This is a genomic window from Methanococcoides orientis, assembly GCF_021184045.1.
GTDB lineage: Archaea > Halobacteriota > Methanosarcinia > Methanosarcinales > Methanosarcinaceae > Methanococcoides > Methanococcoides orientis.
Window position 1 is genome coordinate 343,401 of record NZ_CP073710.1, and the last position, 57,671, is coordinate 401,071.

At 43.4% G+C, this 57,671-nt stretch carries 55 protein-coding genes and 1 tRNA gene (2 of these 56 cut by a window edge); 42 read left to right on the top strand and 14 right to left on the bottom strand.

Annotated elements, in window-relative coordinates; all coding sequences use genetic code 11:
• A protein-coding gene (locus tag J7W08_RS01890) for a DUF5814 domain-containing protein (protein WP_233084975.1) crosses the window boundary here: on the bottom strand, positions 1 to 2,021 show its 5' portion. 457 nt of this gene lie to the left of the window's left edge; 2,021 of the gene's 2,478 nt are visible here — the first part of the coding sequence; the start codon lies at positions 2,019 to 2,021; its stop codon lies beyond the left edge, outside the window.
• 172 nt (positions 2,022 to 2,193) lie between these two features.
• On the opposite strand from J7W08_RS01890, the gene J7W08_RS01895 reads away from it, so the two are divergent.
• Positions 2,194 to 3,129 carry an RAD55 family ATPase gene (locus J7W08_RS01895; RefSeq protein WP_233084976.1) on the top strand — a complete coding sequence of 312 codons (936 nt, stop codon included), beginning with the start codon at positions 2,194 to 2,196 and terminating at the stop codon, positions 3,127 to 3,129.
• 72 nt (positions 3,130 to 3,201) lie between these two features.
• Here the strand turns inward: J7W08_RS01895 and J7W08_RS01900 are convergent, their stop codons facing one another.
• The 9 genes from J7W08_RS01900 to J7W08_RS01940 form a co-directional block, all read right to left on the bottom strand.
• Positions 3,202 to 3,966 (bottom strand): MTAP family purine nucleoside phosphorylase, encoded by a 765-nt coding sequence (locus J7W08_RS01900; RefSeq protein WP_233084977.1) that lies wholly within the window; start codon positions 3,964 to 3,966, stop codon positions 3,202 to 3,204.
• Positions 3,967 to 3,984: 18 nt separating this feature from the next.
• On the bottom strand, positions 3,985 to 5,112 hold the full coding sequence (locus J7W08_RS01905) for a DUF373 family protein (RefSeq protein WP_233084978.1): 1,128 nt from the start codon (positions 5,110 to 5,112) through the stop codon (positions 3,985 to 3,987).
• A gap of 546 nt (positions 5,113 to 5,658) precedes the next feature.
• Positions 5,659 to 7,836, bottom strand: a complete 2,178-nt coding sequence (katG, locus tag J7W08_RS01910) for a catalase/peroxidase HPI (protein ID WP_310742506.1) — start codon at positions 7,834 to 7,836, stop codon at positions 5,659 to 5,661.
• 461 nt (positions 7,837 to 8,297) lie between these two features.
• On the bottom strand, positions 8,298 to 10,784 hold the full coding sequence (gene rdrB / locus J7W08_RS01915; RefSeq protein WP_233084979.1) for an antiviral RADAR system adenosine deaminase RdrB: 2,487 nt from the start codon (positions 10,782 to 10,784) through the stop codon (positions 8,298 to 8,300).
• Between the two features lie 136 nt (positions 10,785 to 10,920).
• Positions 10,921 to 13,242, bottom strand: a complete 2,322-nt coding sequence (locus tag J7W08_RS01920) for a hypothetical protein (RefSeq protein ID WP_233084980.1) — start codon at positions 13,240 to 13,242, stop codon at positions 10,921 to 10,923.
• 93 nt (positions 13,243 to 13,335) lie between these two features.
• Complete coding sequence (locus J7W08_RS01925; protein ID WP_233084981.1) at positions 13,336 to 13,623, bottom strand: hypothetical protein; 288 nt, start codon at positions 13,621 to 13,623, stop codon at positions 13,336 to 13,338.
• 192 nt (positions 13,624 to 13,815) lie between these two features.
• Positions 13,816 to 14,439, bottom strand: coding sequence for a 6-hydroxymethylpterin diphosphokinase MptE-like protein (locus J7W08_RS01930; RefSeq protein ID WP_233084982.1), 624 nt, complete (start codon positions 14,437 to 14,439; stop codon positions 13,816 to 13,818).
• Between the two features lie 15 nt (positions 14,440 to 14,454).
• Positions 14,455 to 17,631 carry an isoleucine--tRNA ligase gene (gene ileS, locus J7W08_RS01935; RefSeq protein WP_233084983.1) on the bottom strand — a complete coding sequence of 1,059 codons (3,177 nt, stop codon included), beginning with the start codon at positions 17,629 to 17,631 and terminating at the stop codon, positions 14,455 to 14,457.
• Between the two features lie 174 nt (positions 17,632 to 17,805).
• Positions 17,806 to 18,957 carry a KamA family radical SAM protein gene (locus tag J7W08_RS01940; RefSeq protein WP_233084984.1) on the bottom strand — a complete coding sequence of 384 codons (1,152 nt, stop codon included), beginning with the start codon at positions 18,955 to 18,957 and terminating at the stop codon, positions 17,806 to 17,808.
• 531 nt (positions 18,958 to 19,488) lie between these two features.
• On the opposite strand from J7W08_RS01940, the gene J7W08_RS01945 reads away from it, so the two are divergent.
• The 25 genes from J7W08_RS01945 (at position 19,489) to J7W08_RS02065 (ending at position 36,742) form a co-directional block, all read left to right on the top strand.
• Entirely contained in the window at positions 19,489 to 19,974 is a 486-nt protein-coding gene (locus tag J7W08_RS01945) for an RNA-binding protein (RefSeq protein ID WP_233084985.1), read from the top strand.
• A 184-nt stretch (positions 19,975 to 20,158) separates the two neighbouring features.
• On the top strand, positions 20,159 to 20,539 hold the full coding sequence (locus tag J7W08_RS01950; RefSeq protein WP_048193952.1) for a cell division protein SepF: 381 nt from the start codon (positions 20,159 to 20,161) through the stop codon (positions 20,537 to 20,539).
• Complete coding sequence (locus tag J7W08_RS01955; protein WP_233084986.1) at positions 20,536 to 21,201, top strand: ZPR1 zinc finger domain-containing protein; 666 nt, start codon at positions 20,536 to 20,538, stop codon at positions 21,199 to 21,201. The genes J7W08_RS01950 and J7W08_RS01955 overlap by 4 nt, the downstream gene beginning before the upstream one ends.
• Positions 21,202 to 21,271: 70 nt before the next feature.
• Positions 21,272 to 22,708 (top strand): proline--tRNA ligase, encoded by a 1,437-nt coding sequence (gene proS, locus J7W08_RS01960; protein WP_233084987.1) that lies wholly within the window; start codon positions 21,272 to 21,274, stop codon positions 22,706 to 22,708.
• A gap of 30 nt (positions 22,709 to 22,738) precedes the next feature.
• Positions 22,739 to 23,785: a nicotinate mononucleotide-dependent phosphoribosyltransferase CobT gene (cobT, locus tag J7W08_RS01965; RefSeq protein WP_233084988.1), complete on the top strand. Its 1,047-nt coding sequence runs from the start codon at positions 22,739 to 22,741 to the stop codon at positions 23,783 to 23,785.
• 119 nt (positions 23,786 to 23,904) lie between these two features.
• Positions 23,905 to 24,103, top strand: a tRNA-Trp gene (locus J7W08_RS01970).
• A gap of 194 nt (positions 24,104 to 24,297) precedes the next feature.
• Positions 24,298 to 24,891, top strand: coding sequence for a 50S ribosomal protein L15e (locus J7W08_RS01975; protein ID WP_233084989.1), 594 nt, complete (start codon positions 24,298 to 24,300; stop codon positions 24,889 to 24,891).
• Positions 24,888 to 25,343 carry an RNA-binding protein gene (locus J7W08_RS01980; RefSeq protein WP_233084990.1) on the top strand — a complete coding sequence of 152 codons (456 nt, stop codon included), beginning with the start codon at positions 24,888 to 24,890 and terminating at the stop codon, positions 25,341 to 25,343. Before J7W08_RS01975 ends, J7W08_RS01980 begins: the two co-directional genes overlap by 4 nt.
• The gene (gene rnp3 / locus J7W08_RS01985) at positions 25,336 to 26,067 is read left to right on the top strand and encodes a ribonuclease P protein component 3 (RefSeq protein WP_233084991.1); all 732 of its coding nucleotides are present in this window, start codon (positions 25,336 to 25,338) and stop codon (positions 26,065 to 26,067) included. The genes J7W08_RS01980 and rnp3 overlap by 8 nt, the downstream gene beginning before the upstream one ends.
• The gene (locus J7W08_RS01990) at positions 26,064 to 26,426 is read left to right on the top strand and encodes an Rpp14/Pop5 family protein (protein ID WP_233084992.1); all 363 of its coding nucleotides are present in this window, start codon (positions 26,064 to 26,066) and stop codon (positions 26,424 to 26,426) included. The genes rnp3 and J7W08_RS01990 overlap by 4 nt, the downstream gene beginning before the upstream one ends.
• A gap of 114 nt (positions 26,427 to 26,540) precedes the next feature.
• Complete coding sequence (gene psmA, locus J7W08_RS01995; RefSeq protein WP_233084993.1) at positions 26,541 to 27,314, top strand: archaeal proteasome endopeptidase complex subunit alpha; 774 nt, start codon at positions 26,541 to 26,543, stop codon at positions 27,312 to 27,314.
• Between the two features lie 41 nt (positions 27,315 to 27,355).
• Complete coding sequence (locus tag J7W08_RS02000) at positions 27,356 to 28,048, top strand: ribosome assembly factor SBDS (protein ID WP_233084994.1); 693 nt, start codon at positions 27,356 to 27,358, stop codon at positions 28,046 to 28,048.
• 11 nt (positions 28,049 to 28,059) lie between these two features.
• Positions 28,060 to 28,848 carry an exosome complex RNA-binding protein Rrp4 gene (gene rrp4, locus J7W08_RS02005; protein WP_233084995.1) on the top strand — a complete coding sequence of 263 codons (789 nt, stop codon included), beginning with the start codon at positions 28,060 to 28,062 and terminating at the stop codon, positions 28,846 to 28,848.
• Positions 28,849 to 28,898: 50 nt separating this feature from the next.
• Positions 28,899 to 29,927, top strand: a complete 1,029-nt coding sequence (gene rrp41, locus J7W08_RS02010) for an exosome complex exonuclease Rrp41 (RefSeq protein ID WP_233084996.1) — start codon at positions 28,899 to 28,901, stop codon at positions 29,925 to 29,927.
• Entirely contained in the window at positions 29,917 to 30,699 is a 783-nt protein-coding gene (rrp42, locus tag J7W08_RS02015) for an exosome complex protein Rrp42 (protein WP_233084997.1), read from the top strand. The genes rrp41 and rrp42 overlap by 11 nt, the downstream gene beginning before the upstream one ends.
• Before the next feature lie 93 nt (positions 30,700 to 30,792).
• The gene (locus tag J7W08_RS02020) at positions 30,793 to 31,080 is read left to right on the top strand and encodes a 50S ribosomal protein L37ae (protein ID WP_048204984.1); all 288 of its coding nucleotides are present in this window, start codon (positions 30,793 to 30,795) and stop codon (positions 31,078 to 31,080) included.
• A gap of 4 nt (positions 31,081 to 31,084) precedes the next feature.
• Entirely contained in the window at positions 31,085 to 31,225 is a 141-nt protein-coding gene (locus tag J7W08_RS02025) for a DNA-directed RNA polymerase subunit P (RefSeq protein WP_081955744.1), read from the top strand.
• A gap of 6 nt (positions 31,226 to 31,231) precedes the next feature.
• Entirely contained in the window at positions 31,232 to 31,699 is a 468-nt protein-coding gene (locus J7W08_RS02030) for an rRNA maturation protein (protein WP_233084998.1), read from the top strand.
• Positions 31,696 to 31,950 (top strand): KEOPS complex subunit Pcc1, encoded by a 255-nt coding sequence (locus J7W08_RS02035; RefSeq protein ID WP_233084999.1) that lies wholly within the window; start codon positions 31,696 to 31,698, stop codon positions 31,948 to 31,950. The genes J7W08_RS02030 and J7W08_RS02035 overlap by 4 nt, the downstream gene beginning before the upstream one ends.
• A gap of 84 nt (positions 31,951 to 32,034) precedes the next feature.
• Entirely contained in the window at positions 32,035 to 32,388 is a 354-nt protein-coding gene (locus tag J7W08_RS02040; protein WP_048193980.1) for a prefoldin subunit beta, read from the top strand.
• Positions 32,389 to 32,453: 65 nt separating this feature from the next.
• Positions 32,454 to 33,419, top strand: coding sequence for a DHH family phosphoesterase (locus tag J7W08_RS02045; RefSeq protein ID WP_233085000.1), 966 nt, complete (start codon positions 32,454 to 32,456; stop codon positions 33,417 to 33,419).
• A 50-nt stretch (positions 33,420 to 33,469) separates the two neighbouring features.
• Positions 33,470 to 34,774, top strand: coding sequence for a phenylacetate--CoA ligase family protein (locus J7W08_RS02050; protein ID WP_233085001.1), 1,305 nt, complete (start codon positions 33,470 to 33,472; stop codon positions 34,772 to 34,774).
• Positions 34,775 to 34,819: 45 nt separating this feature from the next.
• Positions 34,820 to 35,257 carry an ACT domain-containing protein gene (locus tag J7W08_RS02055; RefSeq protein ID WP_233085002.1) on the top strand — a complete coding sequence of 146 codons (438 nt, stop codon included), beginning with the start codon at positions 34,820 to 34,822 and terminating at the stop codon, positions 35,255 to 35,257.
• 141 nt (positions 35,258 to 35,398) lie between these two features.
• Positions 35,399 to 35,746, top strand: a complete 348-nt coding sequence (locus J7W08_RS02060) for a DUF2103 domain-containing protein (protein ID WP_233085003.1) — start codon at positions 35,399 to 35,401, stop codon at positions 35,744 to 35,746.
• An 18-nt stretch (positions 35,747 to 35,764) separates the two neighbouring features.
• Positions 35,765 to 36,742 (top strand): methanogenesis marker 12 protein, encoded by a 978-nt coding sequence (locus tag J7W08_RS02065; protein ID WP_233085004.1) that lies wholly within the window; start codon positions 35,765 to 35,767, stop codon positions 36,740 to 36,742.
• Between the two features lie 9 nt (positions 36,743 to 36,751).
• Here J7W08_RS02065 and J7W08_RS02070 read toward each other — a convergent pair whose 3' ends face one another.
• On the bottom strand, positions 36,752 to 37,630 hold the full coding sequence (locus J7W08_RS02070) for a nitrilase-related carbon-nitrogen hydrolase (protein WP_259370109.1): 879 nt from the start codon (positions 37,628 to 37,630) through the stop codon (positions 36,752 to 36,754).
• A 138-nt stretch (positions 37,631 to 37,768) separates the two neighbouring features.
• Here J7W08_RS02070 and J7W08_RS02075 point away from each other — a divergent pair, with 138 nt between their 5' ends.
• From J7W08_RS02075 to J7W08_RS02090, 4 genes are read left to right on the top strand one after another with little or no spacing between them, the layout of a single operon-like run.
• The gene (locus J7W08_RS02075; protein ID WP_233085005.1) at positions 37,769 to 38,908 is read left to right on the top strand and encodes a methanogenesis marker 9 domain-containing protein; all 1,140 of its coding nucleotides are present in this window, start codon (positions 37,769 to 37,771) and stop codon (positions 38,906 to 38,908) included.
• A complete protein-coding gene (locus J7W08_RS02080) occupies positions 38,898 to 39,869 on the top strand; it encodes a triphosphoribosyl-dephospho-CoA synthase (protein ID WP_233085006.1) in 972 nt (323 codons plus the stop codon). The genes J7W08_RS02075 and J7W08_RS02080 overlap by 11 nt, the downstream gene beginning before the upstream one ends.
• Complete coding sequence (locus tag J7W08_RS02085) at positions 39,869 to 40,465, top strand: DUF447 domain-containing protein (protein ID WP_233085007.1); 597 nt, start codon at positions 39,869 to 39,871, stop codon at positions 40,463 to 40,465. Before J7W08_RS02080 ends, J7W08_RS02085 begins: the two co-directional genes overlap by 1 nt.
• A 3-nt stretch (positions 40,466 to 40,468) precedes the next feature.
• A complete protein-coding gene (locus tag J7W08_RS02090) occupies positions 40,469 to 40,936 on the top strand; it encodes a nucleoside deaminase (RefSeq protein ID WP_233085008.1) in 468 nt (155 codons plus the stop codon).
• Here the strand turns inward: J7W08_RS02090 and J7W08_RS02095 are convergent, their stop codons facing one another.
• Positions 40,937 to 41,842, bottom strand: a complete 906-nt coding sequence (locus J7W08_RS02095; RefSeq protein WP_233085009.1) for a tetratricopeptide repeat protein — start codon at positions 41,840 to 41,842, stop codon at positions 40,937 to 40,939. It abuts the gene before it with no gap.
• A gap of 355 nt (positions 41,843 to 42,197) precedes the next feature.
• On the opposite strand from J7W08_RS02095, the gene J7W08_RS02100 reads away from it, so the two are divergent.
• The 10 genes from J7W08_RS02100 to J7W08_RS02140 all read left to right on the top strand — a co-directional run bounded on the left by J7W08_RS02100 (position 42,198) and on the right by J7W08_RS02140 (position 51,897).
• Entirely contained in the window at positions 42,198 to 44,741 is a 2,544-nt protein-coding gene (locus J7W08_RS02100; RefSeq protein ID WP_233085010.1) for a PAS domain-containing protein, read from the top strand.
• A gap of 155 nt (positions 44,742 to 44,896) precedes the next feature.
• On the top strand, positions 44,897 to 45,742 hold the full coding sequence (locus tag J7W08_RS02105; RefSeq protein ID WP_233085011.1) for a hypothetical protein: 846 nt from the start codon (positions 44,897 to 44,899) through the stop codon (positions 45,740 to 45,742).
• A 217-nt stretch (positions 45,743 to 45,959) separates the two neighbouring features.
• Positions 45,960 to 46,313, top strand: coding sequence for a 50S ribosomal protein L7Ae (gene rpl7ae, locus J7W08_RS02110; RefSeq protein ID WP_048194001.1), 354 nt, complete (start codon positions 45,960 to 45,962; stop codon positions 46,311 to 46,313).
• Between the two features lie 22 nt (positions 46,314 to 46,335).
• Positions 46,336 to 46,551 (top strand): 30S ribosomal protein S28e, encoded by a 216-nt coding sequence (locus tag J7W08_RS02115; protein ID WP_048205001.1) that lies wholly within the window; start codon positions 46,336 to 46,338, stop codon positions 46,549 to 46,551.
• A gap of 5 nt (positions 46,552 to 46,556) precedes the next feature.
• Positions 46,557 to 46,745: a 50S ribosomal protein L24e gene (locus J7W08_RS02120; protein ID WP_233085012.1), complete on the top strand. Its 189-nt coding sequence runs from the start codon at positions 46,557 to 46,559 to the stop codon at positions 46,743 to 46,745.
• Positions 46,746 to 46,758: 13 nt separating this feature from the next.
• Positions 46,759 to 47,208, top strand: coding sequence for a nucleoside-diphosphate kinase (gene ndk / locus J7W08_RS02125; protein WP_048194007.1), 450 nt, complete (start codon positions 46,759 to 46,761; stop codon positions 47,206 to 47,208).
• A 163-nt stretch (positions 47,209 to 47,371) separates the two neighbouring features.
• On the top strand, positions 47,372 to 49,147 hold the full coding sequence (gene infB, locus J7W08_RS02130; protein ID WP_233085013.1) for a translation initiation factor IF-2: 1,776 nt from the start codon (positions 47,372 to 47,374) through the stop codon (positions 49,145 to 49,147).
• Between the two features lie 84 nt (positions 49,148 to 49,231).
• Positions 49,232 to 49,639, top strand: a complete 408-nt coding sequence (locus J7W08_RS02135; protein ID WP_233085014.1) for a 30S ribosomal protein S6e — start codon at positions 49,232 to 49,234, stop codon at positions 49,637 to 49,639.
• Between the two features lie 236 nt (positions 49,640 to 49,875).
• Positions 49,876 to 49,998 (top strand): hypothetical protein, encoded by a 123-nt coding sequence (locus J7W08_RS12185; RefSeq protein ID WP_259370110.1) that lies wholly within the window; start codon positions 49,876 to 49,878, stop codon positions 49,996 to 49,998.
• Positions 49,999 to 50,505: 507 nt separating this feature from the next.
• Positions 50,506 to 51,897, top strand: coding sequence for a tetratricopeptide repeat protein (locus J7W08_RS02140; protein ID WP_233085015.1), 1,392 nt, complete (start codon positions 50,506 to 50,508; stop codon positions 51,895 to 51,897).
• Between the two features lie 117 nt (positions 51,898 to 52,014).
• Here J7W08_RS02140 and J7W08_RS02145 read toward each other — a convergent pair whose 3' ends face one another.
• Positions 52,015 to 53,361 carry an MATE family efflux transporter gene (locus tag J7W08_RS02145; RefSeq protein WP_233085016.1) on the bottom strand — a complete coding sequence of 449 codons (1,347 nt, stop codon included), beginning with the start codon at positions 53,359 to 53,361 and terminating at the stop codon, positions 52,015 to 52,017.
• Positions 53,362 to 53,701: 340 nt separating this feature from the next.
• Between J7W08_RS02145 and J7W08_RS02150 the strand changes: the two genes are divergently transcribed.
• The gene (locus tag J7W08_RS02150) at positions 53,702 to 55,711 is read left to right on the top strand and encodes a formylglycine-generating enzyme family protein (RefSeq protein WP_233085017.1); all 2,010 of its coding nucleotides are present in this window, start codon (positions 53,702 to 53,704) and stop codon (positions 55,709 to 55,711) included.
• A gap of 98 nt (positions 55,712 to 55,809) precedes the next feature.
• Positions 55,810 to 56,202 carry a thioredoxin family protein gene (locus tag J7W08_RS02155; protein WP_233085018.1) on the top strand — a complete coding sequence of 131 codons (393 nt, stop codon included), beginning with the start codon at positions 55,810 to 55,812 and terminating at the stop codon, positions 56,200 to 56,202.
• Positions 56,203 to 56,343: 141 nt separating this feature from the next.
• On the opposite strand, the gene J7W08_RS02160 is transcribed toward J7W08_RS02155, so the two are convergent.
• Positions 56,344 to 57,671, bottom strand: partial view of an AMP-binding protein gene (locus tag J7W08_RS02160; RefSeq protein ID WP_233085019.1) — the 3' portion only. Its footprint extends 316 nt past the window's final position; the window shows 1,328 of its 1,644 coding nt (coding positions 317-1,644); its start codon lies beyond the right edge, outside the window — the gene reads right to left on this strand; the stop codon is at positions 56,344 to 56,346.

Genomic DNA, 57,671 nt, shown 5'->3' on the forward strand with positions numbered 1-57,671 from the left:
TTGGTTATTATTTCCACTGGCTGGTGCTCGGAAAGTACTGCATCTCTTATCAGGAATGCCTTTGAAACAGAAAGGAAATGCCCGGCCGCAATGCTTCCTAACTTTGTAAGTGCTATATTGTCTCCTTTGATGGTCAGGAACTTCTTTTTCTGGAGCCTTGAAAGGAGTGCTTTCAAAGAATAATTTGCAAGCATACCCTTATGTATCGCCTCAAGGTCACGCTTTGATGATGTCACTGCAGCAGTGGCCAGGATCTCCTCCATCTGTTCCTCTTCTCCATATTCCACATCGGTGTGTTCCATCTCTCCGTTAAGAAGCTTAATGGCAACCTCTTCCTCTGTGCCTGTCTGCTCGCTTGTATAGCTCTTTTGTGGAGTAGCAAGTACCACTACCACGCCCCTATCATGGAAATCCGGCCTTCCTGCACGTCCCAGCATCTGCAGGAACTCCTGCATGGTAAGCCACTCGATACCCATTGAAAGGGATTCGAATATGACCTGTGATGCAGGGAAATCAACACCTGCTGCAAGTGCAGCGGTTGTGACCACGACGGGTAGATCTCCTTTCTCAAAACGTCTCTCTACCTTCTTCCTCTCCTGCATGGAAAGGCCTGCATGGTAAGGGGCAGTAGATATTGGAAGTGCCTGAGCTATTCGATGGCAGTTCCTTCGGGAATTTGTAAAAATGATCGTCTGTCCCTTGTGACCTTTGGATGATGTTTTTGCATACTCATCCTGCACAAGCTTTGACATAAGTCTGATCTTGTTGCTCTCCGGGCAGAATAACAGATGCCGCTCAATAGGCACAGGCCTGTATTCATACTCCACAAGCTCGGCATTAAGCCTTTTTGCAAGCAGTTTCGGTTTAGCCACGGTTGCTGAAAGATATATGAACTGTGCACCAGATGCAACGTACTTCAGCCTTCCGATAAGTCCGTCTACTCTGTGGCCACGCTCTGCATCTTCTATCATGTGGACCTCATCGATAACAACAGAGCCTATCTGTCCCAGGAGGTCGGAATCCTTAGACCTTAGTATGTAGTCAAGACCCTCATATGTGGCCACAATTATGTCCGAATCAAGTGTCCTTCGCATGGATTTTGTCTTGGATGTCCGTATCCTGGAACTTCCCACTCGTATGGATGCCTTAAGGCCGAGTTCGGAATACCTCTTGTTGAACTGGTCATACTTCTGGTTCGCAAGTGCCACAAGCGGTACAAGATATAGCATCTTCCCCTGGCCACGTATGATGTTCTCAATACCGGCGATCTCTCCAATGAGCGTCTTTCCAGTAGCAGTTACCGATGTCACAAGTTGGTTCTTACGCTTTAACAGTCCCTTTTCCACCGACAGGGATTGTACGGGTAACAGAGTATCGGACTTCTTCAGTAATATCTTTTTGAATTTCTTTGACAGCGGGATATCCTTTATCCTGATCTGCGTGAGCTGTGTCTGGGCCTCTATGGTATCAAAACGTGTGTACTCAAGGTCAAGATCTTCCGGGCTCAACATGCCTATTGTGCGGTCAAGGTCCCGTGTGGTGAGCATGATCTGCTGGATCCGTTCTGCTGCTTCATCTCCGAAATAGCTATGTGCATTTCGAAGTGCACGGTCCAGTTCTTCTTTTGCACATTCCTCACAAATAAGCTCATGATGGTATTTGATGGATTTCTTATTGATAAAGTTGAATCTCTTTTTCAAAAGGCAGAACCTGCACACATGTGCATGCTCCCAATCAAGATGGAACCCTGCAAGTAGCTCCTTAACATCTCCTGCTCCCTTCTTCTCGCTTTCAATATCGATCAGAATACGTTCTGACATCCTTAACAGGTCGATGAACTCTTGAGGTGGCCTGAGTTCATCCTTTTCATCCCTGAATATACGGAACTTATGTGGACGTGGGCCTGCATCTGTTTTTCTAAGGATAAGCTCTCCGGTGAACTGGGGGAGTCGTTTCCTGTCCTTAATGGCCATTATAATGACCTTGGCCTTTTCGGCCTTGAGAAATGTCCACAGAGTCATTTTCGGGTTTCAAAGAGATGTACTTGTATATAAATCATGTTTATTTAGGAATCTAAAAATTGGTTGTATTTTGTGTGTTCACATGTGTTCATACCTTTTATATGCATGTACATGCTAACATTTAATTAAGTATGCCTAATCTGGTCGTGTAATTCGATATGGGGTGTAAAAAATGCCAAGTCAACTTTCTGTGGGTACGGAGGTAATAATAACTCCAAGAACGTCGCAACATAAAGTAGCGGCGGAACCGGAGTTATCTCTTACAGAAGATGCCCAGATCCAGAGGAAGGTTGAGCTACGTACCGTCACGAAGGAAACTGATCCTGTACCTGAAACAAAGGCTGCCTGTGAGATCTCCGTAAAGAATGGGGAGAAGGACGTCCAAAAGAATGTCTGCAATGGTCCTGTTGTCGTTCCGACTGGCATTTATGTATTGGACAGAACTCTTGGAGGAGGCCTCCCTCTTAATTCCATGGTCTATTTCTCTGCAGATCCAAGGTCCATGTCAGAAGTATTCTTTTACGAGTTTACACAATCTCGTAAAACCTATTACTTTACCACTGGACGCAGGCCGAAATATGTACGCCAGGATATTATGAACCAGAATCTTGATCCTTCAAATATCATATTTGTGGACATCTACAGTGAGTATTATTTTACTTCCATGGGGGACATGGTGGATAATCTGGGTAATAGGCACATTGATTCCAAGATCATTGAGTATGCCGAATATAATTTGCACACTATCCTGAATGATTCACAAGGTGAAGAGATCAATATCATTTTTGATAATTTCTCGTTCTTCATGAACCTCAATGTGAATCCCGGACTTCTCAAGCGTCTGCTCAATCTTCTCTATGAGACCACAAAGGAAGCTAATGGCATTACATTCCTTTATTCCTTGAAAGGAAGTCATGATGAACGGGCTGAAAATGAGATCCTGAATGCATCAGATGTTATCTTTGATGTAGATGTTGAAAAACATCCTGATAAGATCATGAGCAAGCTTTCGATCCCAAAGATACGTGGAATGTCGCCTAAGGCAGATGTTATCAAGTTCAATGTCTCAGAAGGCATCAACATTGATACATCAAAGGATATTGCATAATTCCCTTTTTATATTCTTCTTTTTTAAATTCTGTTTAATTAGCCTTAAGCCTGGAATTCGATCAGAATAAGTTCAAAGCCGTGCTCCTTGAGTAGCGTTCATGCATTCGCAGTTACGTGTTGCAGGAATGCAGTCAATAACGTCGGTCAACACTTCAAGCAGCATCTTCTGTGTGGTGCCAAGCTCGACCACGACCTCATCGGCAGTTATCTTGTTCTCGGTAAGTCCGCATGCCTGGTTCGTTATGGTGCAAATGGATGCATAGCATAGTTCCAGTTCTCGTGCGAGGACAACTTCCGGCAACCCTGTCATACCCACAATGTCTCCGATCATGCTCATCATTTTTATCTCTGCACGGGTCTCAAAGCGTGGTCCTTCGGTACAAACATATGTCCCTCTGGTATAGTCAACTCCTTTCTTCTCAAGTGTATCAATAATGCACTTGCTGATCTCGGGACAATATGGCTCTGTCATATCAACATGAACTGTGTTCTTGTCATAGAATGTGGATATACGGCTCTTGGTAAGGTCGATAAAATCATCAGGGATAACAAAACTGCCAATGGCATGACCTTTCATGGTTCCCACGGAATTGGTAGCTACTATTTTCTCCACTCCAAGTTCCTTTATCGCCCAAATGTTGGCACGATAGTTGATCATATGTGGGGGAACATGTTCAGCAGCTCCTGAATGCCGGGGTACTATGGCTATGGTCTTATCATTCAGTTTGCCAATGTATACGCCAACATCTCCGTAAGGTGTATTGACGATCTTTGCAGATCCTTCTATAAAAGATGAGAATCCTACACCACCAAGTATTGCTGCATCGATTTTCATGCGTGGTAATAGGGCTGTTTAGTTTTTAGCTTTATGCTTCCCTTTTTTCGGAAGTTTTTCGGGGGATGAATTGGTCATGGATATCTTGATGCCAAGGAGTGCGATCATTATGGCACCTACTACCGAGTAAACGAAGTACTGCAGGCTCAGTTCACCATTTGCACCCTCGCCTGCAAGGGCACTAACTGAGAGTATATAGGTGCTTGCACCCCAGAATAGCAGACCGACTGCTATTATGAAAAGAGCCGGTGATATCTCTTTTATTGTGAAAGTTTCGCTTATTTTCTGGTCGACCATCTTCCCGATGTCTGCAAAAAGGATGGCTATAACGTACCACCAGATGGTAGCATTAATGAAAACGGTAATGAGGGTAACTATTCCATAGTACCAGCTACCGCCGGTAATGTGGTACTGCCAGAGTGTCACAGCCCCTATCATGGTAGCGATCACTCCAAGGATGGCAGCTATTGTGTAAGTGACAAAGGTCATCTGGCCTTCATAAAAAGAATCCTTCATTCTTTCTCTTAAAAGGGCGAAAGGCTGGTCGAGGTTAAATCCTCTGTAAAGCATGTACATTCCGATCGCAGCTGAAATACCTATAATTGCGCCTTCCGGATATCTTGCCAGCAGGAAAATTGCATAGATAAGTGCTGCAAGTCCCAGCGGGACAAAGAATGTCTGTGATATTTTCGGATCGTTCAGTGCATTTTTCAGGATATAGTAAGTACTTTCGAGGTTTGCACTTTGCTTAACCACGATACGCTTGACCGAATCGATCTTGATACGGGATTGAACTATGGGCAGGAGTGTCTCGTCCTCTGCTCCATCGGATATGAATATTGCATTTGTGATCTCATTCTCGCTCAGGAAAGCATCCAGCTGGGCAGATATTTTCTGGTCTGATATGACACCCACATTCTTGTCACCTGCAAATGTGATTATCTGGGCATCAAGACCCTTTGTAAGCAGTTCATCAAGAACATTCACGCCGCCAAATATTGTATTGCTGTCGGAATCCTCCGGATCTGCAGTTGCAAGTTTCACTGCTGCATCGATGTTATCTTCACGTCCTATGATTGGAGTGGTAACATCTGCTTTTTCACCAAGATCATTGTCCCTGTCAATGCATATGACTAAAGTTTGCATGAAACCTCTTTATATTGTAAATTAGTACGAATACATCCTTTTTCCTATCGCGATGTCAAAATGCAGTACGTAAACACAGAAGTATTACAATTAAAAGAATATAAAGGATGCTATCTAGGCTTTGAGATTATTGCATCTGATGTTGTATTCTTATCTAATTGCATTATTGTCTAATACTGCAATTTCTTGATCTCTTTGTTAGTCCTTTATCCAGTAAATAAGCCTTGGAAATCCAATTATTGAAGTTTACTATGGCAGTTAATCATGCCCGGGTTATGATATTTAGCAGTTGGATCAATTGCCTTGAATACAATAATGAGGGTATCTCGAAGCATTGTCTACTTACCGATAATTTTTAAAAGGGTCTTAATATTGAAATAAATTGTAGTTCCTTTCAGTGTAGTAGTAACCACCGTGAAACCAGAATTGATTGGAAATCAGGATATTTCAGTTTCACGGTGGGTATTAAACATTTCATCGCAATGCAGTTTCACTCTTCAGTGGCTTTTGCACGTTCAGAATCTCTCAAAGACGTTGATGCTACGATCAGGCGAGATCGAAGCGGTCAAGGTTCATGATCTTGTTCCACGCCGCCACAAAGTCGTTCAGAAACTTCTCCTGGGAGTCCTCACATCCGTAGACTTCCGCCAGAGCCCGGAGCTGGGAGTTCGAACCGAAGATGAGGTCGACACGGGTGCCGGTCCACTTGAGTTCGCCTGTTGTGCGATCACGGCCTTCGAACACATCTTCCGAGGTTGCTTTCCACTCCGTGCTCATATCGAGCAGATTCACGAAAAAGTCATTGGTGAGCATCTCCGGGCGTTTGGTGAAAACGCCGTGCTGTGACTGTCCGAAGTTGGCATTCAAGACGCGCATGCCACCTATGAGAGCCGTCATCTCAGGAGCGGTCAGTGTCAGTAGTTGGGCCCGATCCACCAGCAATTCCTCTGCCGATACAGCGTATTTGGTTTTCTGGTAGTTGCGGAACCCGTCTGCTTTCGGCTCGAGTACCCCAAATGACACAACGTCTGTTTGCTCACCTGACGCATCTGTGCGTCCCGGCGTGAAGGGAACAGTCAAATCGTGACCGGCATTCTTTGCCGCTTGCTCGATACCTGCACATCCACCCAGAACGATCAGATCGGCAAGTGAAACCTTTTTTCCGCCTGACTGAGCGTCGTTGAACTCCTTTTGGATTCCCTCAAGAGTCTCAAGAACAGTCGCAAGTTGTTCAGGCTGATTAACTTCCCACTCTTTTTGCGGTGCAAGACGAATGCGAGCCCCGTTCGCCCCACCGCGCTTGTCGGAGCCGCGGAACGTGGACGCTGACGCCCAGGCGGTCGAGACCAGTTGGGAAACAGACAGTCCCGAGGCAAGGATATTGCTCTTGAGGTCTGCGATATCCTGTTCGTCGATCAGCTCATGATCCACTGCGGGAACCGGGTCCTGCCAGATCAGCTCCTCTTCCGGGACCTCCGGGCCGAGATAGCGAGAGCGAGGACCCATGTCACGGTGAGTCAGCTTGAACCAGGCGCGTGCGAAGGCATCCGCGAACTCTTCCGGGTTCTCGTGAAAGCGTTTTGCGATCGGTTTATAGATCGGATCCATCCTCAGCGAGAGGTCCGCAGTGGTCATTATGGGTGGTTGTCGTCTGGACGAATCCTGGGCACCCGGGACGGCCTTTGCTGCAACCGGATCGGAGGGAACCCACTGGTAAGCTCCAGCAGGGCTTTTTACCAGATTCCAATCGTAGCCGAACAGGGTATCGAAATAGCCCATGTCCCATTTGGTCGGGGTCGGGTTCCAGGCACCTTCAATGCCGCTGCTGATCGTATCGTCGCCCTTGCCGCTGCCGAAGCTGTTCTTCCAGCCGAGTCCCTGCTCTTCGATGGGCGCGCCCTCTGGCTCGGGTCCCACATGTGCCGCATCGCCAGCACCATGGCACTTGCCGAAGGTGTGACCACCGGCGACCAAAGCGACGGTCTCTTCGTCGTTCATGGCCATACGCGCGAAGGTCTCTCGGACGTCACGGCCGGAGGCTACAGCATTCGGTTCGCCGTTCGGTCCTTCCGGGTTCACGTAGATGAGTCCCATCTGCACGGCGGCAAGGGGATTTTCGAGCTCTCGTTCACCGGAGTAGCGCTTGTCGTCAAGCCACTCGCTCTCGGTTCCCCAGTTAATATCTTCTTCCGGCTCCCATATGTCTTCGCGACCGCCGCCGAAGCCGAAGGTCTTGAATCCCATGGACTCAAGCGCGCAGTTGCCGGCGAGGATCATCAGGTCAGCCCAAGAGATCTTTTTGCCATATTTTTGCTTGATCGGCCAGAGCAAACGGCGTGCCTTGTCGAGGTTCACATTGTCCGGCCAGCTGTTGAGAGGCGCAAAGCGCTGGTTGCCTGACCCTCCACCCCCCCGGCCATCGCCCATGCGGTAGGTGCCTGCACTGTGCCATGCCATCCGGATGAAGAGTCCCCCGTAATGACCGTAATCAGCCGGCCACCAGTCCTGTGAGTCGGTCATCAGTGCATAGAGGTCCTTTTTCAGAGCCTCAAGATCGAGTTTTTTGAATTCCTCGGCGTAGTTGAACTCCTCACCCATCGGATCGGACTTGGAAGAATGCTGGTGCAGAATGTTAAGATTCAACTGATTAGGCCACCAGTCCCGGATTGACGTGCCACCGCTGGCAGAGGATCCCATTCCCGGCTTCTTGTTATCTTCATTCATAGTGTTTTCTCCTTCTTGTCACTCAATCTTATTTCCCCGTTATTGATCTTTCTTAAATGTTTAAATTGATGTTAGCAAGAGATGGATATGGATAACTCTCATGCTTTGTTTTTTTCAAAGAATAATATGATCTCGATCTCCCGCTTTTTCGAGTATAAGGTGAGCAAATTGATGCTCACCGCTCATACTATTCAGTAATTATCTGTGTTCTAATTCCTAATGTTCAGACAGTTGCCCCCAATTGTCTGATACAAAATTTATGTTTACATCTTATTTATCTATTCTGTAAGAAAGTTACATGTAGTATAAAAAGTAAGCTACAGTGGTAATAATTATTTGTGCTTTAAACTATGTGGCAGATTTCTGGGCCAAAAAGAAGTAAAATTCAAAGTATTGATACAAAACCTTGAAGGTATGTTAAAATTGTGGACTTCGTTTATTCGAGGATTACTACAAAACCCTTAATTTATCAATGGAAGGTGATTACGTTTGAATTCTTCCACTCCGATCTCCCGAATCCTGTTTATCCAAAGATCTGCCTGTTCTGTGGATATTCCAAAACGTTTTATTGCTGTCTCTTTAAGAATCCGGTGTTCATTAGCAATAGTTGTGGGGAAAATTCCTGCATCATCAGTGTTGACACATACCTTGATCGGTCCAGTACGTAATCCATATTTATTGAATTCTCCCTCTTCTTCAAGAAGTTTGCTTTCGGGAGGATACCAGCGGAAAATAGGATGTTCTTCATATCCTGAAAATCGACCGATATAAATATTAGAAGATGGACAAGCTTCGACGATAATTCCGATATTATCATATTTTTGGATCAAGTAATCTTGAATTGCTTTGAACAAATGAAGTTCCTGTTCAGTGATCCAATCTTTTGGTTGATCACTGCTAAAATCAATATCATTATGCCCATCTGAATTTACTTGAATGCATACGATTGTGTGAGCATTCGGTTTACTATTCTTTGTTTGATTTTTATGATGGTATGTATGTAAATATTTATACCAGAGTTTGTATGCTTCCTTATCATTTGGTTTTTTACCCCTCGTAAAATCAGGAGCCCAAACATCAGCCTGTTGATTTTGACCCGGTTCAGCAAGTTTCAACGCATAAAGTGGACAGTTACGGCGCAATTCCCAAGCCTTATAAAGCGTTTCTGGGGATTTAACTTTCTCATACACATATTTAGACAACAATTGTATCTTTTTTTCAATCAACGCAATTATTCCGGCAAATTCGGGTTTTCTTAAAGAAACATCGATTGCGTGCTTGTGGCACCATACAAGATTATCTAAATGTTCTACCGCAGGTATATAAATAACACTTTGACTACTTGCCCACGAAAATGGGTCAATACCTAGCGCCAATGCGTGACCAAGCCGATCACCGCTTTTAAATTCACAAAATCTCACAGTTTCATCAATATTTCGTAATCCACTTATCAAGTGACTGTAATCTTCACCTGCATGAACTGTAAGATGTGGTATCTTCACTCTCTTATAAGGGTCAGCTAAGCTCTTCTGCTTAGAACTTCTCAACATTCGAATAGCAGGAGCAAATATTTCGATAGCCAGTTCATTTTCATTACCTGCTATATCAATACCACGTATAAGGTGTGTTAAATTCACATTTTTTGAATCGTTTTGATCGTTTATGCGTAAATTTTTATTTTGTAGGTCGGCAGACCCCATTACTCTTTGGACATCATAAACTTCATCGCGTATATTTCGTCTTTTAGTCTCTTGTAATCGATTAAATCGACTCGATTTTTTTGGTATACCTCTGGTGAAGTGAATTGCAAAGTGTACTCTTCCATCTTTATTGTTTTTGATTATTTTGATAATCTCATTTTTAAAATCTTTATTTTGAAGATTCTTATAATTGAGTAAGTTTGGTGTAACTTTGTATTCTCTTGATATATTCTCTGCCATATCAGTATCAAATGAGTATGAACTGTATCTATTGATGTTGTTTCCTTTTCGAGAGGTCAACCTATAAAATTTAACAAAATCGTTTAGTCCAACCCCTGCCATAATCATTTGTGCTCTCAATATATTGGCTGTATGCAAATATGCACGTAAGGCAATTTTATAATCTGAATTGCCATTATCATATCGTTCCACATAAAGCAGTGCTGTAATCAACATGAGCCATTTGTGATCGAGATAAATTGAATCCGATTGTGTTCTTGCAATAAGTTGTTGCGGTATATTATTTGCTTCTATTAATTTGGTGATAGTTGCAAATGAATTTCTTTTTGGTCGCAAAGAGATTGGATTGGATATTTCTGGTCTGTTTCCTCCCAATGAGAATATTTGCTTGAACATGTATAAGAATAAATTATTCAGAATAAACGGTATTTCATCCTGTTTTATTGTATTACTGTTCAAATAACTAAATTCTGGTAACGTTGACCATTGTGTTTTTCCTGAACTTTTATAAGGATCCCATGAATAATCAAAAAGTGCAAAGTTTGAACTTCCTGTACCATTAAGATGGGCATGGTTGTCAGCAAATTCTTTTGTTTTATCCTGCTCTGGAAATGCATTTGGACATTGTTTTCCATCAAGCTGAGCAAATTGTGCAACCGTCAGTTCCTCATTCCAAAGCAATTCTGCATATTTCCATCCCAATATCCAAACAGGATCGACCTTCGAAATTAATCTGGACCAGTCATCCAATGTTTTTGGATTTATTTCAACCCGATCTCCCTTATTCTCAAGAAATTCTTCTGAAAGCTTCCCTAGGAAGTTCAGCGAATACCCTGTAGAGCTCTTATTATCTAGGCAATGCTCAAGAGCAAACGTTTGATCTTCTCTGCGGTGCTGATATGGGTGATAGTCGGCAAGTGCCTGTTCTGCCACTTGTGGTATCTCTTTCAGAGGGTTTTCGAAAGGTGTTTTTTGTAAAAATATATTTAGCCATCTGTCTGAACGCATAAGTGAAATTGGGGCAAGATAATTTAGGTTTGTGTCTATCATTGTTGTTTCTAATCTTTTTCTGAATTCATTAATAAAGCTTAAAATTTGATGATTTTTGAAGCTCCAGATATTTCTTTAAGCTAGATTCAACTAATTATAGAATCTTCATGACCTCATCAACTATTTTATCATCCATTACCCAATCATCTATTCCAAGTTCTTCGTTTCTTTTCATTAGTTCTGGATATTTTTTATTCCTTGGACCAAAGTAATCTTTGAATTTGAACTCAATTCCCGTATTGCTATATATTTTGGATTCCAATTTTTTAAAACGATTTACGAGATTTTTGACTTTGTTTTCACTTAACGTCTTTATTTCATTGATTGAGTACATGCTCAGGGTATTCACAAGTTCCTTGACTTCATTATCATATTTGTCCAAAATTGAGATAGATCCAAACTTTAGTATTGTTGGATTATCATTTTCTGCATCAAATAACTCAAAAATAGGGTGATTCCAGATAGCTCTTAATAATCGACGATTAAGTGTTTCATTTTTATTTTTATCGTTTGTTTCTTTATCACTACTATCTTTTTCACCAATATATTCAATTATATTTTGTTTTATTGAAGCGTCTAAGTATTGATACCTTGAATCCATAAGGCTTTCAAAATTAATTGTAATTGCTACATTTTGTTTAACGACTTTATCTGGTTTTAGAAATGATGCAAAGGCGTTTACTAATACATATTCAAATCGTTTTGTTGCGTATGGCAACGTATCATTTTTGAATACTCCACTAACACGCATTTCATGAAGCTGACTGAATACTTTGTTCATTACTAATGAAAGTAAATGGCTCAAACCTAATTTTTGTGCTTGATCAAGTGTTGTGGCCCAGTTATTTTCCCATCTTGTAATTTCTTCTGCAAATTGTTCAATTGGCTTTTTTTCATTGCCTACATTACTATTTTTATCACATCTATATTTAGTATAAATATTTTCATATTCACTTTCATTTTCTTCATTTTCATATTCTATGCTTTTGGTAGGATTGATTGAATAAATTGAATGAAATGGTCTTGTATACAATAAATCTTCTATTGTCCTTATCCAATACTGATTACGTTTGGATATAAGGTTAAGATCATCTGTTTTCCTTCCAAGCAATAAACCTTCAGATAATAATTCAAAAGGTTTTCCAAAAAATAGTTGGGCAGTTTTTTGATTAGAACTGCTATAATAATTATAATGTGTGAATAGAGATAACATTATTTTTGCATTATTCAAAGGATTCGTTCCATCTTCTCTAGATAGTTCTTCCATTCTTAATGTTTCTAATGTAGTTTCCAATGCTCTTTTTGATATGAATAATCCGTAGATAAAAAACTCAACTGGGGGCATACTTTTGATGAGGAACCTCTGTTTATCATTAAAATATTCAATAAAAATCTGTTGTTTACTTGCCCAATTTGAAAGATTTGTATTTATTTTCAATAATGCTTTGTTTAGCTTTGTGTAATAATCATATTCACGAATTATGTCATTTGATTCTGATTGTTTGAGTACATCAAATAATCTTAATTTACGTAAAGGATGAACTAACAGTTTTTCATCTTGATTTTTACGAATATTTCTTAGTAATTGTTCACTTTCTGCTACCAATTGACCGATAGAAACCCCTCTTGCTTCACATAAGGTGGCATAATTATCCCATAATAATTTTGTTTCTATGCTCGAATCTTTATTTTCATTTTCGGGAATGGATACACTTGATTTTAAAACTTTAATTGTTTGAATAAGTTCTCTGGGAGTCCTTGGTTCGGGATAGTAAAAACTAGTTTCTTCACCATTAACTAGTGGACAAACAGCTTTTTTAATATCATTTAGATAACTAGTCACTGGATATCCATTTTCATTATTTGTACGAATATATATTGTGTCCATAAGCAAGTTGAGTGGAAATAATGATATTCGTAAATGGCTTGGAAAAACTTTCAACAAGTATTCTTTTGTTAGTTCCTTGTTTTGCGGGTTGAGAATAGGTCTTCGAATTTCCCAGTTCTGATTTCCTCCATATTGAAAGTGGTCTTGCAATATAGAATAAAACAGTTCATGATTGCCACAGACAATTGGCAATATTTTAGGACATGATAATAAACGGCGAATTGTTTCTAATAATTCATGAGTTTTGTTTAATGCCATATCAACATCATCAAATAGTATCACAATTGCTTTGACATCGAATAATTTGGCACACTCTTCAACAAATTCTTGAAAATGGTGCTCAAGTTGGATTCCAGATTGATAACTAATAATTCGATCTAATCCATTCAATTCTTGCTTGTATTCTGTTTGACCTAGTGAATCTGCGAGGTTGTTTAACTTTTTATAATATGAATCTCGATTTTCACTAGTTTCAGAATTTAATTTTGATTGTACTTGGTTATGCAAATGAGCAATAACAACATTCACAAAATTATCATTGTCGATAAGTAATGTAGGATCAATTATAGGACAGAATTTAAGCTTTGGAATTTTCTAAGATGGTTTATTTTCATGGGCTTTCTAATTCCAGTATCCTTCAATATTATGTAAAAAAGCAGTTTTGCCAGTTCCTCTTGCACCCGATATAAAAATAGCATCATGCATGTGAACTTTGTTTTCATTTTGTTTTTTACTTTTTTTAGTTCTTTCGTCATGCTTTTCAATTTCATTAACACTATCTATTAAGAATTCACACACTTTATTATATGCATCCTTTTGCCAGAGCTCATTTAATCCCAATTCACGAGCATAATCTCCACTGTCAACATCTAAATATAATTTATCATTGGAATCTGAATTATTAACCATTTTTGTCCCTCAACACGCTTGCATAATTTGGTGATCAATTAGAATAGAATTGTCAAAGACAAGTTGCAAACAATGTATCAATATAAAAATGTTCGGATATTGATCTATTATATTTGGGGAAAATAAAAAAAGAAAGTCAAAAAAGTGGTTATTGATCAATCAGATCAATAGCTAAACTCCGAATTGCAAATATCAGAAGACGCCGAGCAACTTCTTTGCCCAGCCAAGCTTCTTATGTTTCATCTCAGTTACGTTCTCATCGTCAAAATCAAAACCAACAAGTGTTATGCTTTCAGCATTGAACTCGGACGCAAGGAAGACGCATCTGTCTCCGTCCGTGAAACCGCCGAAATTGTGGATGTTTGCAAAGGGTTCCGCCTGGGTGGTGCCGATGACGTTCTTGAACTGTGGGACGTATCTTAGCAGTTTTTCAGTATTGTCGCCATGTGCATGGATGACCATTATCGAACCTTCCTGATTTGCCTGGATCTCTTTTTCCACATCGCCATCAAGGTCTGTTACAATTACGTGTGGGACAATACCCTTATCTATCAGGGGTGCTGTGGCACCGTCGGCTGCTATGATCACGTAGTCTTCTACGTTGACCTCCTTCAGGTCGATCAGGAGCTTTGGAGCATTGCCACAAACAAGGACGTCCTTTCCGCTGATAAGCTCCTCAAGTGTGTTCGTATCGGCAGTACCTGATCCTATCAATAGATTGGAAAGGAGGATGGCGGAATTCTCATCATCCTCCCTGGAGAAGCCGAAATCCTCAAGAATCGCGTCATAGATCGGCTCCCACTTTTTAAAATCCATGATTCTCCCTCGGTCTCATTCTTCCTTTGAGATCGCGATGTGCATTGGAATGCCTTCGACATTCCAGTCCTTTGCAAGCTCACCGGTGGTATCGACATCTAAACCTACCACAAGAACCTTTGCACGAACTTCTTTTGCGATGTAGTTCTCAAAGTCAAGTACCAGGTCAAGTACCCTTTCATCATCGATCTGGATGTGTGCTTTTATGCTGTCATCAACATCGAGGTCAAGCTCCTTGCGCATATCCTGTATCCTGCGGATAACTTCCCTTGAGTATCCTTCGGATTCGATCTCACGTGTAAGGTTTGCATCCACAAAGACGACTCCGCCTGCAAATTCAGCACTTGCTACAGCTTCCGGAAGGGTTTCGCTGAAGTTAACCATCTTTTCTGTGATGGTGACATTTGTGCCATCTGCAAGGGATATATCCATTTCTCCGTCTGCAAGTCCCTTCTTTAGTTCCATGTCATCCATTGAAGCGATCGCTGCGTTCACCTTGCCGGCGTCTCCCTTGAAGACAGGTCCGATAGCTCCGGGGTTTGGTGCAGCCTCGACTCCGAGTTCCTTCCAGCTTTCGCCTATCTCTATAAGTTCGATATACTTGGCGTTGGTCTGGTCCATAAGGACATAGCGGAGCTGTTCAACGGCTGCAACGGTGTTCTCATCGGTAGGGCTGACCACGATACGTGATACAGGCCATCTGAGCTTGCGTCCAACCTTCTGGCGTGCGTTCGAAGAGGATTCTACCATAGAGCGTACCGCTTTCATATGTGCTTCAAGGTCAGCGTCCACAAGTGCCTCGTTGACAGTTGGCCAGTCGCAAAGGTGGATGGTTGCAGGAGCATTCTCATCGACATTCCTGACAAGGTTCTGGTACATCTCTTCTGCAAGGTGTGGCATGAATGGTGCGATCACTTTTGCAGTTGTCACAAATACTTCATAGAGCACCCTGTAAACTGCAAGTTTGTCCGGATCGTTTGCTTCGGTCCATGTCCTTGGCCTGATAAGCTGGATATACCATCTTGAAAGGTCCTCAAGAACGAATTCATTAACAGCACGCATTGCCTTGTGCAATAATCTCTCATCCATTGCCTTGTTGACATCCGCAATGACGGATTGCATGCGTGAAAGGATCCACTTGTCCTCGCTTCTTAAGTGTGCTTCAACGGATTCGTAGGAAACTTCCTGTGGGTCAAACTTGTCAAGTGCCATGTATGGAAGCGGGAAACGATATACATTCCACAGGATGTTGTTTGTCCTGTGTATTGTTGCGATCTCGTCCCAGTTGAACTTCAGGTCTTCCCATGGTGCACTGGATGCCAGTACGTATGCCCTCAGGGTGTCAGCACCGAACTTCTCGATGACCTCTGCTGGCTGTACAACGTTCCCGATACTCTTTGACATCTTCTTTCCGCTGCCGTCAAGAGTGAATCCGTGCATCAGCACGTTCTTGTATGGGGCTTTTCCAAATGCTACCATGCTGGCGCCAAGTTGTGAATAGAACCAACCGCGTGTCTGGTCGTGTCCCTCGGTGATAAAGTCAGCAGGCCACCACTCATCGAACTGTTCCTTTGTTTGAGGGAACCTTAGTGTAGCCCAGGATGCCACTGCAGAGTCGAACCATACGTCGAAAACATCTTCCGCACGTTTCATGGTGCCGCCACAATCACAAGGTATGGTGATTTTGTCAACATACGGTCTGTGCAATTCAATATCTGGATCTGCACCTGAACGCTCTACAAGCTCTTCCTTTGTGCCGATCACATCGATCTTTGCACACTTTGAACATTTCCATACAGGAATTGGGATACCCCAGTAACGCTGCCTGGAGATGCACCAGTCACGTGCACCTTCGATCCAGTCCTTAAACCTTGCAGAACCTGCCCAGTCCGGTGTCCAGTTGACCTTCTTGATCTCTTCAAGCATAGCTTCTTTGAGCTCGCCGATCTTCAGGAACCACTGTTCGGTTGCAAGGTAGATTATAGGGGTCTTGCATCTCCAGCAGTGACCATATCTGTGGCTGATGGTCTTCTCGGAGATAAGCAGTCCTTTCTCGAGGAGGTCATCCATAACAACGCGGTTTGCGTCACGGATGTTCATGCCGGCGTATTTTCCTGCTTCATCTGTGTAGCTACCGTTTGAACCAACAGGGCAGAAGATAGGCAGGTTGTTCTTGACGCCGACCTCGAAATCGTCAACACCATGTCCGGGAGCAATGTGGACACAACCGGTGTTCTCTGCTGTAACATAATCTGCATTGTAAACTTTGTGTTCGATCTCTGCCTGGAGTGGCACGAGGTCTGCAAGAGGATGTTCATAGGCCATGCCTGCAACATCTTCTCCGCTCATGGTCTCAAGGATCTCGTAGTCTGCGTACCTTCCTATTCTTAGTACGTTCTCTACAAGTTCAGTAGCCATTATCAGTGTTTCAGTGTCACCTTCGGCGTTGTATGCCTTTACTCTTGCATACTCGAACTCCGGGTGTACTGCAACAGCAATGTTGGATGGAATTGTCCACGGGGTGGTGGTCCATATAACGATGAATGCATTCTCTTCATCTTTTAATTTGAACTTGATGTAGATCGAAGGATCGTCGCGGTCCTCATATTCGACCTCAGCATCAGCGATAGCTGTTTCGCATCTGGGGCACCAGTTGACGACTCTCTTTCCGGTATCAAGCAGATTTTTTTCCTGTGCCTGTTTCAATGTCCACCATGCAGCTTCGATGTACTCATCCTTGAGTGTCATGTATGGATCTTCCCAGTCAAGCCATGCACCAAGGGTGCGGAACTGACCGGTCATGTCATCCTTCTGGCGAAGTGCAAATTCCTTGCATTTCTCAATAAAATTGCCGACACCATATGCCTCGATGTCTTTCTTTGACTCAAAACCAAGTGCACTCTCGACCTTTACTTCGATTGGGAGTCCGTGCATATCCCAGCCTGCCCTGTCAAGGATGTCATGGTTGTTCATGGACATGTATCGCAGGATGGAGTCCTTTATTATCTTGTTCCAGGCAGTGCCGAGGTGGATGTGGCCTGTTGTATATGGTGGTCCGTCCACAAAATAGAACTTCTTGGCGCCTTTTCTGTGCTCACGTACTGCTCTGTATGCATTATTTGCTTCCCAGAACTCGTGAACCTTCATTTCGATCTCATTAGCATTGTACTGATCAGTAACTTCTTTTATCATGCTGGTGGCCTCCCGGATAGGTCCAGTTTCTTGGCTACGTTATAGATACCACCCTAATGCAGTAACCAATTTAAATATTATTGTATGATGCTGCCACAATTAAAATTAAAACAAAAAGTGTGTGCGCACAGGTCGTGTGCGTTTAGATCTCGATAAGGAAGTGGTAAGTTCCTCTTACTCAAAGAAGAACTTCTCTTCTCCCAATGCGGGTTCCAGATCTGTAAGCCATGAAGCTGTTGGGGAATATTTTGCAAAGAATGGCTTGCGCACCCATTTACTTTCCCGTCCCTGCAGGAACTCCAGAAGGAATACTTTTTCATCGTTAATTTCCTGAACGCCGAGAATATTGATCTTTCCGGGGTCAGTGGACATGCTTGGTCCGCGAACAGTTCTTGCAAGCCCGCTGACGTTCTGGTATGCGCTCTGGAAGATCTCCCAAGCTCTTGCCATAGGTACGTCGAAATAATGTTTTGCACCCGTGTTCCTCACCATGAACATATAATATGGTATACAACCCAGACGAACCTGCTCGCTCCACATCTGTTCCCATAGTGCAGGATCATCATTTATATGTGCTATCAGGGGTGATTGGGTTCGTATCTGTGTACCTGTTGCACGGATGTTCTGTATCGCTTTCTTTACAGTATCAGTGGTAAGTTCCCTGGGGTGGTTGAAGTGGGCCATAAGGGCCATGTGCTTTTTGTGTTCTGTGACATTGCTGAAAAGAGATAGGATGTCTTCGCTATCCTTATCAGAAACAAAACGCTGGGGCCAGTAACTTAATGATTTGGTGCCTATCCTTATGTTCTCAATGCTGCGAATATCGGCTTCAAGGATCGGTTCAATGTATTTTTTGAGAAGGCCTGCACTCATGGTCATGGGATCCCCGCCGGTGAAAAGTACATCCTTGATCTCCGGATGTTCCTGCAGGTATGATATTAGTAGTTCGATCTCACGGCTGGCAAATTTCAGGTCATCCATGCCGATAAATTGTGCCCACCTGAAACAGAAAGTACAGAATGCATGGCAGGTCTGGCCCTGTGCAGGGAAGAATAGAATCGTTTCATCGTATTTGTGCTGCATTCCTCTGATTGTCTTTCCATCATGTTCCGGAACGTTCTTCTCCAGCTGTCCTGCAGGGTGTGGATTCATGCTAAGGCGTATTTTCTGAATCTCACTTTGTATATCTTCTTCCGGCGCATCATTTCTTAAAAGAGTTGCCATTTTTTCATAATGCTGTGGAAGCAGCATATCTCTATTAGGGAATGTCAATGTAAACATCGGATCATTTGGGACATCATCCCAGTTGATAAGTTCCTCGACCACATAATTATTAACACGGAATGGAAGTATCCGTGCAGCAATTTCTATCTCTTCCAGATGTTGCTGGCTTAGATCCTGTATCTGGGGAATGTCTTTGTAATTCGAAAGGGTATATGCAGAATACTTCTTTCTCTCAGCATCACTTATGCTATGGCCTCCATAATTCGTTTTTTTAGAAAAACCGATCAGGTTGAACGGTTATAATGTAGTTATTATGATATGTCAATCTTGAGTTTTTCAGTTTATGCTAATTGCAGTGGATTAATTGTAATGTAGTATATGTATCATTCGACCACTTGTGCTAAACATTTTCGATCTCTAATGTTTCTTGTTGATTGTGGCAGTTCAGGTATTTCGATCATATGATATAAGCCATGGTTCTTTTTGGTCATGATCGAAAGGAATTGGAAGATTTCCTTAAATTATGATTTCGGTTCATTACTTGTTCCTTTCGATAGCGACTGCGCGAAACGTTTAAGGGTAAATGATGCTTAATGTGGTGCAAGCTAATATTTTCTTATCAAAGGTGGTAAGTTGAAAATAAAGTCCAGAGTTCAACTACGAAAATCTGCAAAGAACAAATTGTTGACTTCCCTTAGGTCCTCCTTTGGCGATGTCATTGACAAGATAGAAGAGCGAAAATTAGAAAGTGCTACAGCTGACTGGTTCAAGATCATAATAGTGGATGGTGATATCCTTTTCTTCCAGGAGGGGGAGAGTAGTCCTTTCCCAACTGTCAGGGGTGTACTGGAGCTTGGGCTTGATTGCTGTAAGGTGACAGTGGATTCCGGAGCAGTGAAGTTCGTTGTCAACGGTGCAGATATAATGTCTCCGGGTATCGTAAGTGCTGATCCTGAAATTGCGGCGAATGACCTTGTTATTATTACCGAAGAGGCTCATGGCAAACCGCTTGCTATTGGTCGTGCACTGGTGCCTGCAAGCGAGATGGTCGGAAAGTCCGGAAAGGCAGTAAAATCCATTCATCATGTCGGGGACGACCTGTGGAATCTTGAAGCTTAATGTATCTGTGATATTTTATGCATGCAAAGCCATCATTAAAATATGATGACCATGCATAATAAATCTGTTAACATTGCTGCAAAGCTAAAAATTCCTAAAACGGCTAATGGCTTAAATATTAAAAGACTTAATAAAGATATATTCTATATCCATTCAATAAAATTTTAACACAAAGGTGCGGACTATGGCAAATTTCATGGACAAATTATTTGGAAGCGGATCAAAGGGTGCAACAGATGCTGACGAATATACCGAGCTTGATCTCGGCAAGTTCGAACAGGAAATGGCAGATGAACCTGCAGAAACCTACATTAGAGTGGCAGAACTTACGAACCTGAATGAGCTTCCGGGTCTTAAGAAAGAGGTCTATGATGGCAATATCCTCATGATCGACATCTCCAATATCAAAGCTGACAAGCTCATGCTTGACAGGGCACTCAAGGACCTGAAGGATGTAGTCATCGATGTGCATGGTGATATTGCAGGTATCAAGGATGATCAGGTACTTGTCACACCAACAGGCGTAAAGATAGACAGGTCAAAGATAGTTGGTGGAAGGTATTGAGCACAGAGAACAATTCCGGGGCTGAATCCCGGAATTCTTTTGAAACACGAACATCATGTCCTCTTTGCCATGAGGAGCTTGTTATTAAGTGGAATGGCGATGTTATCCCCTATTTTGGGGAAGTGATGTATATTTCGACTACTTGTTCTAATTGCAGTTTCAGGTTCACTGATACTATGATCCTGACCCAAAAAGAACCAGTGCGTTTTGAAATGATGGTGGAGGGTCTGGAAGATCTTAATGCAAGGGTAATTCGTTCCACTTCAGGTACTATCCGCATTCCTGATCTGGGCATTGACGTTGAACCGGGTTCAGTTTCAGAGTCCTATGTGACAAATATTGAAGGTATCCTTGAAAGGGTCAGAACTGTTGTCGTGACCGCCACTGAGTGGGTAAAGGATGAACCTGAAGCACATGAACGTGGCTTAGAGCTACAGAAGATGCTCGAAGAAGCTATTCAGGGCGAACTTCCATTAAAGGTAATTATAGAAGATCCTCTGGGGAACAGTGCTATCATTTCTGAAAAAGCTACATCTCGCATTCTTTCCAGTGAAGAGGCAGCTAATCTCCATAGCGGCATGGTGATCTTTGATGTCGATTCTTCCGAGCTGGAAGTCGATTCTTCTGACAAGATCCAGCCTATTGGAAATGAATATAAATGATGCATGTATTAGCTGAGACAATTCTAACTAAATATTCTAATTGAATTATTTTGATCCTATTGGTGACATTATGGCCGAACAAGAAAAAGAAGCAGCGCTTCCTCCAAAAGAGAACTTCAGTGAATGGTATAACGACCTGCTCCAGGTAGCAGAGATCATGGATGTACGTTATCCTGTGAAGGGCTCATACGTATGGTATCCTTTTGGTTTTTCCATTCGCAGGAACGTGTATGGGATAATTCGTGAACTTCTCGACAAGGACCATCAGGAAACGATGTTCCCTCTTTTGATACCTGAAAATGAGTTCATGAAGGAAGCTGAGCACATTAAGGGTTTCGAGGATGAGGTTTATTGGGTATTGAACGGAGGAACAACTCCTCTGGATGTGAAGCTTGCACTTCGTCCTACCAGTGAGACTGCAATTTATCCTATGTATCGCCTCTGGGTTCGCTCACATGCTGATCTTCCATTAAAATTGTATCAGATCGTCAACACTTTCAGATATGAAACAAAGCATACCCGTCCACTTATACGCCTTCGGGAGATCACATCTTTCAAGGAAGCACATACGGTACACGCTACATGGGATGATGCTGCTGCACAGGTTGATGAGGCCATAAGGATCTACTCTGAGTTCTACAGGAGACTTGCAGTTCCTGTACTGCCTTCAAAAAGACCTAACTGGGACAAGTTCCCGGGTGCTGATTATACGATCGCGGTGGATGCACTGATGCCTGATGGCAAGACATTGCAGGTTGGAACCGCTCATCATCTGGGTGACAATTTTGCAAAGACGTTCGATATCAAATATGAGGATGCAACTGGCGAGCAGGTCTATGCTCACCAGACCTGCTATGGTGTTTCTGAGCGCTCCATTGCTGCTCTGATCTCCATCCATGGTGATGACAAGGGTCTTATTCTGCCACCTGAGGTTGCACCTGTCCAGGCAGTGATCATTCCGATCCTTTTCAAGAAGTCTGAAGCTGTTCTGGCTGCATGTAATGATGTAAAGGAAACCCTTGAAGCTGCAGGTGTCCGTGTTACTATCGATGATAGTGACAAGCGTCCTGGCTCCAAGTACTATAAATGGGAAATGAAGGGTGTTCCTTTAAGGATCGAGATCGGTCCTAAGGACCTTGAGAAGGAAGCTGCCATGCTTGTAAGGCGTGATACTGGTGAGAAAGAACAGGTGCCTCTTTCATCTATTGCTAATGAAGTGATCGAGAGGTTCGCTGTCATCCAGTTCTCTCTTCTGGAGAATGCAAAAGAGAACCTTAAAGCACGTATATTCGATTGTAATACTGTGGAAGAGGTAAAGGAGAAGGTCTCTGAAGGTATTGCACATGTCCCATGGTGTGGCGAGGAGAAGTGCGGACTTGAAATGGATGAAGAGGTTGGTGCAGGCATACTTGGAATTCCTACTGATCAGGATGAAGAAGGGGAATATAAGTGCCCGATGTGCGGCAAAGATACCAGTATAAGGGTTTACGTTGCAAAGACTTACTAATATTGTAAAGACATGGGAGGGTGATCAATAATGGAATCTCTGATAGCTAATGATAAGAAACCTGAAAAGCCACTTTTCATTTGTGTGCTGGCAAATACTGAGACTGCCTACATTGAAAAGATATCTGCAGCAGGAAAGACTGCCAAACTGACGGACTATACTCCTACAGGGGATGCAGAACTTGTGGAGACTGGTGGCATCATCAGTACGCCGGTGATCCCAATGACTCCTCCGTACAATACTCCGACTCCGGGTCTTATCACACGTGCATCTTTACAGCTTTCAAATGTCCCTCATCTATTCGTTAATTCCGGCTTAAAGATCGCTCCTAAGGTTCCATTTGAGGACCTTGGTGCTAAACCCGGTGAAGATATCCGTAAGGATGTCGCGGTTCATGATGTTGAGGCTATTATTGAGCGTGCACGTGAAGTTGGTGAAAAGGTACGTGATGATCATGATATGTTCGTGATCGGAGAAAGTACTCCTGCCGGAACCACTACTGCAATGGGTGTGCTCAATGCACTTGGGTACGACGGTCATGTGAGCAGTAGTTCTTCTGAAAATCCGGTTGCTTTAAAGCAGAAAGTGGTTAGTGAAGCAATGGAGGTATCAGGTGTTACAAAGGGAAGTCTGCAATCTGATCCTCTAAGGGCTCTTTCCTGTCTTGGCGATCCTATGATGCCTGCAACCGCAGGTCTTGTGGAAGGTCTAAGGGGTAAGCGTGTCATCCTTGCAGGTGGTACTCAGATGGCAGCGGTCTATGCTTTCATGAAACATGCAGGTACTGATCTTAGCAATGTCTCGATTGTGACCACCAGCTATGTGGCAGATGATGAAAGTGCCAATTTCAATGAGATTATTGAAGCACTTGGTGCGGACATGCATGCTATTGATCCTGGATTCGGGCGTTCTTCGCACAAAGGCCTGAGGCAGTATGAACTTGGATATGTTAAGGAAGGCGTTGGTGCAGGTGGTGCACTTTATCTTGCAGGCCTTCTGGGTGTATCTGTGGACAGCATTCGGGAAGAGATCGAGAACATCTGCATTGAGCTTGCTGATCTTATAAATGCAGAATAATTGATAATGTCGTGGTTGTGAATGTATTTTAGTACATTCTAAATCCGATTTTTCACTCCCTCATACCGATACCTATATCATTGATGAGATGTATTTGAGGGTTGCAATCGCAAGGTTGCGGGGCTGTGGCCTAGCCAGGAATGGCGACGGGCTCCAGCGGATAAATGATGAACAACGGGTCTGCTGAGATCTACCCGACGGGGTAGGTCGGTGAGGAACCGTTGGAGCACTGATGTGTGTTCTTTAAGAACATTTACTGTCGTAATGGCAGTGTTCGGAGAGACCCGTCGATCGTGAGTTCGAATCTCACCAGCCCCACGTCCTTTCTTTCTATTTTCTTAATTTTCAAACCGAGTAGCTCTGCATCTTTTGGTTTTCTTTTCATACAAAGCTTTAAATGCTATGTTGTATGTACTAACCGATGTTTCATTGTCGGGATGAGAGTCCCGTAGGAGTGTGGCCGAAGTAACTTTGGCTGAACCGTGAAACTAACGTGAAACAAGGTGAATAAATTGTCAAAATCATTTTATGGATATGTAAGAGACGCATGGAAGAACCCCGGAGATTCATATGTTCGTGATCTCAGGTGGGAAAGACTTCAGGTATGGAGGAAGGAAGGCTCAGTCACAAGAGTAGAGCGCCCAACCCGTATCGACCGTGCACGAGCACTTGGTTACAAGGCAAAGCAGGGTATCGTAGTAGCTCGTGTAAAGGTACGAAGGGGTAGCATGAGAAAGTCACGCTACATCCGTGGTAGGCGTACTCAGCACACAGGTAAGAACAAGATAACTGTCGGCAAGAGCATCCAGAGGATCTCTGAAGAGCGTGCAAGCAGGAAATTCCCTAACATGGAAGTACTTAACTCTTACTGGGTTGGCGAAGACGGTAAACAGAAATGGTATGAAGTTATCCTTGTTGACCCAAGCCACCCTGTTATCAAAAGCGACAAGAATCTCAACTGGATCTGTGACAAGGCTCACAGCGGAAGGGCATTCCGTGGAAAGACCAGTGCAGGTCGCAAAGGCAGAGGTATGAGGAGCCGAGGTACTGGTACCGAGAAGACCAGGCCAAGCATCAGATCAAACATCAACAGCAGCAGAAAGTGATTCACTATATCTCTGTGCGTGTAACCGCACATGCTACTGAGGATGAGTCCAGAGTAAGAAATGCTCTGGACCTATTTTTATTAAATTCATTTGACAAAGGCAAATGTACTGATACTGGGAAGTATGTTGAGGTACTTAATGTCGAAGGTTATCATGGTAACTCTATTTCCCTTTTGAGCGCTACCATCAAACGAAAACCCGATACGCGTGCTTTTGCAACATTTGTTCGTAGTAAAATGTCTCCTGAGGACGTGGAACTGCTTAGAAGTGAAATGCCTGACAGGCTGGATGAGGACCAGATGTTCCACTTAAGGTTCGATAAGCAGGCGGCATATGATGGCAAGGTAAAACTTTCTTCTTCTTCTGACGCTATTATTGTGAAGTTGAAGATCGAAACATACCCAAAGGACCGCCAGCAGGCCGGAAATATCGTGGAGGAATTATTTGGCTGATCCTGTGTTCTATGATCTTTGTGTTCATTGCGCACCAGATGGCAAAAGTACTCAGGAAGAAATGGTTGCAATGGCAAAACATCTGGGTTTTGGTGGCATTGCACTAACTAATCATTCAAATTCTGATTCCCTTCCAAAAGGCAGTTCAGACAAAGGCTTTGATATTTTAAGAGGCGTCGAGCTGGTCTCCTCCAATCCTTCAAAGCTTCATGGGCTTGTGGGGAAATATCGCAAAAAAGTGGAGATCCTTGCTGTACATGGCGGCGATGATGGGATAAATCGTGCAGCGGTGGAAAACCCAAATGTGGATATTCTTTTACATCCCGGCACTCCAAAGGGCTGTGGATTGAACCATGTACTTGCAAAGTCCGCAAGTGATAATAATGTCGCAATTGCATTTGATATGGCTTCCCTGATTATGTTACGCGGAGGCCGGCGTGTACACACTCTCTCCCATTTCAGGGAGATCCTGTCACTTGCAAGGAAATATGATGTTCCGTTCTTGCTTACGAATAATGCATCATTATCTTATGGTATGCGTGCTCCGCGAGAGATGATGGCTCTGGCAACACTTTTTGGAATGGAGCGCGACGAGGCCTTAATGGCTTTGAGCGATACTCCTGCAGAGATCATTAGGCGAGTTCGTCGTGGTAATAACTTCATATGCGAAGGTGTGGAGATACTTGAAGATGATCTTTCATATATGGAAGGTGAGGATAAATGAAGATACTTCCTCCCACACAGCGTACCAATAAAAGGTACTTTGCTTTTGAACTTATAGGTGGGGCTGGTGTGGATCGGAGTGACCTCCTTCGCGAGATATTTTCGTGTGCAGGGTCGCTTATCGGTGATCAGGGGTCAAGTGAATGTGATATAAGGTTACTTGACTTTGAGGATTCCAAAGGCGTTGTACGTTGCCTCAGGGAAAGGACTGATATGACGCGTGCAGTTCTTGCTTCTGTGAGTTCAGTCAATGGTAAACCAGTTATTGTTCATGTTCTGGGTATATCGGGTACTGTTCATGGAGCAACAACAAAGTATTTAGAAGAATGTACGGTATATAGTCCTGAAGAAAAACCATGAACATCCATTTATAGAATAATTTAAATAAGTTATAAGTGAACTAGGTGAATGTGCAGAAACTCTATTCATACGTTTTTTAGCATCACGAAAGTAAATAGTAGGAGATAAAAGATCATGCAAATGGCACCACAAATGGGTTATGATAGAGCAATTACTGTTTTTAGTCCTGATGGAAGGCTTTTCCAGGTAGAGTATGCAAGGGAGGCTGTCAAGAGAGGTACTACGGCAGCTGGCATAAAAGCAAAGGACGGTGTGGTTCTGTTGGTAGATAAGAGGATCACAAGCAGATTGATAGAGGCAGAGTCAATTGAGAAGATCTTCCAGATAGATGAGCACATAGGTGTTGCAACATCAGGCCTTGTTGCAGATGCACGTGCACTTGTAGACCGCGCAAGGGTCGAAGCTCAGGTCAATATGGTCACATACGACGAGCCTATAGGCGTAGAGGTCCTTTCCAAGAAGATCTGCGACCATAAGCAGACCTATACTCAATATGGCGGAGTTCGCCCGTACGGTACTGCTCTTTTGATAGCAGGCGTTGATGACAACAAACCAAGGTTATTCGAAAGCGATCCCAGCGGCGCACTTCTTGAGTACAAGGCAACTGCTATTGGAGCAGGCAGGAATACCTTCATGGAAACCTTCGAGGAAAAACACCGCGATGACATGACCATGGATGAAGTTGTTATGCTTGGAATGGAAGCACTTTACAGAGCAACAGATATGAAACTGGACGCATCCACACTTGAAGTGGGTATGGTAACTCTTGAAGACCACCAGTTCAGAAAATGTCCTGAAGAAGAGGTCGCATCCTTTGTGGAACGCATTCTTGAAGAGCACAAAGAAGACGACAAAGAGGAAGAGCCAGAGGGACAGCAGGAAGAGTAATGTATTTTCAGCATTGCTAAGTAAACAGGAGGGAGTAGAGTATGGTATCACTTGATGAATCATTGGTTGCAAGGTTAAAGAAAGGCAGCGTACAGTATGAAGTACTTGTGGATCCTGATGGAGCATTGGAGTTCAAGAAAGGTGGCAAGGCAAAGATCGAGGATATTCTTGCAGTTGAGGCCATCTTTGAGGATGCTGGCAAAGGATACCACGCGTCTGAGTCCGATCTGTCCAATGCATTCGAGACCACCGATGTGTTCGAGATCGCAGCACATATTATAAAGCACGGTGAACTTCAGCTTACTAAAGAGCAGAGAAAACACATTCTTGAGGAAAAGACCAGGCAGGTAATTTCCACTATTGCACAGAATGCGATAAATCCACAGACAAGAACTCCTCATCCACCAGCACGTATCGAGAAGGCTATGGAAGAGGCAAAGGTTCACATTGACCCATTGAAAAGCGTCGATGAGCAGGTCACCATTGTGATGAAAGCTATCAGGCCAATTATACCAATACGCTTTGAAGAAGTGGAGGTAGAGGTCAAGATTCCTGCAGACTATGCTGGTAAATCATATGGCGACATTGCAAAGTTCGGCACTATGCTCAAAGATAGGTGGGAAAATGATGGATCATGGGTTGCTGTGGTCAAGATGCCTGCTGGATTGCAGAATGATTTTTACGGTCTTGTAAACCATCTGACAAAAGGGGACGCTGAGACCAAACTTTTGTAAGAGGTAAGTTCATGGATCGGAAAATCGTAATCCCCGGACAGCTCCTTTCTGATAAGGAGAAAACGGCGGGACCGGGAACATATGTAAAGGACGGCAAGGTCTATTCCTTGCTCTATGGAATTGCAAACGTCAAGAACAAAGTTTCAGTTGTACCTTTCTCAGGAAAGTATTATCCTTCACGCAAGGATTTCATAATCGGTACTGTAATTGATGTAACTCCTTCGAATTGGATAATGGAAACTGGTTCTCCTTATGACGGATTGCTTCATGTTTCTGAATATCCAAAGCGCGTAGATTCCTCAGAAATGAGGGGATGTATGAGCATTGGGGATTGCGTAATTGTTCGTGTAAAGGATGTCAGCAAGTCCATGAAAGTGGAACTTACCATGCGTGAGCCTGGTACGAGAGTGCTGACAAAAGGTCGTATCATCGATGTTGCACCTGCAAAGGTCCCTCGTGTAATCGGTCACAGTGGTTCCATGGTCTCGATCCTTAAGAAGGAGTCGAACTGTGATGTGTTCGTAGGAAAGAACGGCCGTATCTGGATCAACGGAAGATCAGGTGATATGGATCATCTGGCGGCTGCTATTGAAATGATCGAACGTGAATCTCATATATCCGGTTTGACGGATAAAGTGGGCAGGTTCCTGAGAAATGAACCGGAAACGGTTGCGGAGTCGGATGCGGATGAGCTGATAGAGGAAGAAAGGTCAACTCTGCCCGCAAAAGAAGACAACGTTACAGAAGAAACCTGTCGTAAGGTCGATGCCCTTCTTGATGATGAAGTGGATGAGGCATGAAAAAGACCTGCTGAACTATGGGAGAAAAGAGATGAAATTGGAGATTGAATATGAGTGATAAACCGGAAAAATTTATTGATGAAAACGGGATTCGCCTTGACGGTAGGCGTGTTGATGAGATCCGCCCTATGACTGTTGAGATGGGCGTACTCTCAAGGGCAGATGGTTCATGTTATCTTGAATGGGGTAATAACAAGGTTCTTGCTGCAGTTTATGGCCCGAGGGAACTTCACCCACGAAGGCTTCAGCGTCCAGGTGAGGCGCTTGTAAGATACAGGTACAATATGGCAGCATTCTCTGTTGAGGACCGCATACGTCCTGGTCCAAGCAGGAGGAGCACCGAGATATCCAAAGTAAGTGGAGAGGCATTCGAACCTGTTGTTATGAAACAGTTTTATCCATCAGCTGTTATTGATGTGTTCGCAGAGGTCCTTCAGGCTGATGCCGGAACAAGAACAGCTGCGATCAATGCTGCAACACTTGCATTGGTGGATGCCGGTATTCCTATGAAGGGTCTGGTGGCTGCCTGTGCTGTCGGTAAGGTGGATGGTCAGCTTGTGATCGATCTTAACAAACCTGAGGACAACTATGGTGACGCTGATCTGCCTATTGCAATGACCGAAGATGGTGAGATAACTCTCTTGCAGATGGACGGAAACCTGACCGTTGAGGAGATCAACAAGGGTGTCGAGATGGTCAAGGCAGGCTGTGAGCAGATATTTGCAATACAGAAAGCTGCTCTTCTTGAAAAGTTCGGAACTGTTGATGAGGAAGAGGTCCTTGAAGACGCTGAGCTTCAGGCTGAGCTATCCTCCGAGGAAGATGTCTCTGAAGCTGTTGAAGAAGTAGAAGAGCTTGTAGAAGAGGCTGCTGCAGAGGAAACCGAAGCCCAGGAAGAGGAAGAGGTCGAAGAAGCTGAAACCATGTTCGAAGAAGACGTCGCTGAATTTGAAGAGGACGAGGAAGAGAACGGGGAAGAGCTCGAAGTAGTAGTGGCAGAAGTAAGTGAAGAAGAAATCACTTCAGAGTCAGAGGACATTGAGTCCAATGAGGAAGAGGGTGACAAATATGAGCAATGAAGCTGTATCAAGGCTGAAAAAAGATTTTATATTCAATCTGGCTCTCAAGGGTCAGCGTGAGGACGATCGTGCATTCGATGAGATGCGTGACATCAAACTTGAGACCAATGTTATAGACAAGGCAGAAGGTTCTGCAAAGGTCTGCTACGGCGATACTCAGGTTATTGTGGGTGTAAAGCTTCAGGTCGGTACACCTTTCCCGGATTCTGCTGATAAAGGTGTCATAATCACCAGTATGGAATTGAACCCGATCGCTTCACCAGACTTCGAGGCAGGCCCCCCAAGGCCCAAAGCTATTGAAATGGCACGCGTGGTCGACCGTGGTATCCGTGAATCAGGCGCAATTGATTTAAACAAGTTGTGTATTACGGAAGGAGAAGAGGTCTGGATGGTCTTTATAGACGTCCATGTCTTAAACGACTGCGGAAACCTGCTGGATGCAGCATCACTTGGTGCAATTGCAGCTCTCATGACAGCAACGATCCCGGCAGAACGCGAAGGCCGTGGAGAGGATACGAAGATGCCTATTCGTGAGATGCCTGTATCACTTACCTTCGTTAATGTTGGTGGTGAATATTTCATCGATGCAAGCAACAACGAGGAGTCGATCTGTGATACAAAGGTCACTATCGTTTCCAACCAGGATGGTTCGATCTGTGCAATGCAGAAGAGCGGCGCAGGCTCACTTTCAGAGGCAAAGTTCCTGGAAGCTGTTGAAAAATCACGCGAAATAGGCGCTAAGATAAGGGAGGAATACCTCCTTAACATATGAGTTTGATCGATGCTCATCGTAGCAGTTCATGACGATTTATCCGATCATTATAAGCTCTATTATTAAGGAATCCATATCAAGGAGACGATTATAATGGCAAAAAAATACTCAAGGAAAGGACGTGTGTCCCGATCTGCAGGAAGATTCGGCACACGCTATGGAAGAAGAGACCGTAAGTTGGTTGCGGATCTTGAAGAAAAGATGCACATGCCACACAAGTGTGCAAACTGTGCACGCCTGACTGTAAAGAGAGTTGGGACCGGCATCTGGAAATGTAAAAAGTGTGGATATACCTTTGCAGGTGGCACATACCTTCCAACTACTACAGTAGGTAGTACTGTAATGAGGTCTGTTAAGAAAGCCACTGAACAGGTTGAGTAATCATATGGACTACAAGTGCACTCGATGCAAGCGCCCGGTCGAGATCGACTACGAGTATACAGGCATCCGCTGTCCTTATTGTGGACACAGGATCCTTGTAAAGGAAAGGCCGCAGGCATCGATCAAAACAGTCAAAGCCGAGTAAGAAGTCATGTTGATAACTTCTTCTCGCAAACCTTCTGCCAATACTCGCACTTTGTGTAAGTATTTGGCATCATTTTTTAATTGTGCATATTTGACCCGGGGGAAAATGGGTCTTGCTGATGTTATATCATGTTCCGACGATAGTAATGTATTAGTCGTTGGTGATTATCATGGAAGTCCCGGAAGCCTCATGTTCTACGATGAAGATGGAGTAGAGCTTTTATCCATTCGTTTGAGCATTTTCTATCCCGATGGATACAAATTTTCTAATCTAAAATCCATGGAACCTGTTCTAATGGGGGATAGTGAACTTGGAAATATGCTGTCATTTTACTTTGACATTCCTCAGTATGAATGTGATGGAATGGCCAAATGCATCCGTGTGGAAGAAGACAGGATGGAGTTTTTTTATTCAGGCAGTTTACTATTCAGACTCAACGTAAAGAGCTACAGGGTACCGGAGGTAGCTGATTGAAGCTATTTTCGGAATCTGTTATAATGATGGATGATGCCGAAGCTGTCTACAGGTCTATTCTGCCTGAGCTTGAGACCACTGTAACTGACAGGTCTTCTGTCAATGTAGAGGTCAGGAATTCTTCTCTTGTGATGCACGTAAGTGCTGATGATATAATTTCCATGCGTTCCACATTGAATACATGGCTCCGTCTTGTACAGATCGCACATGATGTCTGTGTGGTCGGCAAGAATGCCTGTAAAGGTATATGAGATGCCTGCTTTTTGTTTTACCTTGTTTCATGATAGAAACATTAAAATCATTTCAGGTTTATTGACTGGTCAGGTGAAACCAAAATGAGTTCAGAAATACCCCCACAAGTACAGAACCAGCTTGCACAATTGCAGCAGGTTCAGCAGCAGGCGCAGTCTCTTGCAATGCAGAAGAACCAGATGGCTTCTATGCAGAAAGAGTCCGAAATGGCGCTTGAGGAGCTTGAAAAGCTTTCAGATGATGCTGTTGTTTACAGGGCTGTAGGAGACCTTCAGATCCAGTCCACCAAGGAAGAGACTGTAACAAAGCTCAAAGAGAGACTTGATACACTTTCATTGAGACTTCAGTCACTATCCCGTCAGGAAGAGCGCATCTCAAAGCGTTTTACCCAGCTCCAGGAACAACTTCAGCAGGCAATGGGTACGCAGGGACAGTAATCCTTGTAACCCACCGATTATCTTTTCAAAGAATCGATGTTCTTTGGGAAAGATGAGAGGTAGAAATGCAGGTTGATGAAGTTGGCTTTTACAATCGACTTCTGGATTATCACAACATCTTATATCTATGCCATCGCAATGCCGATCCCGATGCTATAAGTAGTGCATTTGCACTCTCTGAAGCAATAGGGGGGACCGTAGGTCTGGTAGATGGTAGCAACAGAGTTGCATCCCTTCTTGTTGATAAGCTGGATATCGATGTAGTAGAAAGTCCAAATCCAGAAGATTATGATCTGGTAGTGGTAGTAGATACATCTACCAGCGCACAGCTTAATGATATCAAACTTTCTAATTACTGCGTGATAGATCATCATGCAACTACTGCACTTACAGAAAATGCTGCTTTTTACCTTCACCGCAATGCAACATCTGTGGCGGAGATCGTCTACGATGTACTAAACTGCATGGGTGCTCCCATCATGCATCGACTGGCATTGGGCCTGATGGCAGGGATCGTTACGGATACCGGTCATTTCAAGCATGCTACAAGCAAGACCTTCAAGACATTTGGTGAGATAATCGAGTCAAGTGGTGTGGAGTATGCGGAAGTGCTTGACCTTATGGCTTCAACTCCTCAGGATGTCTCAATGAGGATCGCAATGCTCAAGTCTGCTTCACGTGCAAGTATAGAACGTATCAATGACTGGCTTGTGGTGACGTCCAATGTGAGTTCCTTTGGCGGCTCTGCATCATCCATGCTGATCAACATTGGCGGAGATGTTGCTTTTGTTGGCACTGCCCGTGGCGATAGCATCAGGGTTAGCGGTCGTGCAAAACGTGATGCTGTAAATGCAGGGGTAAATCTTGGAAAGATCATGGAAGAGATCAGCGGTCACTATGAAGGTACCGGTGGAGGCCATGCAGGTGCAGCAGGCATCGATGTCATTGCCGATATGGACACTGTTCTTTTCGAATGTGTCGAGTCGGTTAGAGAAATTTTGAAGGATAAGAAAAACCCGTTGAGTTTATAAGTGGTTATGACGAATCCTCATCAATATTAATCAACAATAGCGTGATAAATATGATAGAATACTGGAATCCACAGATCGAGAGAATGCCTGTCGATGAGTTAAAAAAAGTACAGGAACAGAAGTTGTGCCAGCTCGTAAAATATGTTTATGAGCATTCTCCTTTTTACAAAAAGAGATTCGATGATGCGGGTGTAAAACCTGAGGACATAAAGACACTGGATGATGTTACAAAGCTACCATTCACATTCAAGAAAGACCTGAGGGATACCTATCCGACAGGTATGTTCTGCGTTCCTAACAACAAGCTTGTACGTTTCCATGTTTCATCAGGAACCACCGGTAAGCCTACTGTGGTCGGTTACACTGATAATGACATTAAAGCATGGTCAACTTCCCTTGCACGTGCCTTGACATCCATTGGCGTAGGAAGGGATGATGTCATGCAGATCGGTTATGGCTATGGTCTTTTCACAGGTGGCCTTGGTATGCACTATGGTGCAGAGGAAGCCGGATGTACTGTTCTTCCGACAAGCTCCGGAAATACTGACAGGCAGATCGAACTTATGCAGGATCTTGGGTCCACTGTCATTGCATGCACTCCTTCATACCTTTTGTTCATGATCGAAGCTGCAAGGGATGCCGGCATCAGCTTCCAGGATGATACAAAGCTTCGTGTGGGTGTACTGGGTGCTGAGCCATGGTCTGAAGAGATGCGCAAGAGGATCGAGGATTCCACAGGCATCAAGGCCTATGATATATTCGGAACATCCGAACTTAGTGGTCCTCTTTTCACTGAATGTCAGTCTCAGAATGGTATCCACATATGGGCAGACCAGTTCCTTGTCGAGGTCATAAACCCTGATACCGGTGAACCTGTGGCAAATGGTGAACGCGGTGAGCTTGTGATCACAACACTTGTGAAGGAAGCATTGCCCCTTATCAGGTACAGGATAGGTGACATAACCGTTCTGAACTGGGATGAATGTGAATGTGGTCGTACACATCCACGTATCATGCGTGTACTGGGTCGTGCTGACGACATGCTTATCGTTCGTGGCATCAATGTCTTCCCGGGACAGGTTGAATCTGTTCTGATGGACATCCCTGAGGTTGGCGAACACTTCATGATCATCGTTGACCGGGTCAATGAGCTGGATATCATGAAAGTGCAGATCGAAATGAATGACGCTGCTTTCAGCGATAAGGTCACTGATATCATAGACCTTGAAAAGAAGGTAGGTGCAGCTCTTAAGGGCGTGCTGAACCTTGCTGTCAAAGTGGAACTTGTCGAGCATGGGTCATTGCCACGTTCAATGGGCAAGGCAAAGAAAGTTATCGATAACAGAAAGATATAAAAGTTTAGAAGGAGTCATTCTAATATAACTTAAGGGGTTGATCTCATGGAAGAGAAAATGATCAAACAGATCTCATTATTTGCAGAGAACAAGCCGGGAAGGCTTGCAAACATTGCTGAGAAGTTTAAGGAATCCGGCATTAATATTCGCGCTTTTACTATTGCCGAAGCCGGGGACTTTGGGATAATCAGGATGGTTGTAGATAATCCCGATTCAGCTCATAAAGTGCTCCATGATGCAGGATTCACTGTATCCGAGACAAATGTTCTTGGTGTTGAGATGGAGGATGTACCCGGGCAGCTCGCCATGATCGCAGATGTTCTCAGTGAAAAGGACATCAACATCGATTATGCTTATGCCTTTGTCACAAAGACCGAAAAAGCATTCCTTATCATACGCGTAAATGATATCAGGGGTGCTGTCAAGGCTCTTGATGACGCAAACGTCCGTCTGCTCGATATGAGCGACGTGCATGATATTTAACTGGATTAAGGCACCGATCGGTGCATATCCCTTTTTTTTCTTTTTTTCTTTCAGTTCACTTTAATTTACTTTTTTCCATCTATTTCTTTTTGATTTATATATGTCAGTAATGTTTTTATATCAGCTTTTCAAATTTCGTGCATGGAAGATAATTCGATTAAAAATTGGGAAGCATCGTTAAAAGGGAAACTTCATGGTGCTCATTCCACCGTTATAGGTGAACGCCAGGGAAAAAAGATCCTCGGTATCATAAGCCAGCACGAAGAGGTAAAAAGCATCATTCCATCCGTTATAACTGTTAAAGGAAAGAGCTCACCTGGGGGGAATCTTGCTGCAAAGGTCCTGCGTCCTGATGAAAGGGGTAACCTGCGCATGCTTTTGTCTCACGGTACTTCCTCACAGGAAATTAGGATCGTTACGACAGTTGCTACTCACGATGAAGGTGAGCGTGTGATGGAAGAGCTTAACGCCCTGCTTTTTGATATCTAATATTTCAAGGTGTTACTCATGTTCATCGGGGTTGATCACGGTACGAATGCAATGCGTTTTGCCGGGGTCGTTAAAGGCGATATAAAAACTTTTGAACTCCCGCGTTCAGAAGTAGCAAGTATGTCCGGATCGGAGATCCTTGATTCGTTCACTTCCAATCTGGGTGTTGATATTTCGGATATTGAACTTGCTGCTGTTACCTATTCTATGGGTGATGGCATCGCTGCCATTGAAGACCTTAATGATGTATCATCCCGTGGAGTGATCAGTATTGAGGGTGTCGGCAAAAAGACCGGTGCAGGTACTCGTGTTTTTGATGCTATCAAAGAGTCCGTCATACCTGCAGTGTTGATCCCTGGTATCCATTCTAAAAGCAACACTGACCCCCGTATGAACGTTTTTTCACACTCAACGAGCCCGGAAAAGATCGGGATCGCATACAATGCCTACTGTACAGGCGTGGATGATTTTGTAGTTTCTGATATCAGTTCCAATACTGTGACCGTAGGTGTCTGCGGAGGAAAGCTTGTTGGTGCGATCGATGCCTGCATATTTGCTCCGGGAACTCAGCATGGTCCTCTTGACCTTGAAGCTATCAGGGATGTCGATGCAGGCAAATGCAGTGCAAATGATGCTTTCATGAATGCCGGCGTATTGAGCCGTAGCCCCTATTCAAGTGTTAATGAGCTTCTAGAGGCTCTGAAGGGCAAAGAGGATGAGGCTGTACTTGCAATGGACCGTATTTCACTTTTTGCAGCCATGGAGATCGCTGCAATGCAGGTCCTGATGGAGGACCATGGGGCAAGAGGTAATGTTTTCCTTGCTGGTTCCATGGGTGAAGAGGATCATGTTGTAGGCCGTATAGGAAGGCATATAGGCGTTACACCTGCTGTACTTGGCAAATGGAGTGCTTCCATTGGCTGTGCAGAGATCGCCCGTGACATTGCCGGTGGTGCAGATCGCATACTTGGACTTGATGTCAATTTTAGCTTATAATTTCGATCTTTAGTAAAGTTCAGGTCTCCGGTCATCAAAGACCGGTATTGCTTTTCTTGTATCTTTCATCATTTCAGGATCGATCTCTTGAATGATGAAGCATTCTTTATCTTTTGCATCTGCCAGAACGTTTCCAAGGGGGTCAAGGATCATGCTGGCTCCAAAGAACGTAGAGCTGGGGTCTGCACCAGTTCTGTTGCAGGCAATATGGTATATCTGGTTCTCAACAGAACGTGCCGTAGCAAGTGACCTCCACTGGTATTCTCTTGGGTTTGGGAATTCTGCAATGGTTACAAGTATATCAGAACCTTCGATCGCTAACTTTCGTGCAATTTCCGGAAAACGCATCTCATAGCAAATTTCCAGTCCGATGGTAAGGTCATGGCTTTTAAGGTGGATCGGTTCGATCTGGTCGCCGGGTGTGAAATAGCCTTTTTCCTTTCCGAATGGATGTGTTTTGGTGTATGTTCCTGCAAGATCACCGTTCTCGATACAGAAACCCATATTCGTAAAGTTGTTTTTTCCCTGTTCTTCTCCCCTTTTTCCTTTTAATTCAATGTCAATGTCTACTTCTACTCCTTCTCTTTCCCTTTTTTCATTTTTTTGTACTTCTTCATTGTTGTGTTTCTGTATTATGGATCCGATCATAACACATGAGTTCTGCTTTGAGAAATCTCTCAGCTGTTCGATGGTAGGGAAGGGTTCTGATTCTCCTGAATTTTCAAGTTCTTCATAGCAGAATCCGGTAGAGAACACTTCAGGAAGAACTATGAGCTCTGCACCATGTGAAATTGCATCTTCGGACAGCATGAGTGCTTTGTTGATGTTGTCCTGTTTTTTGCAATGGGAAATATCCATCTGGATGGCCGCGGCTTTTATAGGTTTCACTTGATATCCTCTCTTACTTTTAGATTGACTCTCTTGCTCTCTGTATATATCAATTTGTTCTGTAACGTTACATTAATATGGAACTACTTTCTTTTACAGCCCAAATTAAGCTAAATAAATTCTAATGAGGCTATTATTGTGAGTGATGAACTTTTTGATCTGCAGATTGGTTATGTTAAATTCAGCAACCCTATAGCTCTTGCACCAATGGCAGGTGTTACTAACAGTGAATTTGCAAACAATTATGCAAAGAATGCCGGTCTTGCTGTGATCGGCGGCTATAATCTGGATGGGGACACTAATATAGCGGCTAAGGCGCTTGTTGAGAACGGTCGGGATGAGTTCATAACCGATACTCCACTGGAATTTTTGGAAAATGAAGCTAAAGCTATCAATATTGGCAGTGCTGTAGCCTTCAATGTAAGAAGTACGACCCTTGAGCCGTTGCTCAAAGCTGCCGAGATCATAAAAAATGCCGGTGGGATCCTTGAGCTGGATGCCCATTGCAGGCAGGATGAAATGGTATCCATCGGTGTTGGTGAAGCATTGATGAAGGACATGCCAAGGCTTGCAGACTGGATCTCTAAGATCAAGGAAACGGGTGTTGTCCTTTCTGTAAAGGTAAGGGCAAATGTGGTCGACGATATTGCTCTTGCAAGGACCATTGAAAATGCTGGTGCCGATATTCTTCATCTGGATGCTATGATGGAAGGCGCAGGTGCGGACCTTGGTGCTATACTGCGTGTACGTGATTCTACAAGGATGTTCCTCATAGGAAACAATTCCATTCTTGATTTTAATGATGCTAAAGAGATGTTCTCGAAAGGTGCTGATATGGTCTCTGTCTCAAGAGGCGTGCTTCAGGATGCGCATCTTATTGATCATCTCGTTGAGGAAGTTACCCTGCTTCAGGAGCAGATGGGCTGGTACAATTCACCCAAACATGTCTGCCGTGGCGAAGGGGATCTTCGGGGACTTGCATTCTGTTGTTTGCCTGTTAAGCCGTGTGCTGTTCATAACAAGGCAGGACAGCTTGGCTACAGTCCTAAGGAATTTGCCAATGTCAAGATGGAGTTTGCAAAAGGCACTCCTCTTGAATTCGGGGATAGTACCTGTTTTGGTAGTCTTGTTTGGTGTTGTAAGATCTCAAAACCCTGTTATTTAAGGGATGGAGTTCTTGATCTGCTTGATCTTTCTGCAGCAGATTACATGAAACTGAAGAAAGACCTTGCAACTTATATATTAGATAATGCTAAAAAACCTGTGAATGAATCTTAATTATCAAGGTACAACATCCAAGGGACTGAGCTGCAGCGGGAAGTCTGCAGCATCATATATTGCACGTTGTGCCCAGCTTGCAATGATCCTGGAGGTCTCAGCTTCTCCCAAGCCGGGAAACATAGACCGTCATCATGATTACGATGACACCAGGTATGAGCACTTCCTTGCATCTGCTGTAAGCATCTCTCCTGTAATTGAAGATGCGGCCAGGGGATGCACAGGTATTGGTGAGAGCTTAAAGGCTGCTGTTAACCAGAGCAATTCCTGGCAGGCTGGCGGTAACACACATTTTGGTGCATTTCTTCTACTTATCCCGCTTTCCATGGCTGCAGGGGAGCTTTTGGAAAAGGATGGTTCTTTCGATGTGGGTCAGCTTATCAGTCGCACCCATGAGATCGTAATGTCAACGGGCACAGAGGATGCCCTGGATTTCTACAAATGTTTCAGTTCCGCAGGCGTGCGCGTGAATGATGTAGATGAGTTCGACCTTCAGGATGAAGGGTCCCTGGGCTCATTGGGGGAAAAAGGAGTTACATTATACGACCTGATGGTGATATCACAGGGGTATGACCAGATCGCCAATGAGTGGGTCAATGGATTTAAAACATGTGCATACTGTGCACAGACCATCACTCGCTTAATGACTGCTCAGGATGGTAAAAATTTAGTCCCTGACATAAATCAGGCCATCGTTTACACATTCCTGAAGTTGCTTTCTGAAACTCCGGACACGTTCATCCAGACAAAGACTAATATAGAAACAGCGGAAAATGTTTCTATGCAAGCAAAGTCTATTATTTCAAAAATAGAGAATAACGATTACAAAATGTCTTTATTCTGGGGAGACATCGAAACTTTCGATGAGGATTTACTTGATCGCAGATTAAATCCCGGGTCTACAGCAGATATCATAATAGCAGGCATTTTCATAACGTTGCTTGGGGGTTTGAGATTCTAATGGCAAAAATTGATCTTGATACTTTTGGTATAAATGAAGGCATTAGTGAAATGATAGTGACCACCTATCAGGGTTGGTCTCCAAATGCTGCTCCAATGGGTATCATTCGTAAGGACGATGAGTTGCTTGTGCGACTTTTTAAAGGCTCTACTACATATAGCAATGTTCTGGCAGAGCACAGGCTCGTGGCAAATCTTGTCTATGATCCTCTGCTTTTTGTGCGTACAACTTTTGGTGATATCGATGCTTCTGAATTCGATGTTTTCACTCACGATGAACGAGGTTTTGCAGTACTCAAGGATGCAGTCTCCTGGGCTGTTTTTGAATGTGTTGACATAAAGGAAACGTCTGAAGCACTGGTGGCAAAATTAAAACCTCTCCATGCACGGATGAACAAACATGTTTTTAGATCGGTAAACCGCGGTTTCAATCTCGTTATTGAATCTTGTGTTCATGCGACACGTTATGAGCTGACAAATGATGAAAAATATATGAGGCTCATCAAGGCTTATTCCTGCACTGTGAACAAATGTGGCGGTAAAGCTGAAAAGGATGCAATGAAGTTTCTTCTAAATTACCTTGAGGGGAAAAAGTAACTTATGTCTGATAACTTCATGGAAATTGCTGTGGAGGAAGCACGCAAAGGCATGCAAAATAATGAAGGTGGTCCTTTCGGGGCTGTTATTGTAAAGGATGGAAAGGTTCTTTCAAAGGCACACAACAGAGTGCTTGGTACCAATGACCCTTCTGCACACGCTGAAATAGTTGCGATACGGAAAGCTTCTTCAATTCTTGAGAACTTCGACCTTTCAGGTTGTGAGTTATATGCTACCACCATGCCATGTCCAATGTGCCTTTCAGCTATATGTTGGGCACGCATCAGGAAAGTATATTATGGGACCAGCACCGATGAAGTTGCTTCCATAGGTTTTGATGATGGCATGATCTATGACATATTAAAAAAAGGTGCTTCCCCATCCGTATTGGAAAAGACCAATGTCGAATGTGAAAGCTGCCGTAAATTGCTGGATGAATGGGAGGAAAAACCGGATAAGATGATGTATTGATCACCTATCGGTTTTCGGCTCATGTTCAAGCGTTTCTTTTGCTTCTTCCGCCCTTCCAAGTTTTAAGAGTATCTCTGCTTTGTTCTCACGTGCAGCGTTGAAATCCGGTTCAATATGAAGTGCATTAGTAAAAGCCGTTAATGCATCCTCATCCCTTCCTACCTCTGCAAGACAGTTGCCAAGACAATACCATGCATCCGGGAATGCTTTTTTTATTTCAAGTGCGCTTCTGTATGCTTCGATAGCTTCTTCCTGCCTTCCCAGCTTATCAAGGGTGTTTGCTTTAGCATACCATACTCCTGCAGCATTTGTCTTTAATGTGGGGTCGGGATCGATGTTCAACAGGGAATAACGTGGGAATTCAAAATTCATTATGCCTGCATATTCGATAGCCTTGTCATATGCTTCAAGTGCATCTTCAAAACGTTCTATCTGATAGAGAGCATTCGCCTTGCAGTACCATGCATCAGGTAATTCCGGCTGCATCTCAATAGTTTTATCAAGTACTTCAAGTGCCTCTTCATATCGGCTTATGCTGAACAGGACAAATCCTCTGCTGAATATTATCTTTGGGTCTTCGGGAGTTTCAATTAGTGTCTCATCGATTATCTCAAGTGCATCTTCATATCGCTGAAGTTTGAAAAGGATAAAACATTTGTTGAACCGGGCATCTCTTGCTTTTTTTTCGATCCTCTTTGCTTCTTCTTCCATATCGCTTTCCAGCAGCACTTGATGTGTCTCTTCCAACATAGATGCAGCTTTATCATAATTCTCCAGTGCTTCTTCGTAGCGTCCCATTTCAAAAAGAACGTAACCTTTTCCAAATACGCTGTCTGCTGCTTTTTCCATCTGCTTTAGTTTTCGTTTGTCAGATGTTTGACTAAAGATATCCTTGAAAATTCCCATACATTAAATTAGAATATGGCTGTTGATATAGTTTTTGCAGAATGATGTCAGTTTTATGTCTTGTTAAAACTGGTTGCTGTGCTAGTCGTGATTTTGTGTTAACCTTGGTTGTGTTAACTGTGGTTATTGTGTTAACCTTAGTTGTTGTTTCAACTGTGTCTGCCGTGTCTAATCTTGTTTTTTAACCGTTTAAGGCAAATTCTTTTCTAAAATGTAACATACTTATAAAAAATAAAATGATTTTTTGTATGTTCTTTGTATTAATGTATAAATAGGTTCACTATCTAATAGATATTCACAAACCCTTGGTGTTGATCATATTACTGCCGGAAAAACGAATGTAAATAAGGCAAAAATGCCTTTTCTTGATTCAGAATCTATGGAAGAGGTCTTCTCATCCGTGGTCAACTCAAGTCCTGCAGTTGTCTTTATCTGGAGGGAAGATGACGGCTGGCCTGTGGATTTTGTTTCAGAGAACATTTCTCAGTTCGGTTACGATCCGGATGAGTTTACTTCCGGTAAGCTTCGATATGTTGATATTTTACATCCTGATGATGCAGGCATGGTCATGTCCGAAGCATCCCGGCATGTTAGCAAGGAAGATACAAGCTTTGATCTAAGGTATCGTATTCTAACCAGATCAGGGGATGTCAGGTGGGTAGATGAAAGGACCTCTGTCCATTATGATGATTCTGGTAAGCTCAAGTTCTATCACGGGATTGTTGTTGATATAACTGAACAGAGGATGGATGATATTGCACTGCTTGATGGTGCACTGGAAATGAAGAACACATTGGAATCTGTCATAAATTCCAGTCCTGTGGTTGTTTTTTTATGGCGTGCTGAAGAAGACTGGCCTGTTGAGTTCGTCTCGAAGAACATTGATATGTTCGGGTATTCGGTGGAAGAGTTCACCTCGGGAGAGCTTGTTTATGCTGACATTGTACACCCTGAAGACATCGGTCGGGTACGTGCAGGGGTTTCGAAATCGACTGAAGGCGGTTACTCTGATTTCTTCCAGGAATATAGGATATTGACAAGATCGGGTGAAGTCCGATGGGTGGATGAGAGGACACATCTTCATCACAATTCAAAAGGCGAGGTTACATATCTCCAAGGTATTATCGTTGATATCACCGGACGTAAGAAGATCGAAAATGTGCTGCACACCGAGGAGATGCGTATCGAGGCAGTGTTGAACCTTTATCAGATGACAGATTCATCCGTGCAGGAGATCATGGATTTTTCGCTGGAAGAAGCAGTAAAGCTGACCGGAAGCCATGTTGGATATCTTGCTTTTGTGGATGTGGATGAAGCTACAGTTACGATAGACTCATGGTCTGGAGAAGTGATGAAGGAATGCTCTCTCAAAGATAGGAAGTCAGGGTCTCATTTTGATCATGCAGGTCTCTGGACTGAATCTCTAAAGCAGAAACTGCCTATTATTATCAATGATTATTCTGCAGAAAATCCTTCAAAAAGTGGCTATCCTGAAGGACATATGAATATCACAAGGTTCCTGAGTATTCCAATATTTGAAAGGGATCATGTTGTTGCTCTTGTTGGTCTTGTCAATAAAGCCGAGGATTATGACCTCTCGGATGTGAGGCAGGTATCACTTCTAATGAATGGGATGTGGAATATCCTGTTACACAAAAAGGCTGATGCGGAACTTCGTCGCTCTCTTGACATTCAGAAGATACTGGGTGATGTTATCAAAAGCAGTCCTGCAGTTGTGTTCCTGTGGCGTGCTGAGGAGAACTGGCCTGTTGAGTTCGTGTCCGAGAATGTTGCCCAGTTTGGTTATTCTGTTGATGATTTTATTTCGGGGAAGCTTGTATATGGTGACATAGTCCATCCATATGACCTGGAGCGTGTGCAAAAAGAGCTTGCCAAGAGAGTGGATGCAGGCTTCATGGATTTTAACCAGGAGTATCGTATATTTACTAAGTTCGGGGACGTACGCTGGGTTGATGAAAGGACTTTCATAAAACATGATGAGGCGGGAAATGTAAGGTACTTACAGGGTATTATTGTGGATGTAACTGACCGGAAACATTCCGATGATTTCATGCATGTGCAGCTTGACCTTGATACGGTTCTTAGTTCTGCAAACACAATTGAGGAAACATTTGAGCAGATGCTGAGCTTCAGCCTGAAGGTTGATCCGGTGGATTCCGGCAGATTCTATCTTCTGGACGATGTAACGGGTGACCTGAAGCTTGTTGCACATGAAGGCTTGTCGGAGCGTTTTGTAAAAGATACTTCTGTTTTTCCACGGAACTCTGTCCAGAACCGTCTGGTCATGACCGGGCAGCCTGTTTACAAACATCATTCCGAGTTGAATGCTATTGGTACCGGGGAGAAACTCCGCTACGAAGGTCTTCATGGTACTGCCATCATTCCTGTGAAGCATGAAGGTAAGGTGATAGCAGCGCTTTGTCTTTCATCACACAGTGAATATGAGATCCCTGATAATTCGCGCAGTTCCCTTGAAACGATAGCTAACCAGATAGGTATTGCCATCTCTAAAATGCGATCTTCATCCGGCATTGCTCAGAAATATAAAGATCTTCGATCCCTCGTTGATATGATGGATGAGTTATTGGTAGTAATGGATATGGAAGGTTATGTCCTTTATGCCAACAGGGCAGTAGTGGACTACCTGGGATTTTTGGAAGATGATATTTCTGGTATGCATTATCTTGAACTACATCCTGATTCTGAATGGGATCAGGTGGATTCGATCTTGTCGAAAGTGAAGGTTGGGAAAACGATAGTTTTCGAGACATCTATGCTTGGTGCCAAAGGTCCTTTGCATAAAGTTGAGACAAGACTTATATGTGGTGAATGGTCAGGTCACCCTTGTGTGATGGCAACATCACGTTTTCTTGATTAAGTTATGAGCCATATCGCGATCGAATAAACTCCAATCTTGTTTTTTGTATTGGGACAAAACAAAGAGCCTTATATATGAGTATGTAGATAGGATGTTCCAACTTTTAAAAAGTGCTTTTATTAAAGCACCTCTAATATTTATCCTGGAGTGTATAAATGAATCAGAAATATATAGCGATCTTTTTGGCGGTCATTATGGTGATGTCCATACTGCCTTTCTTTTTCACTGGAAATTCGAATCAGGCAAATGGGGATAGTTCATCTACACAAGCATCCAGCTTTGATTCCATACCTGGCAAACACGTAGATTATGAATTGAACTCTATTACTGATGGTCTTGCAGTGACAGCTGAGGATGCTGTTGTTGTACAGTATTTTGATATAACCGCTATCAGGGGTACTCCTCTTGAGTTAATAATAGGGAACTCATCACAACTTGATGGCATCTATGGATCACAGGTCAATAAGATGTACACTGCAGAATATGTTGATGGAACCTGGTTCAATATGCATGAGATCTCTCCACAGGTCGTGGCATTCCAGTACTACCTGTCACCTGATCTCTACAATGGGTATCAACTTCTGTCTCGTGGTAACGATGTATTCAATGTGGTCGGTGAACCAATGTTATTAGGCGAGAAAGCTCAGTTGGAGTCTGTTCTGGATGCAATTGAAGGTGAATCCACACCAAATACCGAGTTTGACCGGATACTTGAATTCGTAGAACCTGGGGCTGAAATGCAGCGTTTGCTTGTGGTAGAGGATGGCTTTGCGGATCAATACTATGTTGGAATTGAACTTGAGGACGATATGTCATACTCAAGGACCGCTGTGTACCTGAACCCAACAGAGGATACTATTAACAACGTGACCTCTCTTGCAGCTAACAGCTCAGAACGCGCCCTCTTCTATGATGTCTATTCAGAGAATGATATCTTGAAAGTTACTGTAAGTTCCGATGTTTCAAACTTCTATTCTTTGGCTATAGAGCCTGCATGGTGAGATCCTTTCTCACCTTTTTTTCTTTATTGATATCTTTTCTACAATATGCGCTGGATTTTGGCGCAAGCTATATATGTGACTGTGGCGATTCATACCAAATACTTCGGCGTATGTAAGTGTTGTTCCATTTTGGAAAAATAGCTTGCTGCGTTTAAGTGAATTACAATGAATAATGACAAGCCGCGACATAAGGAGCGGTTTCGAAGGAGAATTTAATATGGCAAAATTTGACGTTCCTGACGAATTAGCAGATAAAGCACTTGAAGCAATCGAACTCGCAAGAGACACCGGAAAGATCAAGAAAGGTACAAACGAAGCAACAAAAGCTATCGAGAGAGGCATCACAAAGCTCGCTGTCATTGCAGATGACATTGAGCCAGCAGAAGTTGTTGCTCACATTCCTGCTCTTTGCGAGGAAAAGAACACACCATACATTTTTGTAAAACAGCAGAAAGAGCTTGGTGCAGCCTGTGGCATAGGTGTCGGCTGTGCAGCTGTTGTGATCACTGATGCAGGAAAGGGCGGCGAACTTGTAGAAGACGTTGCACAGAAGATCAGTGCACTCAAATAAACGGTAACCGGAGGCATCTCAAATGGCAGATGATGATACAGGCTTTGCAGCCGAGGTTATCGATGTTATCGGCAACACCGGTATGCATGGTGAAGCAAGCCAGATCCAGTGCAGGGTTCTTGAGGGTCGTGACAAAGGCAGGATCATTACAAGGAACTGTGTCGGTCCGGTAAGGATAGGCGATGTTTTCATGCTTATGGAGACATCAAGAGAGGCTAAGAAATTAACTACCAGGTGATGATAATGGAACAGAGAAAATGTTCATTCTGTGGTGAGCCACTTGAGCCGGGAACCGGCTTGCTCTTCGCAAAGAAAGACGGTTCTACCTATTATTTCTGTTCTTCAAAGTGCAAGGGCAACTTCGATCTCGGAAGACTTCCAAGACGTACTGTCTGGACAGAACAGGGTAGGTTATACCTGAAGAAAGCATAAGCGGGTGTTTCTGATGGAAAGAACTTATGTTATGATCAAACCTGATGGCGTTCAGCGTGGTCTTGTCGGAGAGATCCTTTCAAGGATCGAGAAGAGAGGCCTTAAGCTCGCAGCTTTGAGGATGAACGTAATGGACGAGGCTACTGCAAAGGAGCACTATAAAGAGCACTCTGAGAGACCATTCTTTGGTTCCCTCGTTTCATATGTGACCTCAGGGCCATCCGTTTCAATGGTTGTAGAAGGCAAGGATTCTATCAAGATCATGCGTGCCGTCAACGGTGCGACAAATCCTGTAGAAGCAGTACCTGGCACCATCCGTGGTGACTTCGCGATCGAGACTGGAAGGAACGTTGTCCACGCATCAGATGCTCCTGAATCAGCAGAGCGTGAGATCGCTCTTCACTTTGAAGAGTTTGAGATCACCGGCTATTCCAGGATCGATGAAGGGCAGCTTTACGAGTAAGCCTAAAAGGATCGAACCATCAACAACTGAATGATATTCTGAAGCGTCAGGTCGGACCAGCTCCGGCCTGTCGTGGATGTCATATTCAAAGGGTCATATTGGCCCTGGATATATTTTTTATCACTGATCTGATCAATAAGATAATTCCAAAGGGAGCTGCACTATGGCTGTAAAGGATGACTTAAGAACCCCTATCGTATGTGTAATGGGGCATGTGGATCACGGAAAGACCTCACTGCTCGATAACATCCGCGGAAGTGCGGTTGTATCCGGAGAGGCTGGTGCTATCACCCAGCATATCGGTGCAACTGAGGTTCCTATAGGATCCATTGTGGAGAAATGTGGAAATCCCGGTTTACTGGATCAGTTCGTTGTTCCAGGTCTTTTGTTCATTGATACTCCCGGGCATCATGCTTTTACGACCCTTAGGAGTCGTGGCGGAGCCCTTGCGGACCTTGCTGTTGTTATAGTGGATATTAATGAGGGTTTTAAGCCCCAGACCATTGAAAGCCTGCATATATTGAAGCAGCACAAAACTCCTTTTGTAGTGGTTGCCAACAAGATCGACAAGATACATGGCTGGAACCCGCAAAAAGATTCTCCTTTCATGGCATCCTACAACAAGCAAAGCGAGCATGTGAGGACCAGTCTGGACAATAAGTTCTATGAGGTTATCGGTGAGCTTTATAATCATGGCTTCAGCTCGGACCGATACGATCGGGTGGCTGATTTCCAGCATAATATTGGTGTCATACCTATCAGTGCTATTACCGGGGAGGGAATACCTGACCTCTTGATGGTGCTTCTGGGACTGGCACAGAGATTCCTGGAATCCAATCTGCATTACGATGCAACTGGTCCGGGTGTCGGAACCGTGCTCGAAGTAAAGGAAGAACGTGGTCTTGGAACCACTGTTGATCTTATACTTTATGACGGAACACTGAAAAAAGGCGATACTATCGTAGTTGGAAGCCTGGATGAACCTATACAGACAAAAGTGCGTGCGGTGCTGAAACCTCGTGTCCTTTCCGAGATCAATGTGGAGGACAAGTTTAAGCAGGTCAGCAAAGTAACAGCTGCTATAGGTGTAAAGATCTCAGCTCCGAATCTTGATGGAGCCCTTTCAGGCGGGTCTGTTAGAGTAGCAACTCCTGAGACTCTTGAGACGGTTGTTGAGGAAGTTCGCAGTGAGGTTGAGGACGTTCAGATCGATACTGACCAGAGCGGTATAGTCATCAAAGCTGATACTATCGGATCTCTTGAAGCTCTCGTAAATGAGTTGAAGAAAGAAGAGATTCCTATTCGTAAAGCAGACGTGGGTGATATCTCCAACAGGGATATTGTGGAAGTTTCAGCTATTGAAGACCCATTCCACTCTGTGATAGTTGGATTTAATGTTAATATTCTTCCTGATGCAAAGGAGAAGTTACAATCTACCAGTGTCAAACTGTTCATGAACGATGTCATCTATCGTCTTATTGACGATTATAAGGACTGGGTCAAAGAGCAGCGTGCACTTTCTGAGAAAACGATCTCCGAGACCATCATCAAGCCAGGAATGTTCACTATCATGCCTGATTGTACATTCAGGCAGAGCAAACCGGCTGTTGTAGGTGTAAGGATCATTGGCGGTGTTGTCAAGACCAAGGTAGATGTAACCAATGAAGATGGCATTGTTGTTGGTACTATAAAGGGCCTGCAATCCAGAGGGGAGAATGTTGGCGAAGCACGTATTGGAATGGAAGTTGCTATGAGTCTCGAAGGCCCGACAGTGGGGCGACAGATACACGAAGGCGACGTCCTGCATGCTAATATACCTGAAAGACATGCCAAGATCCTTGAGCATGAACTTTACGATTCACTTTCGGCGGACGAATTAGACGCAATGGATGCATTTCTTGAGATCAAAAGAAGGGGCAACCCCTTCTGGGCGAAATAAATATAATATATATGTCTGTTAGACATATACCAGATCAAATTAATTAAACAATAGATAAATATTACTAATATTTGGAGGCAAATCATGGCAGATTTTAAAGTTGTAGTTTCAGATCCAAAAACCAAGACCTACCAGTTCGATATCACTGGTGCTGAATCAAACCAGTTCATCGGTAAGGCTATTGGCCAGACCGTAGATGGTTCAACAGTAGGTCTGGATGGATACACCCTGACAATCACAGGCGGTACCGATGACAGTGGTTTCGTAATGAGCCCTGACCTTCCTGGTTCTAAGAGGCAGAAGATCCTCATTGCAAGAGGCGTTGGGTATTCACCAAAAGCAAGAGGTGTACGCCGCCGAAAGTTCCTTCGTGGAAGGGAAGTCGCAACCGATATTACCCAGATCAACACAAAGGTTACTGCATACGGTGACAAGACTATTGAGGACATCCTCGGTGGCGGTGCAGAAGCTGAAGCACCTGCAGAAGAGTGATTCTTTCACTCTTTCTATCTTTTTAATTTATTAATTATCTGTTTTTTTTTGTTTATTATTAATTAGAAGATATTTTTCCAAAAAATCAACTTCACTAAATTAATTCCATTAAAAATCTATTGAATAATAGATATGTTCTATTTGTTAATTGGTTGATCGATCTGTTGTTTAATTTTACCTGAACGTGCATTATTTTGATCTTGTATATTTTTGTAGATGAACCTTCCTGGAGGTCGGTGATTACTACCCTGGTCTCATCTGAGGATGATTCCAAAGACCTTGAGATTCCTGCAGAGAACCTGTTCTATATTGCTAAAAGGGTGCTCAAGGGCATGAACATGTACATGATCGAGTCGTAGATCACGTCAACACCAAGTCTTTTACGGTGCTGTAAGGTTCTATGCTGAAGGTGTCAGCGGTCTGAAATATGCTTCCTTTGAAGTCGTAGGCAAACGCATATCACGTTTTATACTGGGGGTATGGACTGAAAAAGAAGATGCACTTGTCGGTTTTTATCATAAGATATTGGAAGAGATCGAAAAGAGTACTGATCAAACTTTCGTTGATGGGGGTTCATGCAATACAATATAAGAACTACAAATATCACTGACAGCCTCATCCAACGGTCTAATATCGGTTCGGGGGCAGAGGTCAGAAAGTGCTCGAATTGTGGAAATGAAGTAAAGAACAATGCAAAGTCTGTGAAGAATGTGGGGAATGGCTGTACTGATCATGTGAACAATTTCTGTTCTCCAAATATTCAGTCCTTATTTTTTTTCTTTTTTCACTGAAAAAACATATAACTTATGATTTGATTCTTAGATATTGTTTAGCTTATATTTTTTATAATTCAAAAAGGTGGTTTGGTGTTAGAACATTTAGAATTGGTCATAAAGAAAAAATGTGCCAAAAGAAAAACACTGCTTTTGCCAGTGTTAATTTTACTTTTATTAACATTATCAACGATTCCTGTAAGTGCATCTCCTGTAACTGAATGGGTGGCAAGCGGGAATGATATGCTTGAAGAAGGAGACTATGAAGGTGCATTGGACGCATTCGATTATGCTATCAGTTTGCACCAGACACATCCGGCTGCATGGTTAGGTAAAGGGGATGCATACTATTCTCTCGGAAACTATGAGGAAGCAATCGCAGCTTACGACAAAGTGCTCCTGTACAATCCGGGTTCCATGGATGCATATGCAGGTAAAGCAGATTCTCTCATAAGACTTGGAATGTATGATGAAGCATGGTTTATCTATGATGAAGCAACGGCTATGGGTGATGACGATGCCCAGATCTGGTATAGAAAGGGTAGGATCCTTTATGAGTTTGGCCAGTATGGCGACTCCCTTGAAGCCTACGACATGTCCTTATCAATTGATCCGGGTTTCGTGTATTCATATTCAGGCAAGGGCTATTCACTTCTTGAAATGAACAGGTATTCGGAAGCTCTCGATAACTTTGAATCGGCAATTGAGCTGAATGAGGATTATCTGGTTGCATGGGTAGGTAAGGGCGATGCTCTCTATGGTCTTGGACTTTATGAAGAATCTATAAATGCTTATGACCATGTGATCTCAGCAGATGCTGGATATGTTTCTGCTTGGTCTGGAAAAGGCTATTGTCTTTATGAGATGGGAAAATATGAAGAATCAATAGATGCTTTTGATGGGGCAATATCTATTGAGCCAGGGTATGTGAATGCGTTAAGTGGAAAAGGGTTCTCCCTCTTTGCTCTTGGTGAATATGAACAGGCTATCGAACTATTCGATGAAGCAATAGGGTCAGACCCAAACTATGCAAAAGCATGGGCCGGCAGGGGGGATTCTTACTCCGAACTCGGTTACCCTGAAGTGGCACTGAGTTCCTATGAAAGGTCAGTTGAGATCTTTGCAGGAGATGTGGATGTTCTTTATAACCTGGGTCGTGTACTTTATGATTTTGGCAGATATGATGAAGCACTAGCTGCCTTTGAAGCAGCACTTGAGCTCGAGCCTGAACATTCCCTTGCACTTATCGGTCAGGGTTATACCTTGCATGAGCTTGGTGAGCATGAAGAGGCACTGGAATCATTCGATAAAGCACTGGTTGTTGATCCTGATCACGAAAGTGCCCTCGAAGGTAAGGCCATGGTCGAGTCTCAGGTAAAGATGGGCTGGCTGAGAAGTCCACTTTCTATCGCAGTGATCCTGATAGCTTTATCTTCAATTGTGATCTATTTCTATTACAGGAATAAGAAGCAGGGTATGGAATAATTAAACAGTTGAACAATCAAAAATGTCTGATCATTGTTGAATAATGGAAATATCTCTGCTATTTCCATTTTACTTTTTTTAATGATCGATTATTTTTACTTATGCCATTTCCTGAATTTAATGCTTCATCATAGCGATCTCTTTTTTTGTGATGAGAACTGCGACCACACAGGCAAGGAAATCCGAGATCGGGAATGAGATCCATATCCCATTGAGGCCGAAGAACCATGGCAATATGATCACCAGTGGTGGAAGAAATATGATCTGCCTGGAGAGTGTCACGATAAGCGATTCCTTTGATTTTCCCAGTGATTGCAAGAGTGCAGTGGTGACCACCTGGTAGCCGATAAACGGCATCATTAGGAATGAGATCTTCAGGGCAGTGATGCCCATGTCGATGAGCTGCGGATCATTGCTGAAAACACGCATGATCTGCTCAGGTATCAGGAAAACGATTACGGTGCTTACTATGCACATTGCTGTAACAATATAATTTGATATGCTGATCGTCTTTTTAACCCTTGCAAACTCGTTAGCTCCATAGTTATATCCTACGATCGGCTGTATTCCCTGTTTTATTCCGATGATTGGCATTAGTGTCAGCATGAATACCTTGATGACGATACCAAAGACTGCGATCGCTACATCCTCTCCATATATCAGCAAACTCTGGTTGAAAAGAAGGAATAGTGCACTTTCCACCACGTTGAACACGAATTCTGACATTCCGATGGAAATTGTCTCAGACATTATTCCGGTCTCCGGTCTCATGTAGGATACGATCAGGTCCACCCTGCTCATGCTGCTTGCATAATAATAGACGACCATGACACAGCCGACAACTTGTGAGATCACAGTGGCAATCGCTGCTCCCTTTACTCCCATTCCGAACTGGAAGATGAACAGGGGGTCCAGAATGATGTTCGTAATGCTGGAAACCAGCATGATAGCCATTGCAAACTTTGTATTTCCTTCTGCACGGATAGCATTGCTCATGGCTGCAGAGAATGTGAAGAACGTCGTTCCAATGACAATATACTTCGTGTACTCGCTGGCAAAAGGAAGTACGATATCAGAAGCACCAAAGATCTTTAGCATGGGGTCCAGAAAGACCAGGCCAAGAACTGTAAAAGCTACACTGACTGTTACTACTAGTGTTACCATATTAGCAACGGTTCTTTCAGCTTTTATTATGTCTTTTTTTCCAAGTGCCCTTGAGATTATGGACGAACCTCCGATCCCAACTCCCAGAGCGATCGCCATCATGATAATCTGTACAGGGAAAGCCACGGATATGCCGGCGATGGCCAGCATGCTTTGCTCTCCCAATCCCCTTCCGACAAAGATCGTGTCTACAAGGTTGTATAACGCCTGTACAAGCAATCCTACTATGGCGGGTGCAGATAGTTTGACTATGAGGTTGCCGATGGATTCGTTACCTAGCATTACATCTTTAGTATGCATTTTTTTAGTTCTCTTTCAGGTCTATTTGAAGGAATAACCTGATAGAAGACTTCTTGTACTTATACTAGTTGGAACTGTGGGGGGAGTTGTTGAATCTGAAGAAGTTAGTTACATATATGAATACTATGGATATTATATTATATTATTGAGTATTAAATGATCTAATGGTAGATCAATTAGTGGAGCTACAATCAGGAGGGTAAATTGTGGTGGCTACGTATGGGATGAATGGTATTAAAGGAATAATATCATGAAGAACGAACTTGGAATGGATGTCCCCCCTTCTGTATGCAAAAAAGCAGAAGAAAAGAGATGCCATCAGGGAGTTAAGTACGTTTATTTGGATGGAAATTATGGTGGTGAGCTTCCAGTATCAAGTATTGGTGGCAAGAAGGCTACACGCTTTAATAAAATTGATATTGCAAATGCAAATAAAGTTCATCTGGGGGCTGGCTGGGTTGCATTTACATCCCCCTTAGATGCTGATCTAAATATTCCTCTGGATGGAATCAGCAAACAGGTCATAAAACCTGATACGAGTTCTCAATCTACTTCTTCGCTTTCCCCTTTTAATAACACTGAATTGCATTCTATGGTACCTCTGGGCTTGAAAGCTACAGATTTTGAAATCAAACTGCATGAAGCAACAAGGATGTGGAGGGAAAAAGAAGAGAAAAAGAGAAAACAAAATGGGGGGAATGAATTCTGGGGAGAGCTGGGCGGGGCAGAAATACCGAGTCTTGAAGATGAATTGCTGAATGAGTTGGATGGGGCAGAAATACCGAGTCTTGAAGATGAATTGCTGAATGAGTTGGATGGGGCAGAAATACCGAGTCTTGAAGACGAATTGCTGAATGAGTTGGATGGAGCAGAAATACCGAGTCTTGAAGACGAATTGCTGAATGAGTTGGATGGAGCAGAAATACCGAGTCTTGAAGACGAATTGCTGAATGAGTTGGATGGAGCAGAAATACCGAGTCTTGAAGACGAATTGCTGAATGAGTTGGATGGAGCAGAAATACCGAGTCTTGAAGACGAATTGCTGAATGAGTTGGATGGAGCAGAAATACCGAGTCTTGAAGACGAATTGCTGAATGAGTTGGATGGAGCAGAAATACCGGGTCTTGAAGACGAATTGCTGAATGAGTTGGATGGGGCAGAAGTACCGGGTCTTGAAGATGAATTGCTTAATGAGTTGGATGGGACAGAAAGAAAGCAGCTTAAAGAAGGAAATTTCCATAAAGAGAAGGCTAAAACTTCAAAAAAAGAGCCTGAATTCGATAAATTGAGCAAAGTTCATGTTAATTCCACAAAGAGTCAGTTTTCAGACTCCCAATTCCATAAAGAGCAGGGGGAAACATCAAAAAAGCGGCCTTCCGATGGTCGGTTACGGAAGAAACAGGAAAATACAAAGAGAAAGCATAAGGATGTTGTGACCCCTCATAAATCGATGAAAGTTACTCTGGTTAAATGGTTATCTATCATAATAGCAGCCTGGCTGGTTGTTAGTTTCGTTGTCATTCCTCTAATTGATGATTCGGAAGCAGTTCCCTCTCAATATCTGGAAGCCTTAGGCAAGAATTCAATTGTTATTGCATCTGAAAATCGTAATGATGATCTTGTCAAAGATGAAGAAGTCATGAGTTCGCAGGAAATTCCTGAGAACTATATCAATTCCATTGGTATGAAGTTTGTACTTATTCATGATGGTGAGTTCATGATGGGTTCTCCTGATGATGAAGAAGGCAGGTACTACTATAGGGAGGGGCCTGTCCATGAAGTAATGATCGGAAATGATTACTATCTTGGCAAATACGAAGTTACCCAAAAGCAATGGGCTATGGTTATGGGCAATAATCCTTCTTATGTTGTAGGAAATAATCGGCCTGTTGAAGGAATTTCGTGGGATGATGCACAGGAATTTGTAAAAAAACTGAATTCACTGGAAGGCACGGATAAATATCGTCTTCCATCCGAAGCAGAGTGGGAATATGCCTGCAGGGCAGGCACAAACACCAAATATTACTTTGGGGACGATGAAGCCGATTTGCATAAGTATGCATGGTATAGCGGAGATATTTATTCAGTAGGGCATCTGAATCCCAATAGCTGGGGCTTGTATGATATGCATGGCAATGTCTATGAATTTGTTCAGGATGAATGGCATTCTGGCTATGAAGGTGCTCCTGAGGTTGGAACTGCCTGGGATGAGGGTATTTCTGATATCCGAACCCTGAGAAGTGGCAGTGTGAATGCAGATCCAAGTACCTGTCGTTCTGCCAGTCGTACATCTATCGAACCTGATATTCGTTTAAACAATGTAGGATTCCGCCTTGTTATGGATGTGTGATGTTTATACAGTAGATTTCAGATCTAATTATTTTATAATTACCTTTTTTGTACACGAATTATTTATTTCATCACTGCCATTAATTATTCGGGGATACTATGCAAGATGAACTTATTGCAGAAGCAACTGATAATAATTGGGAAAAAATAGTTGAAAAAGAACCATTGCCAGTAGTGGTAATGTTCTATCTTACTACATGTCCACATTGCAAGGCAATAGAACCTTATTTTCAGGAATATGCCAGCGAGTTCAGTAAATCCTGCAAATTTGTCAGGGTCGATGCAGAACAGAGTCCCTGGACTGCGGAAAGATATGGGGTAGAAGGGACGCCCACGTTCATATTTCTTTGCGGGGGCACTTTTTTACAGGGTCTTGCAGGAATATCTCATCCTTCAGTACTTAAAAGCAATATAGAGGATTTCATTAAACATGGGGCCACATGTGCTTCTAACATCACTAAATTGAAGTACGACATCTCTTTGTATGAATGAAGGTATGGAACTGCGATGGATGCCAGGAAATCTTTGTACTATGGGGATTGATACAGAGATTTTAAAATATAATGGTTGGAACAAAACTGTTAAAAAGAATGCTAAAGGGTCATTTGAAGACCCTTTAATAGATGTCTGCGCTTACTTATCCTTGTTTGCCAGTAGTTCCACTGCCATGTCCCGCAGCTTGAACTTCTGAACTTTACCGCTGGCTGTTAGTGGATATTCCTCAACTATGAAGATGTGTTTTGGAACCTTGTAGCGTGCGATCTTTGTCAGGCTGTGATCCCGTATATCCTCGGGGGTAAGATTTGAATCATCGTTAAGGATCACGAATGCACCTACTATCTCTCCGTATTTTTCATCAGGGATACCGACTACCTGTGCATCCTTAATACCATCAATTGTATAGAGGAATTCTTCGATCTCCCTTGGGTAGATATTCTCTCCACCGCGGATGATCATGTCCTTTATCCTTCCGGTAATGCGGTAGTAGCCATCCTCGTCCACTGTTGCCAGGTCTCCGCTGTGCAGCCAGCCGTCTTTATCAATGGCCTTTTCGGTCATTTCAGGCATCTTATAGTAGCCTTTCATAACATTGTAGCCGCGGCAGCATATCTCGCCCTGCTCGTTAGGCTTGACGATCTCTCCGGTCTCAGGGTCTACTATCTTGACTTCTATGTGTTCCATTGAAGTACCTACTGTACTCACACGACGGTCAATAGCATCATCGGTACTTGTCTGGGTGAACACAGGTGATGCTTCTGTCAGGCCGTAAGCGATGGTAATGTCCTTACAGTTCATGTCATCGATGACCTTCTTCATGGCCTCGATCGGACATGGGGAACCTGCCATAATACCGGTCCTCAGGGAGGACATATCGAACATTTCGAACATTGGGTGTGAGAACTCTGCGATGAACATTGTCGGAACGCCGTAGAGTGCAGTACATTTCTCTTTCTGTACCGCAGCCAGTACAAGAAGCGGATCGAACAGTTCTATCATTACAAGAGTTCCGCCATGTGTGAGGGTTGCGAGAACACCTAGAACGATGCCGAAACAGTGGAAAAGTGGTACCGGTAGGCAAAGCCTGTCCTCCTGTGTGAACTTCTGCCTTTCACCGATGTAGTATCCATTGTTAAGGATATTTTTGTGTGTGAGCATGACACCCTTAGGGAAACCGGTGGTTCCTGAAGTGTACTGCATGTTGATGACATCTTCACAATCAAGGGTAGTTTTGATGCGGTCCAGTTCATCTCTGCTGGTGTGCTTTCCAAGAAGCAGCATTTCAGCGGTGTTGTACATGCCCCTGTGTTTTTCCTGCCCTATGAAAATGACACTTTCAAGTTTTGGGTATTCCTCACTCTTGAGGTTTCCTCTCTTGCAGGTCTTCAGTTCAGGCACCAGTTCGTAGACGGTCTCAACGTAATCAACGTCCCTGAAATGGTCAACAATTGCAAGTGCCTTCA

Excerpts from the sequence above, each read along its gene's own strand:
- J7W08_RS02145 (WP_233085016.1), bottom strand. The coding sequence starts at position 53,361 with ATGCATACTAAAGATGTAATGCTAGGTAACGAATCCATCGGCAACCTC.
- J7W08_RS01950 (WP_048193952.1), top strand. The coding sequence starts at position 20,159 with ATGGCAAATTTCATGGACAAATTATTTGGAAGCGGATCAAAGGGTGCA.
- katG (WP_310742506.1), bottom strand. The coding sequence starts at position 7,836 with ATGAATGAAGATAACAAGAAGCCGGGAATGGGATCCTCTGCCAGCGGT.
- proS (WP_233084987.1), top strand. The coding sequence starts at position 21,272 with ATGGCCGAACAAGAAAAAGAAGCAGCGCTTCCTCCAAAAGAGAACTTC.
- J7W08_RS02100 (WP_233085010.1), top strand. The coding sequence starts at position 42,198 with ATGCCTTTTCTTGATTCAGAATCTATGGAAGAGGTCTTCTCATCCGTG.
- J7W08_RS01925 (WP_233084981.1), bottom strand. The coding sequence starts at position 13,623 with ATGGTTAATAATTCAGATTCCAATGATAAATTATATTTAGATGTTGAC.
- J7W08_RS02080 (WP_233085006.1), top strand. The coding sequence starts at position 38,898 with ATGAATCTTAATTATCAAGGTACAACATCCAAGGGACTGAGCTGCAGC.
- J7W08_RS02115 (WP_048205001.1), top strand. The coding sequence starts at position 46,336 with ATGGCAGATGATGATACAGGCTTTGCAGCCGAGGTTATCGATGTTATC.
- rrp4 (WP_233084995.1), top strand. The coding sequence starts at position 28,060 with ATGGATCGGAAAATCGTAATCCCCGGACAGCTCCTTTCTGATAAGGAG.
- J7W08_RS02090 (WP_233085008.1), top strand. The coding sequence starts at position 40,469 with ATGTCTGATAACTTCATGGAAATTGCTGTGGAGGAAGCACGCAAAGGC.
- J7W08_RS02045 (WP_233085000.1), top strand. The coding sequence starts at position 32,454 with ATGCAGGTTGATGAAGTTGGCTTTTACAATCGACTTCTGGATTATCAC.
- J7W08_RS02050 (WP_233085001.1), top strand. The coding sequence starts at position 33,470 with ATGATAGAATACTGGAATCCACAGATCGAGAGAATGCCTGTCGATGAG.
- ndk (WP_048194007.1), top strand. The coding sequence starts at position 46,759 with ATGGAAAGAACTTATGTTATGATCAAACCTGATGGCGTTCAGCGTGGT.
- J7W08_RS01905 (WP_233084978.1), bottom strand. The coding sequence starts at position 5,112 with ATGCAAACTTTAGTCATATGCATTGACAGGGACAATGATCTTGGTGAA.
- J7W08_RS02135 (WP_233085014.1), top strand. The coding sequence starts at position 49,232 with ATGGCAGATTTTAAAGTTGTAGTTTCAGATCCAAAAACCAAGACCTAC.
- J7W08_RS02155 (WP_233085018.1), top strand. The coding sequence starts at position 55,810 with ATGCAAGATGAACTTATTGCAGAAGCAACTGATAATAATTGGGAAAAA.
- J7W08_RS02020 (WP_048204984.1), top strand. The coding sequence starts at position 30,793 with ATGGCAAAAAAATACTCAAGGAAAGGACGTGTGTCCCGATCTGCAGGA.
- J7W08_RS01990 (WP_233084992.1), top strand. The coding sequence starts at position 26,064 with ATGAAGATACTTCCTCCCACACAGCGTACCAATAAAAGGTACTTTGCT.
- cobT (WP_233084988.1), top strand. The coding sequence starts at position 22,739 with ATGGAATCTCTGATAGCTAATGATAAGAAACCTGAAAAGCCACTTTTC.
- J7W08_RS02025 (WP_081955744.1), top strand. The coding sequence starts at position 31,085 with ATGGACTACAAGTGCACTCGATGCAAGCGCCCGGTCGAGATCGACTAC.
- rrp42 (WP_233084997.1), top strand. The coding sequence starts at position 29,917 with ATGAGCAATGAAGCTGTATCAAGGCTGAAAAAAGATTTTATATTCAAT.
- J7W08_RS02095 (WP_233085009.1), bottom strand. The coding sequence starts at position 41,842 with ATGGGAATTTTCAAGGATATCTTTAGTCAAACATCTGACAAACGAAAA.
- J7W08_RS02085 (WP_233085007.1), top strand. The coding sequence starts at position 39,869 with ATGGCAAAAATTGATCTTGATACTTTTGGTATAAATGAAGGCATTAGT.
- J7W08_RS02040 (WP_048193980.1), top strand. The coding sequence starts at position 32,035 with ATGAGTTCAGAAATACCCCCACAAGTACAGAACCAGCTTGCACAATTG.
- infB (WP_233085013.1), top strand. The coding sequence starts at position 47,372 with ATGGCTGTAAAGGATGACTTAAGAACCCCTATCGTATGTGTAATGGGG.
- J7W08_RS02000 (WP_233084994.1), top strand. The coding sequence starts at position 27,356 with ATGGTATCACTTGATGAATCATTGGTTGCAAGGTTAAAGAAAGGCAGC.
- J7W08_RS01900 (WP_233084977.1), bottom strand. The coding sequence starts at position 3,966 with ATGAAAATCGATGCAGCAATACTTGGTGGTGTAGGATTCTCATCTTTT.
- J7W08_RS02030 (WP_233084998.1), top strand. The coding sequence starts at position 31,232 with ATGTTGATAACTTCTTCTCGCAAACCTTCTGCCAATACTCGCACTTTG.
- J7W08_RS01895 (WP_233084976.1), top strand. The coding sequence starts at position 2,194 with ATGCCAAGTCAACTTTCTGTGGGTACGGAGGTAATAATAACTCCAAGA.
- J7W08_RS02120 (WP_233085012.1), top strand. The coding sequence starts at position 46,557 with ATGGAACAGAGAAAATGTTCATTCTGTGGTGAGCCACTTGAGCCGGGA.
- J7W08_RS02065 (WP_233085004.1), top strand. The coding sequence starts at position 35,765 with ATGTTCATCGGGGTTGATCACGGTACGAATGCAATGCGTTTTGCCGGG.
- ileS (WP_233084983.1), bottom strand. The coding sequence starts at position 17,631 with ATGATAAAAGAAGTTACTGATCAGTACAATGCTAATGAGATCGAAATG.
- J7W08_RS02060 (WP_233085003.1), top strand. The coding sequence starts at position 35,399 with ATGGAAGATAATTCGATTAAAAATTGGGAAGCATCGTTAAAAGGGAAA.
- J7W08_RS02105 (WP_233085011.1), top strand. The coding sequence starts at position 44,897 with ATGAATCAGAAATATATAGCGATCTTTTTGGCGGTCATTATGGTGATG.
- psmA (WP_233084993.1), top strand. The coding sequence starts at position 26,541 with ATGCAAATGGCACCACAAATGGGTTATGATAGAGCAATTACTGTTTTT.
- J7W08_RS01930 (WP_233084982.1), bottom strand. The coding sequence starts at position 14,439 with ATGGATTTTAAAAAGTGGGAGCCGATCTATGACGCGATTCTTGAGGAT.
- rrp41 (WP_233084996.1), top strand. The coding sequence starts at position 28,899 with ATGAGTGATAAACCGGAAAAATTTATTGATGAAAACGGGATTCGCCTT.
- rpl7ae (WP_048194001.1), top strand. The coding sequence starts at position 45,960 with ATGGCAAAATTTGACGTTCCTGACGAATTAGCAGATAAAGCACTTGAA.
- J7W08_RS02055 (WP_233085002.1), top strand. The coding sequence starts at position 34,820 with ATGGAAGAGAAAATGATCAAACAGATCTCATTATTTGCAGAGAACAAG.
- rdrB (WP_233084979.1), bottom strand. The coding sequence starts at position 10,784 with ATGCGTTCAGACAGATGGCTAAATATATTTTTACAAAAAACACCTTTC.